The organism is Bifidobacterium sp. ESL0790, from assembly GCF_029395435.1.
In the GTDB taxonomy this organism is placed as follows: domain Bacteria; phylum Actinomycetota; class Actinomycetes; order Actinomycetales; family Bifidobacteriaceae; genus Bifidobacterium.
Genome location: NZ_CP113915.1, coordinates 2,128,186 through 2,185,856, shown reverse-complemented (window position 1 = coordinate 2,185,856; position 57,671 = coordinate 2,128,186). Strand labels below are relative to the sequence as shown.

General features: G+C 59.7%; 27 protein-coding genes and 1 pseudogene (2 of these 28 only partly in view). 17 read left to right on the top strand and 11 right to left on the bottom strand.

Features of this window, described 5'->3' with window-relative positions; translation table 11 throughout:
• Positions 1-495, bottom strand: the start of a protein-coding gene (locus OZY47_RS08250; protein ID WP_277177890.1) for an ATP-binding protein. Its footprint begins 813 nt before the window's first position; 495 of the gene's 1,308 nt are visible here — the first part of the coding sequence; the start codon lies at positions 493-495; the stop codon falls past the left edge of the window.
• 236 nt (positions 496-731) lie between these two features.
• On the opposite strand from OZY47_RS08250, the gene OZY47_RS08245 reads away from it, so the two are divergent.
• Positions 732-1,040, top strand: coding sequence for a hypothetical protein (locus OZY47_RS08245; RefSeq protein ID WP_277177889.1), 309 nt, complete (start codon positions 732-734; stop codon positions 1,038-1,040).
• Positions 1,041-1,201: 161 nt separating this feature from the next.
• Here OZY47_RS08245 and OZY47_RS08240 read toward each other — a convergent pair whose 3' ends face one another.
• The 4 genes from OZY47_RS08240 to OZY47_RS08225 all read right to left on the bottom strand — a co-directional run bounded on the left by OZY47_RS08240 (position 1,202) and on the right by OZY47_RS08225 (position 12,023).
• Positions 1,202-7,402, bottom strand: coding sequence for a BspA family leucine-rich repeat surface protein (locus tag OZY47_RS08240; protein ID WP_277177888.1), 6,201 nt, complete (start codon positions 7,400-7,402; stop codon positions 1,202-1,204).
• A gap of 450 nt (positions 7,403-7,852) precedes the next feature.
• A complete protein-coding gene (locus tag OZY47_RS08235; RefSeq protein ID WP_277177887.1) occupies positions 7,853-9,019 on the bottom strand; it encodes an ATP-binding protein in 1,167 nt (388 codons plus the stop codon).
• A gap of 742 nt (positions 9,020-9,761) precedes the next feature.
• Positions 9,762-11,222, bottom strand: coding sequence for an ATP-binding protein (locus tag OZY47_RS08230; RefSeq protein ID WP_277177886.1), 1,461 nt, complete (start codon positions 11,220-11,222; stop codon positions 9,762-9,764).
• Positions 11,223-11,657: 435 nt separating this feature from the next.
• Complete coding sequence (locus tag OZY47_RS08225; RefSeq protein ID WP_277177885.1) at positions 11,658-12,023, bottom strand: PaaI family thioesterase; 366 nt, start codon at positions 12,021-12,023, stop codon at positions 11,658-11,660.
• A gap of 97 nt (positions 12,024-12,120) precedes the next feature.
• Between OZY47_RS08225 and menB the strand changes: the two genes are divergently transcribed.
• The 3 genes from menB to OZY47_RS08210 all read left to right on the top strand — a co-directional run bounded on the left by menB (position 12,121) and on the right by OZY47_RS08210 (position 23,682).
• Positions 12,121-12,945 (top strand): 1,4-dihydroxy-2-naphthoyl-CoA synthase, encoded by an 825-nt coding sequence (menB, locus tag OZY47_RS08220; RefSeq protein WP_277177884.1) that lies wholly within the window; start codon positions 12,121-12,123, stop codon positions 12,943-12,945.
• A gap of 505 nt (positions 12,946-13,450) precedes the next feature.
• On the top strand, positions 13,451-15,256 hold the full coding sequence (locus OZY47_RS08215; RefSeq protein WP_277177883.1) for an AMP-binding protein: 1,806 nt from the start codon (positions 13,451-13,453) through the stop codon (positions 15,254-15,256).
• A 485-nt stretch (positions 15,257-15,741) separates the two neighbouring features.
• The gene (locus OZY47_RS08210; RefSeq protein WP_277177882.1) at positions 15,742-23,682 is read left to right on the top strand and encodes a DUF5979 domain-containing protein; all 7,941 of its coding nucleotides are present in this window, start codon (positions 15,742-15,744) and stop codon (positions 23,680-23,682) included.
• Between the two features lie 316 nt (positions 23,683-23,998).
• Here OZY47_RS08210 and OZY47_RS08205 read toward each other — a convergent pair whose 3' ends face one another.
• Positions 23,999-26,890: a BspA family leucine-rich repeat surface protein gene (locus OZY47_RS08205; RefSeq protein WP_277177881.1), complete on the bottom strand. Its 2,892-nt coding sequence runs from the start codon at positions 26,888-26,890 to the stop codon at positions 23,999-24,001.
• Positions 26,891-28,527: 1,637 nt separating this feature from the next.
• On the opposite strand from OZY47_RS08205, the gene OZY47_RS08200 reads away from it, so the two are divergent.
• From OZY47_RS08200 to OZY47_RS08190, 3 genes are all read left to right on the top strand, one after another.
• Positions 28,528-29,826, top strand: a complete 1,299-nt coding sequence (locus OZY47_RS08200) for an MFS transporter (RefSeq protein WP_277179248.1) — start codon at positions 28,528-28,530, stop codon at positions 29,824-29,826.
• A gap of 324 nt (positions 29,827-30,150) precedes the next feature.
• Positions 30,151-31,206 (top strand): ketol-acid reductoisomerase, encoded by a 1,056-nt coding sequence (ilvC, locus tag OZY47_RS08195; RefSeq protein WP_277177880.1) that lies wholly within the window; start codon positions 30,151-30,153, stop codon positions 31,204-31,206.
• Positions 31,207-32,129: 923 nt separating this feature from the next.
• The gene (locus tag OZY47_RS08190) at positions 32,130-32,435 is read left to right on the top strand and encodes a hypothetical protein (RefSeq protein ID WP_277177879.1); all 306 of its coding nucleotides are present in this window, start codon (positions 32,130-32,132) and stop codon (positions 32,433-32,435) included.
• A gap of 178 nt (positions 32,436-32,613) precedes the next feature.
• Here OZY47_RS08190 and OZY47_RS08185 read toward each other — a convergent pair whose 3' ends face one another.
• The 4 genes from OZY47_RS08185 to OZY47_RS08170 all read right to left on the bottom strand — a co-directional run bounded on the left by OZY47_RS08185 (position 32,614) and on the right by OZY47_RS08170 (position 38,877).
• A complete protein-coding gene (locus tag OZY47_RS08185) occupies positions 32,614-33,804 on the bottom strand; it encodes an ATP-binding protein (RefSeq protein ID WP_277177878.1) in 1,191 nt (396 codons plus the stop codon).
• Positions 33,805-33,954: 150 nt separating this feature from the next.
• Positions 33,955-35,568 (bottom strand): amino acid permease, encoded by a 1,614-nt coding sequence (locus tag OZY47_RS08180; RefSeq protein ID WP_277177877.1) that lies wholly within the window; start codon positions 35,566-35,568, stop codon positions 33,955-33,957.
• A gap of 345 nt (positions 35,569-35,913) precedes the next feature.
• Complete coding sequence (locus OZY47_RS08175; RefSeq protein ID WP_277177876.1) at positions 35,914-36,897, bottom strand: Abi family protein; 984 nt, start codon at positions 36,895-36,897, stop codon at positions 35,914-35,916.
• A gap of 309 nt (positions 36,898-37,206) precedes the next feature.
• Positions 37,207-38,877 carry an amino acid permease gene (locus OZY47_RS08170; protein ID WP_277177875.1) on the bottom strand — a complete coding sequence of 557 codons (1,671 nt, stop codon included), beginning with the start codon at positions 38,875-38,877 and terminating at the stop codon, positions 37,207-37,209.
• Positions 38,878-39,334: 457 nt separating this feature from the next.
• Here OZY47_RS08170 and OZY47_RS08165 point away from each other — a divergent pair, with 457 nt between their 5' ends.
• From OZY47_RS08165 to OZY47_RS08135, 7 genes and pseudogenes are all read left to right on the top strand, one after another.
• Complete coding sequence (locus OZY47_RS08165) at positions 39,335-40,870, top strand: amino acid permease (protein ID WP_277177874.1); 1,536 nt, start codon at positions 39,335-39,337, stop codon at positions 40,868-40,870.
• Between the two features lie 1,178 nt (positions 40,871-42,048).
• On the top strand, positions 42,049-42,255 hold the full coding sequence (locus OZY47_RS08160; protein WP_277177873.1) for a hypothetical protein: 207 nt from the start codon (positions 42,049-42,051) through the stop codon (positions 42,253-42,255).
• A gap of 345 nt (positions 42,256-42,600) precedes the next feature.
• Positions 42,601-43,083, top strand: a pseudogene (locus tag OZY47_RS08155) (MarR family winged helix-turn-helix transcriptional regulator); the annotation flags it as partial.
• Positions 43,084-43,608: 525 nt separating this feature from the next.
• The gene (locus tag OZY47_RS08150; protein ID WP_277177872.1) at positions 43,609-45,468 is read left to right on the top strand and encodes an ABC transporter ATP-binding protein; all 1,860 of its coding nucleotides are present in this window, start codon (positions 43,609-43,611) and stop codon (positions 45,466-45,468) included.
• A gap of 120 nt (positions 45,469-45,588) precedes the next feature.
• Positions 45,589-47,424: an ABC transporter ATP-binding protein gene (locus OZY47_RS08145; protein ID WP_277177871.1), complete on the top strand. Its 1,836-nt coding sequence runs from the start codon at positions 45,589-45,591 to the stop codon at positions 47,422-47,424.
• Positions 47,425-48,250: 826 nt separating this feature from the next.
• Positions 48,251-50,191: an isopeptide-forming domain-containing fimbrial protein gene (locus OZY47_RS08140; RefSeq protein ID WP_277177870.1), complete on the top strand. Its 1,941-nt coding sequence runs from the start codon at positions 48,251-48,253 to the stop codon at positions 50,189-50,191.
• A 382-nt stretch (positions 50,192-50,573) separates the two neighbouring features.
• On the top strand, positions 50,574-51,692 hold the full coding sequence (locus OZY47_RS08135) for a class C sortase (protein WP_277177869.1): 1,119 nt from the start codon (positions 50,574-50,576) through the stop codon (positions 51,690-51,692).
• A 281-nt stretch (positions 51,693-51,973) separates the two neighbouring features.
• On the opposite strand, the gene OZY47_RS08130 is transcribed toward OZY47_RS08135, so the two are convergent.
• The gene (locus tag OZY47_RS08130) at positions 51,974-53,473 is read right to left on the bottom strand and encodes a PadR family transcriptional regulator (protein WP_277177868.1); all 1,500 of its coding nucleotides are present in this window, start codon (positions 53,471-53,473) and stop codon (positions 51,974-51,976) included.
• A gap of 323 nt (positions 53,474-53,796) precedes the next feature.
• Between OZY47_RS08130 and OZY47_RS08125 the strand changes: the two genes are divergently transcribed.
• The 3 genes from OZY47_RS08125 to OZY47_RS08115 form a co-directional block, all read left to right on the top strand.
• A complete protein-coding gene (locus tag OZY47_RS08125) occupies positions 53,797-55,569 on the top strand; it encodes an FTR1 family protein (protein ID WP_277177867.1) in 1,773 nt (590 codons plus the stop codon).
• A gap of 51 nt (positions 55,570-55,620) precedes the next feature.
• Positions 55,621-56,256, top strand: coding sequence for an iron transporter (locus OZY47_RS08120; protein ID WP_277177866.1), 636 nt, complete (start codon positions 55,621-55,623; stop codon positions 56,254-56,256).
• A 396-nt stretch (positions 56,257-56,652) separates the two neighbouring features.
• Positions 56,653-57,671, top strand: partial view of a Fe-S-containing protein gene (locus OZY47_RS08115; protein WP_277177865.1) — the 5' portion only. 256 nt of this gene lie beyond the right edge of the window; the window shows 1,019 of its 1,275 coding nt (coding positions 1-1,019); it begins with the start codon at positions 56,653-56,655; its stop codon lies off the right edge, out of view.

The following is a 57,671-nucleotide window of genomic DNA, read 5'->3' as shown; positions in this document are numbered from 1 at the left end:
TATATCATCACGCATGGCTTCGTCGCCGAGCGCCAGCAGGAACTCGTCGAAGCTCATCGGCCGCAACGTCATTGTCTCAACCTTGCCGACGGGCGCGGAGAAGCCTTCGCGCTTGACCGCGACGCCCAGTAGGCTACCGGCCGCGATGACGAACGCTCCGGGCAGGCTTTCGTTGAGATATTTCAGGCTGGCCAGCGCGCGGTTCGAGGCTTGAATCTCGTCGAGAACCAGGAGTGTGTTGCGCGGGTCTATCGGCTTGCCTTGGACCTGGCCAAGTTTGCGCAGGATGGTTTTCGGCTCGAGGTCGCCTTCGAAGGCGCTGCGCGCGGCGGCGTTGGCTTCGAGGTCGAAATAGGCCATGTCGGTGAATTCGTCGCGTCCGAAATGGCGGATGAGATAGCTTTTGCCGGTCTGGCGGGCGCCGTAGACGAGCATCGGCTTGCGCTTGGGGTTCCGCTTCCATTCGAGAAGCTGCTGGGTGGCGTTGCGGTACATGCGTCGCCTCCTGTCGTGTGCTGAATCTGCTGGTTCTTGCTAGTTTTATTGTAGCCGCCTACTGGAGTTATCTCCAGAAAAGTGTAAGAAAATACATTTTTATCTCCAAAAAAATGTAAATTTTCGCACTTTTTTGGAGATAAGTAAAAATTGTTGGCACAAGCTGGGTGTACTCAAAAATTGATTGTGCACGCGATGAAAGCGTGTGAAGACTACCTTAAGAAGGAGGGGTTGCGATGAAGTTTTCTGATTTGTCGAAAGAGGAACAGCGTGAGTTGGCTGCTTACGGCGAGGAAATCAACGATGAGATGGACGCGCGCGTCTCTCCTGCGCCGGGAGACCCCACGATGGATCCGCGTTGGGACCCTTCGCGTGAATTGAGGCGGCTTAATTATCAGCGTCACGCGGTCGAGCGCGATATTGACCACACTGTCCAGCAGAGCCGTAAGCGCGGCCAGTCATGGAACACTATCGGCCGGGCTCTCGGTATCACCGCGGAGGCGGCTCGTCGACATTACGGCAAGGGTCGTTTGCAGGTCGCCTGAGTGAGATGCATTGAGTTTTTGGCTTTATTGCAGCGTTTTGGCGTGTCTATTCCATAGATTTAGCAGCACCTACTCCCGAACTTTCGCATGGCCTACTACAGGAATTCCCAAAGAAGTGCTCGCGCACGGCTAATGCGACCGTCGAAAATGGAGAGCGGTTTCTAGTGCTGCGCGATTTTGCGGTTGTGCAGGTGACGGGTGATGGCCACCGCTGCGAAGGCAATCGCGCCGACCAAGAGAAGAACCAGAATCCGTAGGATCTGCTGGCGCGTGAGGCCGGTGAAAGGCAGCGCGCTGAGGGGTAGCGGAGGGAACGTGTAGTTGAAGGTGCTGATGACGTAGGCTCCCGCTGGGGCGGTGGTTGCGGCGCGTGCGGCCAGTGCGTTGGTGTTTCCGCTCCATGTCGGGCTGCTCATCCCGCTTGTGTCGGCCCAAGTGTCGGGCTGGTTGACGTTGGCGAAGGCCTTGTTGTTGGTGGTGTTGGAGAGTGTGGTCTTCTTGCCGAGGCGCAGGGCCTTGAGGTTCGGCGGGAGCATGCCGTCCATGCTGGTGGCGCTGGTGGTGTCCCAGCCGTTGAGGTCGAGCGTGGTAAGGCTGGTGTCGTTGAGGAACGTGTCGCCTGTGTCGGTGACCTTGCCGGTGTTCCATTTGTTGATGCCGGTGATGGTCGTGAGGTTGGGGTTGTTGCTGAAGATGCCGTTCATGTCGGTGACGTTGCCGGTGTGCCAACCACTGACGTCGAGGCTGGAGAGGCTGGTGACGTTGAAGGTGCTGTTCATGTTGGTGACCTTGCTGGTGTCGAAGCCTTTGAGCCCGGTGATGGAGGTGAGCGCCGGATCTTCCCAGAACATGCCCTGCATGCTGGTGTTGCCGGCGGTGGCGAGGTTGGTGACGTCGATGGTCTTGACCTTGGGGAGCCTGCCGAACAGGAAGGCGCCGCCGGCGTAGGTGGTCTCGCTGGTGTTGGGCGCGAGCTTGACGCCGGCCTGGACGGTGGCCTTGGTCACGCTGTCGTCGGACCAGGGGACGCCGGTGGTTGTGGGGGTGCCCGCGGAGTTGTCTGGCACGGTGCCGGAGTCGAGGCTGAGCACGCATTCGGCGTTCGCACCCTCGCCGGTGAGCGTCTCGCTCCAGTTCAGCGTGCCCCAGGTGTGGCTGCCGGGCTGGGTGCACGCGGTCGGGAACGAATAGGTGACGCCGGAGACGACGTATTCGCCGAGCGGGGTGGTGCTTGCACGGGTTGCCAGCTCGCTGGTGGTGCCGCTCCAAGACGGGTTGAGGGTCCAGGGATCGTTGTGGCTTCCGCTCTTGTCCACCCATGTGACGGACTGGTTCACAGGAGAGAATGCGGTGGTGGCGAGTTTGGTCTTCTTGCCGAGGCGCAGGGCCTGCAGGTTCTGCGGGAGCATCTCGCTCACAGCTGTGGCGTTTGTGATGCTTGCTGTGTTCCAGCTGTTGAGGTCCAGGCTGGTGAGTTTGTAGTCGTTGTAGAACATGAAGCTCATGTTGTTGACCTGTGTGGTGTTCCAGTTGTTGAGGTCCAGGCTGGTGAGTTTGTAGTCGCCGGAGAACATAGCGCCCATGTTGCGGACAAAGGAAGTATCCAAGTCGCCTATGCCGGTTATTTGTGTGAGTTCGTGGCAGTTAGTGAACATAACGTTCATGCTGGTGACGTTGTGAGTGTTCCAATTCGAGACATTGATCTTGGCGAGATTAGTGGCGTTGAAGGTGCTTTTCATGTTTTTGACGCTGGAAGTGTCCCAGTTTTCCGTTCCCGTGAGGGTTTCAAGATTTGGGGTTTTGTAGAACATGCCTTCCATGCTGGTGTTGCCTGTGGTTGTCAGATTACCGACGTCGGCGCTTTTGAGTTTTGGCATATTGGCAAAAAGGTAGCTGCCGCTGGTGTAGGTGGTCTGGCCGGTGTTGGGCGCGAGCTTGACCCCGGCCTGGACGGTGGCCTTGGTGACGTTGTCGCCGGTCCATGGGACGTAGGTGTTCAGGATGCCTCCGTTGTGGTTGGGCACGGTGCCGGAGTCGAGGCTGAGCACGCATTCCGCGCTCTCGCCCTCGCCTTCGAGCGTCTCGCTCCAGGTCAGCGTGTCCCAGGTGTTGGTGCCGGGATGGGTGCAGGCGATCGGGAACGTGTAGCTGAATCCATCAACAATGTATTCTCCGGCGGGGCTGGTGCCCGCAGCGCGGGTTGCCAGCGCGGCGGTGTTGCCGACTGTGCTGCTGGGATTGGTGCTCTGGTCGAGCCAGGTGTGGTCGCTCACGTTGGAGAAGGCGTTGTTGCCGGCGGCGTTCTTGAGTGTGGTCTTCTTGCCGAGACGGAGGGCTTGGAGGCCTGCCGGGAGCATGTCCTGTATATCGGTGACATGCGTGGTGTCCCAATCGTTGAGGTCGAGCGTCTTGAGGTTGGGGTTGTTGGCGAAGATGCCATTCATGTCGGTGACGTTGCTGGTGTTCCAGCCACTGACATCGACGCCGGTGAGGCCGGAGACGTTGAACGTGCCGCGCATGCTGGTCACGCTGCTGGTGTCTAGATTTTTGAGTCCGGCGATGGTCTCGAGGACGGGATCCTCCCAGAACATACCGAACATGTCGGTGTTGCCGGTGCTGTTGAGGTTGGTGACGTCGATGGTTTGGGCCTTGGGCAGCCTGCCGAACAGAAAGCGACCGCCGGCCGATGCGAGGCTTACGTTCGGCTTTACGGTGACGGAGGTGACGCTATCATCGGTCCAGGGAACTTGGGTGTTGTATATATCGCCGGTATTGTGATTGGGCACTGTGCCGGAGTCGAGGCTGAGCACGCATTCCGCGCTCTCGCCCTCGCCGGTGAGCGTCTCGCTCCAGGTGAGGGTGTCCCAGTTATGGCTGCCGGGCTGTGTGCAGGCCGTCGGGAATGAATAGCTGACACTGGAGATAACGTATTCGCCAATTGGGTTGTCGGTCGCGGCGCGTGCGGCCAATGCATTGGTATTGCCGGTCCAAGCGGAGCCGAGTCCCCATACAGGGTTATGGCTCCCGCTCTTGTCGACCCAGGTGTCGGGCTGATTCACGTCAGCGAATGCGGCGTTGTTTGTGGCGTTCTTAAGTGTGGTCTTCTTGCCGAGGCGTAGCGCCTGCAGGTTCGGTGGCAGCATCTCGACTGTGTTGGTGACGTTGGTGGTGTCCCAGCTGTTGAGGTCGAGCGTGGTGAGGCTGGTGTCATTCTTGAACATGTATGCCGTATTGGTGGCCTTGCGGGTGTCCCATTTGTTGATGCCGGTGATGGTGGTGAGGTTCGGGCAATTCTCGAAGAGATAGGATATGTCGGTGGCGTTGCTGGTGTCCCATTTGGTGAGGTCGAGGCTGGTGAGGCTGGTGACGTTGAATGCGCCCACCATGTCGGTGACCTTGCTGGTGTCAAGGTTGTTGATGCCGGTGATGGTTTCAAGGACCGGATCCTCCCAGAACATCCCGAACAAGCTGGTGTTGCCGGAGCCGTTGAGGTTGGTGACGTCGATGGTCTTGACCTTGGGGAGCCTGCCAAACAGCATGCGGCCGCCGGCGTATGTGGTCTCGCCGGCGTTGGGCGCGAGCTTGACGCCTTCCTTGACGGTGACTTTGGTGACGCTGTCGTCGGTCCATGGGATTCCGGGAGCCATGGTTGTGCCCGTGTGGTCGGGCACGGTGCCGGAGTCGAGGCTGAGCACACATTCCGCATTCTCACCTTCGCCGGTGAGTGTCTCGCTCCAAGTGAGCGTGCCCCAGGTGTGGGTGCCGGGCTGGGTGCACGCGACCGAGAACGAGTAGCTGAAAGTTGAGACGACGTATTCACCGAGCGGGCTGGTACTAGCGCGTGTGGCTAGTTGGACGGTGGTGCCGCTCCATGGCGGAGTGAGGCTGTCCGGTGGGTTGTGGCTTCCGCTTTTATCCGCCCAGTTTTGGTTGGCGACGTTGGCGAAAGCGGCTTTCGACGGATCGTTCAATAGCTTGGTCTTCTTGCCGAGCCTGATTGCCTGCAGATTTGCCGGTAACATCGTGTTCATGTTAGTGACGTTGCTGGTGTCCCAGCCGTTGAGATCAAGCGTCTTAAGGTTCGGACTATTGGTGAAGAGATAGGTCATGTCGATGACGTTGTGGGTGTCCCAGCCGCTGAGGTCGAGGCTGGTGAGGCTGGTGACGTTGAACACGCCCACCATGTCGGTAACTTTGCTGGTGTCGAGTTTCTTGAGCCCGTCGATTCGTTCGAGGACCGGGTCTTCCCAGAACATGCCGAACATGCTGGTGTTGCCGGAGCCGTTGAGGTTGGTGACGTCGATGGTCTTGACCTTGGGGAGCCTGCCAAACAGCATGCGGCCGCCGGCGTATGCGGTCTCGCCGGTGTTGGGCGCGAGCTTGACGCCTTCCTTGACAGTGACTTTGGTGACGCTGTCATCGGTCCACGGGATCCCTGTGGTCACCGTTGTGCCCGCGTGGTCGGGCACGGTGCCGGAGTCGAGGCTGAGCACACATTCCGCATTCTCACCTTCGCCGGTGAGCGTTTCGCTCCAAGTGAGAGTTTCCCAGGTATAGGTGCCGGGTTGGGTGCACGCGGTCGGGAACGTGTAGCTGAAAGTGGTGACGACGTACTCGCCGGCTGGGCTATTGGTTGCGGCGCGTGTGGCCAATGCACTGGTATTGCCGCTCCATGGCGGAGTGAGACTGTCCGGTGGGTTGTGGCTCCCGCTCTTATCCGCCCAGGTGGCGTTGGCGACGTTGGAGAAGGCGTTGTTGCCGGCGGCGTTCTTGAGTGTGGTCTTCTTGCCGAGACGGAGGGCCTTGAGGTTCGCGGGCAGCATCTCGGTCGTGGCAGTGACTTGTGTGGTGTCCCAGCTATTGAGGTCAAGCGCAGTCAGGTTGGTGCAGGCGCGGAACATCGCGGTCATGCTGGTGACGTTGTGGGTGTTCCAGTTGGACAGGTCGAGGCTGGTGATGCCTGAAGACTGATCGAACATGAAGCCCATGTCGGTTGCCGCGGCGGTGTTCCATTTGTCTAGTCCGGTGATGGTCAAAGGGCTGAGATGGTCGCGGAATACCGAGTTGAGGTTCGCGGCTTGGCTGACGTCGAGTTCGGCGAGGTCGGCGGTTTTGAGGTTGGGCAGGTTGTGTCCGTCGAAGAGGCCGTATCCGTCGAGGGCCTTGACTTTGGGGTCCTCTGGTGTGCCTGCGTGATGCCGGACGGTGAGCTTGGTCACGCTGGGGTCGTGCCAGGGGATTGGTGCGCTGCCGTCATTGATGTACCCGAAGTCGGCTTCGACCCCGCTTTCCAGCTCCAGCACGCAGCCTATGTTGTCGGTATCGGTGTGCTCGTTCCAATTGAGGGTGTTGCCATTGAGTGCCCAGTGGTGCCGTCCAGTCTTGGTGAGGCAGGGCAGACTTGTCGCATCTTTGAACATTTCGGTCGTGCTTATGCCCTCGGGAATGTCGAGTCCGGGGTTGCCAATGGTCTTTAGGTTGGTGCAGGCGCGGAACATCGCGGTCATGCTGGTGACGTTGTGGGTGTTCCAGTTGGACAGGTCGAGGCTGGTGATGCCTGAAGACTGATCGAACATGAAGCCCATGTCGGTTGCCGCGGCGGTGTTCCATTTGTCTAGTCCGGTGATGGTCAAAGGGCTGAGATGGTCGCGGAATACCGAGTTGAGGTTCGCGGCTTGGCTGACGTCGAGTTCGGCGAGGTCGGCGGTTTTGAGGTTGGGCAGGTTGTGTCCGTCGAAGAGGCCGTATCCGTCGAGGGCCTTGACTTTGGGGTCCTCTGGTGTGCCTGCGTGATGCCGGACGGTGAGCTTGGTCACGCTGGGGTCGTGCCAGGGGATTGGTGCGCTGCCGTCATTGATGTACCCGAAGTCGGCTTCGACCCCGCTTTCCAGCTCCAGCACGCAGTCATTGCCGTCGACGTGCTCGTTCCAGTTAAGGGTGACGGGATTGCCGATGCCGACGCCGCCGTCGTTGCCATGCCATTGGTGCTCACCCGGCTGGTTGCAGGTCGCGTCCTGCGGGCCTACGGTGTTGGGGGTTTGGGCGTGATGCTGTTGGGGTGACTTGGAGTTGTCGGCGGAAGTGCCCGCGTCCGTGTTGGGGGTTGCCGGCTTGGGGGTGGGCTTTGCGGGTTTTGTGCCGGGCGTTACGGGTGTGGTATCTGGAGTTTGGCCGCTATCGGGAGCCGGTGTCAAGTCCTGCGGTTGTGGGGTCGCGAGGCTTTCGGAGGTCGTTGTTGGGGAGAGACTCGCTTGGACTGCCGGAACGTCGGATTCGGCTGCGGGGGCATTGGCGGATAGAAGCGCAAGGGCGGTGAGCATGACCGCGATCTTGCCGCCAATACCGTTGTGCCGCAACGCCATCCAAAAGCCCCCTTGTAAAGCCCGCGCCTAACCTTGGGTCTAAATAATCATACGTAATCAAGAATATCGTTTCTACAGTACAATCATGTCTTACATTGTGTAGTTTCGTAGGATGTTTAACCGTATGAAAAATATTTCATGGAGATTGAGCGTATTCGACGCAAAAGGCCTGGTGGGGAAGAGGCGATAGCTCGCCGCAGAATATGGCTCGCGACGATCTCGTGTTGGAAGGTTGGAAGAGACATCATTGTTGGGCGTTTTGCGAAGCGTCGGTTTCAGTCGGTTTAAGACGACACTTTTGCCCAATAACCCGAAATCGTGCAATCCAAGCAAACAAATTTTCGTTGGTATTTCAACGTTTTGCTGGTTTGAGTGCCAAAATCGTGCAATCCCAGGCAAACAAATTTCGGCGGGTTGGATGGCTCTTGGCACCACCGCAGAGTCGATTCGCTATTTTCTTGAGAACTCGAGGTAGGCGCCGCCGTTGAGCACCTTGAACTGCTTGGTGCTGATGTCGCCTTCGCCCCGGTAGATCACTGCGCGGTTTTCTGCGCCGATGTCCAACGCTTCGCCAATTTCGGTGAGGGTGGCCCCATACTTGCCGTGGTAGGTCTGGGAGGACTTGATTTCGGCTATCAGCGGGTGTTCGGAATCGGTGAGGTCGAGCAGGTCGACCTCGCGTTTGGAGGAGTCCCGGTAGAAGCAGAGTTCAGGTTCCACGCCGTCGTTGAGATGGTGCTTCGCGGTTTCGGCGATGATGAGGTTCTCGAAAATCGCGCCGAGCATGGGGTGTATGAGGAGCTGCGGCAGGGTTTTGATACCGAGTAGGTGGCAGAGCAGACCGGTGTCGTAGAAATACAACTTCGGCGTTTTCGTCAGCCGTTTGCCTGCGCTTTTGAAATAGGGCAGGAGCGGGAACGTGATGTAGCTCGACTCGAGGATGGAAAGCCAGCCTTTCACCGTGCGGAACGAGACGCCAAGGTCGGAGGCCATGTGCGTGTAGTTGAGCAGGTTGCCGGCGTTTTGCGCGCAGAGGCGCAGGAAAGTACGGAACGTGGATACGTCGCGCACGTCGAGGTAGTCGGCCACGTCGCGTTCCAGATAGCTGCCGATGTAGCTGGAGAAATAAGCGGAAAGATCCATGCCCGTGTCGTAGGGGCGCGGATAGCCGCCCCTGAGCATGAATTCGTCCGGCGACGGCTTTTGCTCGGATTTCTGCGCTTCGGCGAAGGAGAGCGGCAACAGCTTGAGGATACCGACGCGGCCAGCCAGGGACTGCTTGATGTTTTTGAGTAGCAGGAAGTTTTGCGAGCCGGAGAGGATGTATTGGCCAGGTTCGTTGCGTTCGTCGGAGGCGACTTGGATCATCGAGAACAGGTCCGGCGCGTACTGGGCCTCGTCGAGGATGAGCTTGGAGGGGCGGTTTTGGATGAAGCCCACGGGGTCTTCGTTCGCGGTGCGGCGGATGTCCGGGTTTTCGAGATTGATGTATTCGTAATTCGGGAAGGTGGCTCGGATCAAGGTCGATTTGCCGCTTTGCCTCGGGCCGGTGACGGAGACCACGGGGAACCAGCCCGCCAGCTTGCGTGCCTGATCGGCGAGAAGACGCGGAATCATTCGCTGTGCTCCTTCCAGTTTGCGGCTCTCTCGTTAAAATCCTGACTTAGCGTCATTGTAAATCATGACTTAGGGAGTTGTAAAATCATGACTTAGGATTTGCGAAAATATTGACTTAGGATACCGTAAAATCATGACTTAGCTACGCGGAATCCGGCTTTATAAGCGCTGCTAGGTGGTTTGCTTTTGAATTTCTGCAGAGTCTATTCCCGAACTTCAGCAAGTGCTGTTCCATAAATTTCAAGCAGCCCATTTGATTAATGTTGCTCAAAAATCGGCATTGTGTTTATCAGGCGCATTTGCGATTTTATTCTTTACGGAACTGTAGGGAAAGTGGAGGAAAGTGAGATCTATTCCTAAGAAAGTGGCGGAATCGTTGGTATTTCAACGTTTTTGATTTTTGGCCAGTTTGGGAAAGTGTGTTTTTGAGTTTGTCAGGAAAGTGGAGGAAAGTGAGATTTGCTCTTGCGAAAGTGGCGGAATCGTTGGTATTCCAGTGTTTTTGATTTTTGGCTAGTTTGAAAGAACATGTTTTGGAGCTTGTCGGGAAAATGGAGGAAAGTGAAAAACTCTGCCGAGAAAGTGGCGGAATCGTTGGAATTTCGCCACTTTTAATTTCTCTTTAATTCCTTAAAGTGCTATTCCCAACCTGTCAGGAAAGTGGAGGAAAGTAAACAAGATGAGTAGCATCCCTCTGCTTGTGTCTTCCTTCATTCCGCTGCCGTCAGTTTGTCGAGAGCGGTCATGCCCACGTCGGAACATATTTTTTGTAGCGTGGTGACGCGTCGGGATCTAGTGGTCTGATAAGTCCGCGTTCGCCTGTTTTCTTGATGAGCTTGGATATTGTCGGCTGAGACTTTGGTTCGAGGCCAAATCGTTGGCGCAGGCTGCCGTTGGTCATATAGGTCGTTTCCTCGCTCTCGTTGACATAGCGTAGGCAGGCGTGCATATAGCAGGCCCATTCTCTATCTTCTTCTGAAATTCGTGAGAACGGTCGTTTGGTATAGAGAATTACGCGTGTGCCATTTTCATAATTGCGTATTTTCGCCGAGGGGAGTTCCGCAAGTTCGCAAGCATTGGCAATTTTGTCCCAACCAGTGCCTCGTTCCTCACAGATTTTCATGCGACGCATGAGCGAGGCCATGTCCTCGTTGCGGGATTGGGGAGGAGTATCGATGATACGCATCGGATCGACGGTGAGGGAGCCAGGGTTGGTGATTTCCATACGGTGGGCGAATATCTCTATCATTGGTCCTGCTCCGGTGACGGAAAGGTCTTGGTGAATCAGAGCGTTGGCCACGGCTTCTCGAACGGCTTCTTTGGGATAGTCGTTCTGTTCCTCGCGCAAGGCAGTGCCGATGATTTCATGGGAAGGCACCAATGCGCTGATGAGCGTCAGCAGTCCCTCAAAGTTGACGCCGTATCCGGATTCGTAGACTTCCTCCTTGCTTGCGGACAGCCTGTCGTCGCCCTGGTAATTGACGATGCGAACCGTTTTGCGCTTCAGACGATTGAAATCACGAAGGCGTTTGGCGAAGAGCATGGCTCCGAGATTGGTGATTGCCCAGAGCCCGTTGTCTTGCTTATGGATGATGTTTTCGTCGGCAAGGTATTTGAGGACGGTGGCGGAAGTCGATGGGTAGGGCCTGCCGATTCCGTCGAAGTATGCCTGAGTGTCTAGTAGGGAGACAACATCCTCGTTATGCAGATTTTCCTTGGCTAGGCCTGTTTCGAAACGGCTTGATCGCAAGACGTCCCATAGCGCTATTTGCTTTGAGGGCACGTCGTGGAGTTTCTTGGTGTAACTGCCGACGCGCACGTATGCGGTCTTCTTGAAGGTGACCGGCCGGTTGACGGCTTTGCCGACACGGAGAATGACCATAGGCGAATCAGCTATTTTAGTGTTGAGAAAATCAATTTCAGCGTTGTCGGAAAGTAACGAGCGAAGCCAGTTGTCAAGTTCCTGGTCGCCCACAGACTGGTCCTGATGATCGAACGTGGTTCCCACGATATCGTGTGTCTTGTCGTCGACTCCCCAAATCATATAAGCGAACGGGCATTTGGCGAGTGCCGCGCTGTTCGCCAGTGCGCTAATGTCCGCACCTATCATGTCAGGGTTGTATTTATTGTGCTTGAATTCCAGCCATTCGGTCTCGTGTGGCAATCCGCAAAGATGTGTCACTAAGGTCGTGAGATTTTCCATACTTTCATTATCTACCTAAATTGTCCAAAAAGAAAGTGGAGGAAAGTGAGATTTGCTCTCGTGAAAGTGGAAGAATCGTTGGTATTTCAACGTTTTTGATTTTTGGTCAGTTTGTGGGAGTGTGTTTTTGAGTTTGTCAGGAAAGTGGAGGAAAGTAAGAATTTTTGGTATTGAAGTGTGGCGGACGGCTATCGACTTGCCACGGATGAGGCGCAAGGTGCGGGGATGCAGGCATTATTAAGGCCTGCCGCAGTGGCCTCGTCCGGGGTTTCTTGATTTCGGTGAGCCGATAACGATAACGTCATGGCGGCCGTAAGAAATCGGCGTGCGATATGTGAGGTGCGGCAGGGCCTTTGATGGCATGGTGCGGTGTTTTGGTTCTATCCTTTTGCCGTTGGCGGTCTGCTTTTTGCGATTGCGGTGGGGCTGCCCGGGCTACTGGCGTTCGCGGACAGCTAATGTGACTGTCGAGATACTGGTGAGCTTGCTGCCCAGACGCACCTCCACGCGCCATGTTTGCAACGTTTTACCCACGTTCTCCGGCACGGCGGTGGCGGTCAGGCGGCCGGACGTCACCGGGCGGAAATGATGGGTGGTGATGTCGACGCCGACAGCCACGTGGGAGGCGTCAAGCCGCGCCATAGCGCCCAAACTGGCGGCCTCCTCGGCCAGAACCGCGTTCACTCCGCCGTGCAGCAGTCCAAACGGCTGCAACACCTTGTCGGTAACCGGCAATGTTAGGATGACCTTTGACCGCGAGATCTCCTGCTGTTCGATACCCAGATAATTCGCAAGTGACATAACCGAGCCTCACCTTCGTGATACGTGCCGCTGACGCGATGGAATCGTTCGACGGCAAACAATAAGGGGACATGACGCGCTAAGGAGCAACAGCAACATGGCGACAAGTCACGATTTCGAGACTGTCAAACAATACGATGAGATACTCTTCGACAGACTCGACCATATAGCCAAAATTACCATCAATCGGCCTGAAAAGCGCAACGCGTTCACGCCGAAGACCATCGAGGAGCTGCTCGACGCCTTCACCATCTGCCGTGACGACGCGACGATCGGCGTCATCATCTTCACCGGCGCGGGCGATCTCGCCTTCTCGTCGGGTGGCGACCAGGGCGTGCGAGGCAACGGCGGCTACGTCGGCAGCGACCAGGTCCCGCGCCTGAACGTGCTCGACCTGCAGCACCTCATTCGCATCATCCCCAAGCCCGTCATCGCGATGGTCAAGGGCTGGTCGGTCGGCGGCGGTAACGTGCTGCAGCTGGTCTGCGACCTCACGATTGCGGCCGACAACGCCAAGTTCGGCCAAACCGGCCCCAAGGTTGGCAGCTTCGACGCGGGCTATGGCTCCGGTCTGCTCGCCGACGTCATTGGCCAGAAGCGCGCGAAGGAAGTCTGGTTCCTCGGCCACTTCTACACCGCCGAAGAGGCGTTGCAGATGGGCTGGATCAACAAGGTCGTGCCGCTCGCCGACATCGAAGAGGAAACGCTCAAGTGGTGCGACGAGCTGTTGACCAAGTCGCCCATGGCCCTGCGCTTTATCAAGGCCTCCATGAACGCCGCGACCGACGGGCTCGCCGGCCTGCAGCAGTTCGGCGGCGACGCGACGATGCTCTTCTACACCACCGACGAGGCGAAGGAAGGTCGCGACGCCTTCAACCAGAAGCGCAAGCCCAACTTCGAGCAGTTCCCGAAGTTCCCGTGATCCTCGGGCTGCGTCGGTCGCGTGGAGTTCTGTGAATAAACGGACTTTGAGACGCGGGTAAGTGCCGTTCCCTCACGGGGAGTGGAGCTTGCTGTGATGAAACGGACTGTGAGGTAGCGCGAGGTGCGGTTTCCTGACAGGGTGTGGGCAGCTCTGTGATGAAACGGCTTTTTGTGTTGTGGCAGGTTCTGCTTCCTGACAGGGAGCGGATGGGCCTGTAAGGGGACGGACTCTTGTGCTGTGGCAGGTTCCGTTTCGTGACTGGGAGCAAGTGTTCCTGTGGTGAAACGGACTCTGCGATAATGCGAGGTTCTGTTTCGTGACGGGGAGTGAGTGTTCCTGCGACGAAACGGCTTCTTGTGTTGCGGCAGGTGCCGTTTTGTGACAGGGAGTGGATGGGGGCCTGTAAGGGGACGGACTTTACGGTTGTGTGGGGTGCCGTTTCGTAACAGGTTGCGGGGTTGCGGGAATTGGGTTGTTGGTGGAGTGATTTGGAGAATCTGCTATGGATAACTGGGTGCTGAAACGCGCGATGCTCACGCCGGAGCGCGTGGCGGTGGACGACGGCGAGGTGCGCTATACGTTCGGCGATGTGTTCGAGCAGGCGCAACGGCTGGGAGCTGCGCTCGATGGGTTCGGCGCGTTCAAGACGCAACGGGTCGCGATGGTCTCCAACAACAACGTCCGCGGCTATTTGCTTGCCGTCACGCTGCTGCTATACGGCAAGACGGTGGTGTGGCTCAACAAGCGCCTGACCAACGACGAGCTCGTCGGCCAGATGCGCGACGCCGGAGTGGCCTGCTGCCTCAAGGATGACAGTTTGCCCGCCGATCTGCTGGTGAACGTTGTTGCTGGCGATGATGGCAGTATTCGTATAGCAGGATTCGACGAGGTGTTCGCCAAGGCGGACGATTATCGGCTTGGTGGTGACGTGGCCTCGGCAGATACGCGGCGGGCTGCGGGCGATCCAGTTTCGGTCTATCGTTTCTCCGTGCCGGAATCCGCGGAATCCCGGAAACCCAAAGAAACCACGGCGAAGAACCTCGCAAGCGATAACAGCGATGACGAGACGGATCCCATCGTCTCCGCCCCGCCGATTCCGCGCGAGTTCAGCGACGACCAGGTGGTGAGCGTCATGTTCACCTCCGGCTCGACGGGCGCGCCGAAAGGTATCCAGCAGACCGTGCGCAACCACTTCACTTCGGCGACAAGCGTGGCGCTGAATCTTGGCACAAGCCCCTCCGACGAATGGCTCTGCGCCGTCCCGATTTTTCATATCAGCGGTTATTCGATCATCCTGCGTGGCTTGATTTTCGGCGTCACCGTGCGCCTGATGAGCCATTTCGACGCCCCTGAGATGGAGCGCATCCTCACCAACGAGCCGGTGACGTGGGTCTCCGTGGTGCCCACGATGCTCAAGGAGCTGGTGCCCGAGCACGAGCGGCGCGTGGCGGACGCGCTCGGCGCTCGCGATCCGGTTTCCGTCGGCGCGAAGAACGGCGCCTCGCCTTCGGTGCCCGCTTTCCCGGCGAAAGTCCCGTCCGCCAAGCCGCTGCCAACTCAGCCCGCCCAGGCTGCCCCGAACTTCGGTTATTCGCCCACTTTCAAAGGCTTCATCCTCGGCGGCGAGAAAACCGACCTCGCCCTGCTCGAACGCTGCCACGCGCTCGGCATGGTGGTGGTGCGCTCCTACGGCATGACCGAAACCTGCTCGCAGATCGTCGGCACCGGTACGGACGACGGCGGCCGCAAGCTGCTGGCGAGCGGCAAGCCCTACTTCACCACCTCGCTCGAGCTCGCTCCCGACACCGGCGAGATCCTCATCAAAACCGGTGCGCTCACGCCCGGTTATCTCAACCACCCGGGCGTCTTCGAGGTCAGGAAAACCGCCGATGGCTGGTACCGTACCGGCGATGTGGGCCACCTTGACGACGACGGTTACCTTTACGTCGACGGCCGGCTCGACAACATGATGATCTCGGGCGGCGAACACGTCTTCCCCGAGGAGATCGAGCGCGTCTACGCCGACTGCCCGGGCATCGACGAGATCGCCGTGACCGCCGAACCCGACGAGAAGTGGGGCGAGGTGCCGGTCGCCTACGTCGTTTGCAAAGGCTCGGAGGCTGGGGTGAAGGGGCCGGAAGAGCCGGAGGCCAAGCCGGACGACCAGGACGAACAGGGCGCGAAGTGGCGCGAGTTCGGCCGCTTGCGCATGGCCCATTACAAGGTGCCGAAGCGTTTCTATCGCGTCGATTCCCTGCCGCGCACGAGCACCGGCAAGGTCCGTCGCTTCCTTCTCGGCAAGCGTTGAAGGCCGAAAATTCGAATTGCCCCGAGATGATGTGGAAGGATTCGTCTTGGGGCTTAATCCCGCGTGTCGTGGCGTGGCTGGGCCGTCGATTTTCCCAGGCGTGGGGAAGCGGCGAATGTGCGCGATTCGGTTAATTAGACAATAAGGTCTATCGAGTTTGACAAACTAGATACATTAAGTATTACGTTTAAGCTTTTAATCAAATAAAAGTATTGTTATTCCATTCTTAAAATATGGAGCATGGTCCGAAATGTCACTCCTAAACCCAATGATTCCAATCTATTAGATATTGTATTACAGTTTGTTGTATTATCAGTTATGTAATGCGCTGATAAGATTGTATTAAATGTTTTTAGTAATAATACTTTATTGCTGATAGGCAAAGGGTTTACGTTTGTACGGCGTCTGGGGAGGGCTCAAGAGACTCTTCTCGCCGCCGCACGTACGCCGTGGGTATTGATTCAAGGGGTCAGAGGAGTCAAGACATGAGTCTGTTCGACAACCGTCGTCCAATGAGGCATGCCGCCGAGAAGTTCGAGAACTCAACGCATGGCAAACATAGTGCCAAAGGCAAGGGCATGGGCGCGGCGCACAACGTCACGCGTCTGGCGGCGGTGCTCGCCGCGGTCGCCACGCTGCTCACGGGCGGCATCGTCGCCACGGCCAACAGCGCCGAGCCCAGCGGTGGCAACGATTCCAGCAGCTCCAGCGCCTCCCCGAAGTCGAGCGATAACGGTGGCATCAGCCAAGGCAGCAAGCCCAGTTCCAAGGCCACTGTCGGCCCGCAAGGCGACCCTGAATACCAGTTCCTCAACTTCGCCCAGTCCGTCTACGGCGTCGACGGCGCGAACGCCACCGCCCTCCATCCCGGCGACAAGTTCACCTTCCAGTTCGGCATCGGCTGCTCCGAGACCAACTGCGAGAACGCCTCCCTGACCGACCAGATCCCGGCCGCCCTGCAAGGCTTCCCCATCACCGATTTCTACGTCAGCCCGGGCCTCCAGGCCAACGTCGCGTGGAAAGAGGGCGGCGCGAGCCTGCCCGGCACCCCCTCGGCCATCGGCACCAACACCTCCTTCACCCTCACCCCTGGCCAGCAATTCGTCGACGACGGAGTCAGCAAAACCGGCCTGGTCGTAGGCATGAACGGCACTGTCAGCCTGACCGTGCAGGTGCCCGCGAACTTCTCGCCGAACGATCCGCGCAACAAGACCGACATTGTCAACCCGGCCACGCTTTCGGCCGACAATTCCAAGCCGGTCACCGCCAGCGCCACGGCGAAGGTGAGCATCGACGCCATGCTGCAAGCGCAGGCCACGGGCACTTTCGACCCGGCCAGCACCACCTACGCGCCCGGCGCGAGCGAGACGCTCAAACTCAACGTCACCAACACCTCCAACATCAACGCCGACAAGGTCATCGCGCAGATGCCGCAGGACGCCCAGGCCCCGGCCAGCGGCGCCACCTCCCTCGACCCCAACAACCCCTTCCGCCTCTTTGATTTCAACGGCTTCGGCTCCACCTCGATGCCCACCGGCGCCACGCGCGTGCAGGTTGATGCCTATGTGAAGAACGGCTCCACCGGCGAATACGGCTGGGTCACCGGTACGCCGAGCGCCACCTTCGCGCTCCCCGGTTCCGTGAGCAACGCCGAGGTGGCCGGCCTGCGCTTCACCTTCACCGGCGGCACGATGCTCCCGAACGCCGCCACCTCCGACCCGATCACCCTCAACCTCAAGCAGCGCTCCACCGACCGCAACGACGCCACCGACGCCCCGCTCATCGAGCTGAGCACCGCCTCCACCCTGAGCCCCGTCGTGCAGGCCAACGCCGCGCAGGGCTCGCAGCTTGGCACACCCACGGCCTCGGCCCCGGCCACGGTCACCCTTTCGCCCGCGCAGCTCGGCGTGACGGTCGGAGAGACCTTCGACCCGGCCCGCCACCCGGCAGGCAACAAGTCCACCGGCACGGTCGTGCTCACCAATGGCAGCAGCGCGGTCAGTAAGATGGATGTCGTCGTCGGCAAGAACTTCTTCAGCTCCGATATCAAATTCGGCGGCTTCAAAGGTGCTATTTCCTACCCTTCGGGCGCCGATAGCGGCAAGGTGATCTACCACATGCTCGACAGCACCCAGCCCGACCAGGAGGTGAGCTTCGCCAACGGCGCGATTCCCGCCGGGCCCACCGGCGACATCGCCTCCTTCGAGGTCAAGTTCGGCTCCACGCCAGCCCCGGGCGGCACCAACAACCCGATCCCCGCCGGCGCGAACACGACGATTCCCTACGTCATCAAATCCCCCAGCAGCTACGCGTTCCCGGACGGCCAAACCACTAAGGACTTCACGGATTCCAACACCAAGGCCACGGTCACCGCGCATAACACCGCCTCCAACTCGGCCACGGCCCCGCCCGCCACGATGACGCTGGTCAAGCCACAGATCCACGTGACGGTCAACAAGACCGTGAACCCCAGCGACGCCGTGCCGATCGGCCATAACGCGGTGGTCGCCTACCAGGAGACCACGGGCGCGAGCACCGATTACCTCCAGCCCAACGTCATCACCGTCGAGGATTCCTGGTCCGACAAGACCATCAGCGGCCTCGGCACGATCACTGCGGGCACCCCGGGCGCCAACGGCAACGATTTCTGGAACTCCTTCAACCTCAACGCCATCGAGTCCACCCCGATCCCGGCCCACACCAGGCTCACGGTGAGCGTCAACATCCCCGGCGTCGGCTGGATCGACCTCGACACCAAGGCCCCGCAAGCCGCGAGCTACCTCTATAGCGTCAACCACGCCGACCTGGCCAGCAAGCTCGACACCGCCCATCCCGGCGCGACGCTCGACCAAGTCACCGGCATCCGCTTCAAACTCGAGGCCGACGCCGGCAACAACGCCTTCTCCGGCAGCACCGCCATCTCGCAGTACGTCAGCTTCACCGCCCGCGCCAGCAAGCGCGACGGCAGCGGAGCCACCGACGAAATCGACGTTCCCGACCCGCAGAAGCCCACGAAATACAAGTACGGCAACACCACCAGCCTCGCCGCCTCGGGCAAGACCGACGACAACGACCAGATCGACACGAACGCCCTCGACGTCGACGCGACCAACGAGAGCCAGGTGGGCGTCCTCGCCTTCCACACGCCGGTGATTCCGCCGGGGGAGGATTTCTACCAGGTCAACGATTGGATCAGCGTCAACTACACCGATCCCGCCGACTCCGACAACGCGACCAATTCCGTGCCGTCCCTCTCCAACAAGGTCATCACCTCGCACCTCAAGTGGGGCATCGACAGCGACATGACCTCGGTGACGCTTAAGCAGTCCGGCGACGTGACGGATTACGCCGACGCGGGCGCCCACAACGACAAGTGGAACGACGTCTTCAATCTGGTGTCGATCAACCCGATCGCCGCCTCCGACACCGCCTACACCAACGGCTGGTACCTCAAGTACGACAAGATCACCCAGGTGCGCGTCTACCGCGCCTCCACCAGCTCATGGGAGGTGGTCGCCGCGCCCGGCGGCAGCTGGCAGAACGCCGACCATTCCTTCAAGGGCTATACGGTGCCTTCGGCCGATGCCAATGACATCACCGGCCTTGAGGTGCACCTCGTGCCCGACGACGCCACCCGCACCGCCGACATCGCCGCTGGCAAGCCCTTCGTGCCCCAGCCCAATTCCGGCATAGTCGCCGCCGGCCAGACGCGTGATTTCCCCGCGAACTGGCAGATTCGCGACAGGAACCGCGTCACCAGCGCCTTCGTCACCGGCAGCGTGAACCACTCCGGCGATACGGACCATCCCCAGCCGCAGAACGTCAGGTTGGAATCCACGAGGCGCACCGCCGCCGACCCCGTTCACCACCCGAGCACGGTGGACTACGTCGCGCTCAACGGCAACAAGATCGACATCGTCGACTACAAGGCCGCCATCAAGGAAGGCGCGGGCAACACCTACAGCCTGCTGGTTCCGCCGCACCTTTCCTCGACCCCGTCGAGCTCCTACCCGTCGCAGACCTACGACATCTCGGCCACCAACGATTCGCCGAACCGCGCCTCCTATCTGCGCATCACCACGCCCTCGGAGTGCGACACGAGCAACCAGACCGGCTGCTATACCGCCAACACCCCGCTGGCGGCCACGCAGAACCCGTTCACGTCCGCCCAGATTCCCGATATGGGCACCGGCAAGCTTGATTCCGCCACCTCGATGCCCAACATCTTCAACCGTCAGACGCTCACCAAAATCGAGATCAGCTCCGATGACCCGGGCCAGGTCTCGCTTGCGGATTCGCGCGTCTACATCCTTCGCTATACGCCCACGAACTTCGCCACGGGCACCGGCACCTTCACCGTCGACCCCTCGATCACCACGGCCGCCCAGGCCAACGCGATGACCGAGTCCGATCTGGCCAACGTGGTCGCCGTCTCGGTCACCTTCCAAGGTTCCTCCGACCCGGCCACGGTCGGCCCGACGCTGATCAAGGGCAATTACGTCCATCTCAAGCTGACCACTCGCGTGCGCGACACGGTGCGCTCCACCAACAAGCCCTTCGTGCCCAAGGCCGCGGATAACAACACCAGCGAGACCACCCGCGCCACCGCGCAGATCTACGCGCCCATCACGGACTCCGGCGTCAACGACAAGCCCACCAAGTTCGTCAGCAACACGATCAACTACCGCACCGGCAGCCTCCTGGCGAGCATCAACGAGAGCATCACCCCCAACAACCTGGTTAACGTCAACCCGCAGACCCCGCAGGTCGTGGGCCTGGTCTCCTCGAGCGGCAACGCCGGCCAGGTCTCCACGCTTTCGCCCACCAAGGTGACGCTCACCAGCTGGCCCGACGGCCAAGGCCTCGACGGCAGCAGCACCAAGACAGGCCATTTCTGGAAGAACTTCGATTTCACCGGCCTCACACAGCTCACCTTCCCGGCGGGGGCCACCAAGGTGCAGATCGGCGCTTACGGCCCGTTCGGCCCCGGCGACGCGATGGAATGGAAGTATGGCGACGAGCAAGCGCAGCTCCCGGGCGGCAGCGCGGCCTACACCATGCCTGTGGCGTCCTCGCAATATAACCAGATCCAAGGGTTGCGTTTCATCTTCACCAACCCCGATGTCGCTGGCAATCTCCAGCTCTTCAGCAATTCCGGCAACGTCGCTTGGGGCGCGCAGGCCGGCTACCAGGTGGTGCAGCGCCAGACCGTGCGCGATGACGACACGCAAGCCGTCACCTACCCCGGCAGCGAGCCCAACGCGGCCTCCGTGGAGTCGGAAAGCAAGCTCAACGACGGCGTCAACCCTGACCAGACCACCTCCGACGACACCAGCACCCCGATGGTCTGGGGCTTCGGCGACCCCGGCCTTGGCGTCAGCGAGGTGGCCAACAACGGCACGCCTTCCGCCAGCGTCGGCCAGATGGTGCCTTGGGAGGTCACCATTGCAAATATTGGCAACAGCTACCTCAACATCGACAAGGTGACCGCCGACCTGCCCACCGAGCTGCGTTTCACCGGCCAGGGAGGCCCGGGCGATCCGGCCCATCCGATGACCTTCACGCCGGGCACGGTGGGCAGTTCGCCGGGCGAGCTCACCACCACCCCGACGCTCGACGCCACCGACCCGAGCAAGGTGGTGCTCACCTGGCCCACCGCGGACCACAAGAACCGCATGCTCCCGGGCGAGGTGGCGAAGTTCGTCATCTGGCTTGAGGTCGAGCCCGGCGCGACGGCCGGTTCGAACGTCAACCTGCCGGTCACGGTCACCACTACGCAGCACCTGGTCAGCCTGTCTTACGCACCCGGCCACGTCAACTCCGTCGACCCCGTCTTCGATGGCTCGAACACCATCGGCGGCAAGGTCACCGATTTCATCACCCCGTCGAGCGGCGAGAACATCTATATCGTCGGCGGCGTAAAGGGCAGCCTGGACGGCGCGGTCAACACGCTCGACCCGACCCAGGCCTGCACCCCGACGCTCATCGCGCTCGACGGCCAGAACTATTACCGCTCCCCGTGCCGCGCCAACACGGCCGTGGACGGCAAGGACCATTGGGTGCTGCACATGGTCAACGCCGGCACGACGGCGGTCAACCAGGTGCAGTTCTTCGAGCAGCTCCCGGTCAAGCACGACAAGAGCGTGGTGGCCAGCGGCGATTACCGCGGCTCCACCTACCACTCCGGGCTCACCGAGGCCCCGCAGGTGGTGGGCGCGCCCGCCGGCACGACGGCCACCATCGAGGCCTCCACCGACAGCTCAGCCTGCGTGGGTACCTGGGGCACGCTGCCCGGCATCTCGAGCACTCCGGCGAACACGGCCTGCTCGGCTTCCACATGGGTGGCGGCCGGCAGCGTCACCGATTGGTCGAAGGTCACCGGCCTGCGAGTCACGCTTGATTTCACGACCTCCAGCGACGGCAATCTCAAGCCCGGCAAGGGCGCGGACGTCACCTACGTCTCCAAGAACACCCCGGCTCCGGCGCCCACCCCGAGCCCGATGGCGGACGATTCTGACCCGTCGGTGCCCGTCTCGATCGACCAGACCGCCGGTGTGCAGGAGGCCTGGGGCCAGTTCGGCATCCTCTACACCTCGCTTGACGGCTCGATGCACCCCTCGGCCCCGTTGCGTTTCGGCACGCGCATCGCCACCGGTTCCGTGAAGGTCGGCAAGGTGGTCACGGGAGCGGCGGCCAGCGCCTATACGCCGGCCACGATCAACGCGACCGTGAAGTGCAAGACGGCGGACGGGCAGGCGATCCTGTTCGGCGGCGCGGACCACGGCACGTTGGCGTTGGTCAAGCAGATCGACGGCACCTACGCTTCGGCGCGTAAGCCCGACATCCCGCTGAGCGTCGGCTCGGCCCCCAGCGACGGCACCACCTGCACGGTCGCGGAGGAAGGCGACCCAGGCCAGTTCGGCGAGACCGAACGCGCGGTCGAGGTCAACGGCGCGGCCACCGGCGATATGACGATCGCCCATTCCGACACCCTCGACGGCTCAGGCAACCCGACCAACGCGGTCGACGTCAGCCAGACGGCCAAGATCACCAACACCTACCGCTACTCCGGCATGAGCGTCACCAAGCGCGTCGACACCCACGCCAACCAGGGCGTGCTCGGCCCGTTCGGCTTCAGGGTCACCTGCAAGACCACCGACAACCAGGCGGTGCTTTTCAGCGGTGCGGACCACGTCGACTTCACCCTGAACAAGGACGGCGTATGGAACGCCCCGGCCGACACGATCCCGGCCAACGCCACCTGCATCGTCAACGAGACCGATCCTTCGGCCGCCGACACCACGGTCTTTACCGGCACCAACGTCACCACCAACATCGACGGCACCGCCAGCGTGCACGTGGGCGACGGCAGCGCGGGCGACCTCGCCAGCCTGGTGGCCACCACGGTGACCAACCACTACGACGCCGGCACGGTCACGGTCAACCGCACGGTCTCCGGTGCGGGCGCCGCGCGTTACGGCAGCGCCCCGGTCCGCTTCCACGCGGTCTGTGATTATCGCGGCCAGCACCTGCTCGACGAGAGCTTCGACATCAGCGGCAACGGCTCCAAGACCTACGGCGTCTACCCGGCCGGCACGCAGTGCACCGTCACCCAGACGACGCACGCGGGCGGCACGACGCACACCTTCAAGCCGAGCAACGGCCGCGTCACCATCGCCCACCAGCCCGCCTCGCCGCCGTCGCCTCCCAGCACGCCCGGCCCCGACGACCCGGTGATCACCTTCCATAGCGGCATCAGCGACGTCGCCTTGGCGGAGACCGACGGGTTCGACGTCGCCCAGGTGCCGATCGTGCTCAACCGTACCGGCGACGAGAGCGCCGTGCGTTCGCGTGGCAACGGTCCGTTCAGGATCAAGGCCACCTGCACCTACCAGCGCGACGGCCAGCCCACCGCGATCGACCTGGGCGGCGGTGACTCCACCAGCTTCGAGCTCAACGCCTCGAACGGTTACGGCACCACGCTCGACGACATCCTGCTCGGCGCGCGTTGCGTGGTGGAACAGACGGATTCCGCCGGTGCCGATTCCTTCTCGATCGACCCGCGCGACGGCGACAGGATCGTGGGTGAGGCCCGCCCCGGCAACACCATCACCATCACCGATGTCTTCCGCGACAAGCCGTCCATGGCCTCCACGGGCGCGGCGGTCGCAGGCATCGTGATCCTGGTCATCGTCCTGCTCGCCGGAGGTGGCGCGATCGTCTACATGCGTCGTCGCTCCACGACCGGTGACGACGGCGATGCTGGTGCTGGCGCGGCCGGGGCCGGCGGCGATGGCGATGGCGACGGTTCCGTAGACGCCAGCGGCGCGAGCGATGGCGGCGAAAGCGCCAGCGTCTCGCCAGACTCTGCCAGTGCTTCAGGCAGTGGTTCGGCCGATTCCGAAGGCCCTAGCCAGCAGTCCTGATTAGCTGACTATAAATAAGACTGGCGGCCAGACGCGATTTGATATTGCGTCTGGCCGCCAGTCTGTTTCGGCGTGGTGGTGGCTTGCAACGGTTGTGGTGGCTAAATCGCGGCAAGCCGTTTCATCAGGTGCTCGGTTATGCGCTGCGCTCGCGTTGGACGAGCGTTCCAATCTGTCCACTCCAGTCCCGAACTGGATGAATCTGCGTGCCGACAGCAAGTTAGCGTACTGATATATCCAGCCCAAAGGGCAGCTGGATACATCAGTACGTTGTGGCCGAGTGAGCGTGCGGATGTATCCAGTTGGTGTGGTGGGTTTAGTGGCGTTGGCGTTTGCGTTGGGCGTAGGCGCCGGTGGTGGCGGCGAGTACCGCGATGGCGGCGAAGGTGATGACGCCGTCAGCTTGCCAGTGGTGGCCGGTGAGGGGGAGCTTGTTGACGGTGGGTGGGGTGAGCTTGATGGTGATGTCGGCGTGGTTGGCCTTGTTCTCGACGCCGGCCGGGTGGTCGGGGTCGGTGCCGTCGCCGTCGGCGTTGTCGTAGACGGTGATGGTGGCCTGGCCGCTCAGGGTCTGGCTGGCGGGCACGTCGACGGCGAAGTAGCCGTTCGGGCCGCTGACAATACTGCCGGGGTCGATGGTGGGCAGCGGGTCCCCGTCGTTGTCGGCACCGGATTTGGTGCCGTCGGGCCAGGTGACGACGATCCGGTCGCCGGCCTCGATGGCTCGCGCGGTCTGGGTGGAGGAGTGGCCGCTGGTCCAGGTCACGCCGGTGACGCTGGCCCTGGAGCCGGGCGTGGCGCCGCTGGGCGCGTCGATCCTGACCTGCTCGGCCCCGGGCGCGACTGTGTCGACGGTGAGCCTCTTGCGCCCGGATTCGCCGCTGGTGGTGTTGTCGGCCTGGGTGAGCTTGGACGTGAACCAGACGTTCGTGCCGTTGCCGATGGTGTCGGCGGGGTAGGGGTTGGTGGCGTTGGTGTAGTCGGCGGTCCACGTGCCGTCCTCGGGCGCGCTGGCGGTCAGGCCGGTGACGGTCGCGCTGTCCGCGCTGGTGCCCGGGCTTCCGCCCGAGGCGGCCGCGTAGGGTGTGGCGGTGTACTTGTCGCCGGTGAGGGTGCCGCCGGGCATGCCGCCTCCGACGGTGAGGCTCCCGTCGGCGTGCGGGGTGGCCTTGCTGACCCCGGGCGGGACGAGCGGGCTCCACACGGGCGCGAGCGTGTTGCCCGGCACCGCGTAGGGGACGGTGCTCCCGGGCTTGTACTTGCCGTTGTCGCCGTTCTTCCACCCGGTAAGCCTGTAGCCTTCCTTGCTGGCCGACGGGCACATCACCGTGGTCGGCACCGCCTCACCGTTCGAGCAGGCGTCCACGTAGTGCGTGTTGATTAGGTAGATCCATTCCGGGTTGGGGAAGCGACCGGGGGTCATGTTGCCGTATTCGGCGCCGCGCAGATACGCGGTCCCGTCAAGGTTTTTGTAGACCGGATCGTATTCCCATTCGGGGTGGTTGGTGTCCAGCCTGTGGTGGAGGGGCGAGGAAAAGGCGTAGTCGGTGCCGCTCCAGCATGATCCCTGATCACAGACGGATGTGAACCTGGATTGTCTGTGCATGCTGAAGTCGATGTCCGGGCCGAGTTTGACGCGGTAGAGCTTGGGACAGAACTCGATCATCTGCGAATTGTTTGGCATGTGGTGGCCGTCGTCATCAATCATGTCGTCGTGGCTGCCAAGACTAGCCGTGCTCCATCCCGAGATGTCTAGGGACTCCAAGGATGTGCAGCTCTGGAATATGAAGCGCATATCGGTGACGTTGCTGGTATCCCATGTGGAGAGATTAAGGGTGCGCCCGTTGGGTGTAGGGTGCGTTTCGCCAGGCAGGTCTGGTTCGCCTACCAGGGCTGCATCCCCCTGGAACATAGATGCCATGTTTGTGACGCGCGAGGTGTTCCAGGAGCTAATGCCGGCGATTGTCGGCAGTTTATCGAGGTTCTGGAACAGGCCTGCCATGTTGGTGACCTGCGAGGTATCCCAGCCGGTCAGGTCGAGGCTGGTGAGGTTGGCGCAGCTGTTGAACATGCCGGTGATGTTGATGATCAGTCCTGTCTTCCACCCGCTGAGGTCGAGATTGGTGAGTTTGGTGCATCCGTTGAACATGTTGGCCATGCTGGTGAGTGTGTCTGTGGTGCCTCTGGTCCAGTCGTTGATGCCCGTGATTTCGCTGAGATTGGCGCATCCGTTGAACATGTTGGCGGTGGTGGTGGCGCTAACGATGCTCCAGCCGGTGGTGTCAAGGGTGGTCAGTGCGGCGTCCCCGTCGAACATGTTGCTCAAGTCGGTGACCAACCCAGTTTTCCATCCACTGAGATTGAGAGCTGTGGTGAGTTTGGCGCATCCGTTAAACATGCTGGCTATGCTGGTGAGTGTGTCTGTGGTGCCTCTGGTCCAGTCGTTGATGCCGATAATATTGGTGAGGTTGGCGTCCCCGTCGAACATGTGGCTCATGTCTTGGGCCTTGTCCGTTTCCCATCCGCTGAGGTCGATGGTGGTGAGTTTGGAGCACGCCTTGAACAGATTGGCCATAGTGGTGAGCTTCGCTTCCATGCCCCAGGTCCAAGCGGCGGTACCGGTGACCGTCTCTAGCTTCGGGTCGTTCCAGAACAGCGAGCTCACGTCCTGCGCCTGCGAGGCGTCCATGTGCGTCACGTCGGCCGAGACCAGGTTGGGTAGGTTGGCGAACAGGTAGCGTCCTCCGGTGGGCGACAGCGCAGCTCCCGAATCGGTTATCAGTTTGGTGATGTTGCTGTCCCCGCTCCAAGGTACTTGGGTGGCGGCATCGGTGCCCGTATGGTCGGGGATTGTGCCACTCTTAAGTTCGAGCACGCAACTGTAACCAGCGTCGGCGGCGTGTTTGTTCCAAGTGTATCCGACCCACTGGTGGTCGCCTTGGTCTGTGCAATATATAAACTTGTTGCAGCCATAAAACATAGGCCCCCCGAGCGTGGTGTTCGTTCCAGGCGCGATATGCAATCCGGGAGCGCCGGTTGTTCGTAATTCAGAACAGCCATAAAACATGCCGCCCATAGTGTTGGCGCGGTTTGTGTTCCAATTGCTGAGATCGAGTCCCACTAATTTCGAGCAGCCATAAAACATCTGGTAGAAATCGGTCACCGCCGATGTATCAAGGTTGCCGACATCGGCGGTTCTGAGGTTCATTAATTTGTAGAACATAGCGCTACAATCCCCTGATGCTCGCACCCCAGGGTCTACGAGGAGTCTGGTGACTTCCCCATCATTGATCCATGGTGGTATGCGTCCCGGTGTGATTCCGCTTACCAGTTCGAGCACGCAGTTGTCCCCGTCAACGTGCTTGTTCCAATGCAGGGCGTACCAAGTCCTGTCCCCAGTCTCGGTGCAGGTGACTGACTGCGGGCCGACCAGAGGCTGCGACCTAGTCAATGGTGATAATCCGGAGGGAAGGGACGACTGGCCTTGCGGAAAAGTGGGGTTTTGCTGGGAGGTGCCGGCAGGGTTCTGTGAGAGCGATTCTCCTGCGTCAGACTGGGGTGAGGACGCTGGGTTTTCGGACGTGTCTGTTACAACGCGTTTTTGGGTCAGGCCCGCGGGGGGGGGTAGATTTCGGTGCTATTTTGGTCCGCACCCGCCAAAGGCGACGCTACCGCAAGCGATACCACGGCGGCAAGTGCCGTGAAAGCGCAAACCACGCGATTGCGTCCAGCCATGACAAATACCGTTTCCCTTCAATAATTTCTGTACTAAAAACTAGCAACAACAGGTCAAATTGTAACATTAAGTATGACTAAACTCACGAAAAATTCAAAAAGGTATGACAAATATTATCTATAATCCGATAACTCCGGGAAGTTGGGGCTCCTCCAGATCCCAATCACGAACGGATAGAACCGTTGGTTCCGGCGTTCTTCGTCCCGCAACTGAGCCGATACGCCGACACCGGGCTGCGGCACTTCGTCCCAGTGTCTAGTCCATTCCAATTTTTGGGTCGGCATGCTCGCCCGTCACTATCATCGACATTTTTATGTCGATGACGAAGATAAATGTCGAAGATAAATGTCGATGACGCAGAGCGCCGTTTGAAGCGTTTTCTGGCGCGAGCGTTGTTTTCTGTTCGCCCACTTCCGAATTGAGCAGCTCCTAACGCTGGCGGCACTGTAGGCCTGCGAAACGACCTTGCCCTCGCGTCCACATGGTGAGACGATCGCGGGTGCTAGCGTGGTTAGTCTCCTATGGTAACGAACTACACGAGCAAACGGCTCGCGAGAACTTGATGAGTGCCGAGAGGAGGTCGCCACGATGTACGGATTGATGAATGGTTATGTTGTATCTGTCGTATCAGCTGTCGCTGCACGAATTATTAGCCCGTCTTCGTTGGCGGTCTGAATTCTAGCATTCAGTTTGAGCCCCGCCAATGAAGGCAGGGCAGCTAAGCGAAACGTTTACCAAACGAAGTAAACGAAGCAAGCGAAGATATCAGAAATATCAGTGTTATAGCTTTCTGAGCCCTGCAATCAAAAGCGGGGCTTATTTATTACCGAACTCCACAAAATGGCAGCAGCGGTGATGTTCAGGTTCACGCACGAGGATTCCCGGCGAATCTCGTATGGCCGATTGTCCGATAACCAAATAATCAAATAACTGAAACAACAGAAGACGAAGCGATACGGAGAGTATCGGAGGAGAGCATCATGACATCAGTCGACGAAACGACTGCGAAAGGCGGCGACGCGGCGGCGAGCAGATCGACCGCGGCAACCGACGCGACCACGGCGAACGCCACAGATGTGGCCACCGTGCGCAAGGAGAAACTTCAGGACATGGCCCACGACTCGGTCGGCACGGTCATCGCCGCGTCGATGGTCGGCACGGCCATTGAGTTCTATGACTTCTACGCCTATGGCACCGCCTCGGCGAACTACTTCCCGAAGATCTTCTTCTCCGACAAGACCAACCCGACCGTCGCGCTGCTCGTCAGCCTCCTGACCTTCGCCATCGCGTTCATCGCCCGCCCGCTTGGCTCGCTGATCTTCGGCCATTTCGGCGACAAGATGGGCCGCAAGACCACGCTGGTCGTCAGCCTGATGACCATGGGCCTCTCCACCTTCCTCATCGGCTGCCTGCCGACGTATAGCCAGTGGGGCCTGCTCGCGGTCGCGGTGCTCTGCCTCTGCCGCTTCATCCAGGGCATCGGGCTGGGCGGCGAATGGTCCGGCGCGGCGCTGGTCGCCACGGAAAACGCCCCGGCCAACAAGCGCGCGCTCTACGGCTCGTTCCCCGAGCTCGGCGCACCGATCGGCTTCTTCCTCTCCAACGGCACCTACTTCCTGCTCGAATCCTTCTGCAGCGACCAGCAGATGCTCGCCTGGGGCTGGCGCGTGCCGTTCCTACTCTCCATCGTGCTCGTCGTGGTCGGCCTCGTCGTCCGCGTCCAGATGGAGGAGACCCCGATCTTCCGTCTCGCCCAGGAGCAGAAAAAGACCGTCAAGTCCCCGCTCAAGGAAGTCTTCCGCACCAGCTGGCGTCAGGTCCTGCAGGCCACGTTCATCGTCGCGGTCACCTACACGCTCTTCTATACGTTGGCCACCTGGTCGCTCGCTTGGGGCACCAAGACCAAGGCGGAAGGCGGCGGTGGCCTCGGCTTCACCAACCAGGAGTACCTCTTGATGCTCATGGCCGCCATCTGCGTCTTCGCGCTGTTCATCGTGCTCTCGTGCGTCTACGCCGACAGGCTCGGCCGTCGCCGCGTGCTGATGTTCTCCGCCATCGCGCTGGTCGTGTTCTCGTTCGTCTTCCCGTACCTGCTGATGGGTCACCGCAACTTCGTGGAGATCATGGTCTTCCTGTGCGTCGGCTTCGCCCTGATGGGCATCGCGTTCGGCCCCGTCGGCGCGATCCTGCCCGAGCTCTTCAGCGCCAACGTCCGCTACTCCGGCTCCGGCCTGGGCTATAACCTCGCCGCCATCGTCGGCGCGGCCTTCGTCCCGACCGTCGCCACCTGGCTCTCGTCCCACTGGGGCGTGCGGTCCGTCGGTCTCTACATGGCCGTGATGGCCGTGTGCTGCCTGGTCGCCCTGCTCACCTGCAAAGAGACCAAGGACACCGACTTCACCGCCTGACGCGCGGTGGGCTGGTGGCCGGTTCTCGGCACCCGCTTCGGCTTGGTGCCGAAATCACCTTTATAACTGAAAATCCATAACTGAACATAGTCAAATGAACACTTGGAAACTGGCTCGGTTCGGGCGAATCGAGTCCCTGAAAAATAGCTAGAAAATAGCTGTTCGCGTATTGGACGGCGTCGCTGCTGCGGCTGTGACGCGCGTTACAATTGGCAGCTAACAGGGACAAAATCCCCATTCGATCAAGAGCCAGTTTCTAGGCCGTGGCAGGCAGATTGCCGTTGCGCGGCAAAATAATAATGAATTATGCAAGGAGTGCATATTATGGCAGCACAAATCTGGTACGAGGACGACGCTGATCTCTCTGTTCTCAATGGCAAGAAGGTCTGCATCATCGGTTACGGCTCGCAAGGTCACGCTCACGCGCTGAACCTGCGCGACTCCGGTGTGGATGTCGTCGTCGGCCTGCGGCCTACCTCCAAGTCCGTCGAATACGCCAAGGAGCAGGGCCTGGAAGTCAAGCCTGTCGCCGACGCGGTCAAGGAATCGGACATCGTTATGTTCCTGGCTCCCGATCAGTACCAAGGTCAGATCTACAAGGACGAGGTTGAGCCCAACCTCAAGCCCGACGCGGCGCTCGCCTTCGCGCACGGCTTCAACATTCGTTACGGTTACATCAAGCCGGGCAAGGGCCACATGACCTTCATGGTCGCGCCGAAGGGCCCGGGCCACATCGTCCGTCGTGAGTACGTCGCCGGCCGTGGTGTGCCGGTGGTCGTTGCCTGCGAGAACGACGACAAGGGCGACGGCTGGGATATCACCCTGGCCTACGCGAAGGCTCTGGGCGCCCTGCGCGCCGGCGCCATCAAGACCACCTTCAAGGAAGAGACCGAGACCGACCTCTTCGGTGAGCAGGACGTGCTCATGGGCGGCGTCAACCACCTGGTCGAGACCGGTTTCGAGGTCCTCACCGATGCCGGCTACCAGCCGGAGATCGCCTACTTCGAGGTCTGCCACGAGCTGAAGATGCTCGTCGACCTGATGAACGAGGGCGGCCTGAACAAGGCTCGCTGGTCCTGCTCCGACACCGCTCAGTACGGCGACTTCACCTCCACGGTGATTGACGAGCATACCCGCCACAACATGGAGCATCAGCTCCAGCGCATTCAGGACGGCTCCTTCGCCAAGGAGTTCATGGACGACCAGGCCAAGGGCGCCCCGCACTTCAAGGAGCTGCAGCAGAAGTACAGCCACGAGCGCATCGAGACCGTCGGCCCGAAGCTGCGTTCGATGTTCTCCTGGCTCAAGGGCAAGTCGGCCGACGCCGACGAGAACGAGTCCTTCAACGGCGACATCGCCCGTACGCAGGTTCAGAAGTGAGCTTGCTTTAGGCTCGCTGTGAGTCGCTAACGCGCTGAGCTTGCGAAAGCGCTACGGCACCAAGTGTTAAGAGGTTGCCACCCGGTTCAATCGGGTGGCAACCTTTTTTATGTTTTCCGTCTTGTATCTCGTGCTCTGTGCGTGTTTGCTGGTGCGTATCGCCACGGATCTGCCGCAGCGCAAGCCCCGTAGCCTGCTTATGCCAGCTCCTGCCCCGTCGTCTATCAAGTTGCGCCATTTTTGTGCCGCTGAGCGTTGGTGAGTGGCTTGTTTCTGGCGCGAATCGGTCGTTGTGCCATAAATGGGCCGCTGAGTGTCGGTGGGTGGCTTGTTTCTGGCGCAGATTACTGGTTGTGCTGGAAATGGGCCGTTAAGTGTTGATGAGTGGCTTGTTTTGGGCATTGGTCGGCGATTTTGTAAGGGATAGGCTGTTGGCCGACGTCTCCCTCTCCCTGTTCCGTCGTGGCTTCCGATAGGCTTCGTAGCAGTATGAATATATGCAATATCAAGCATAAAAATACTGTAAATATCCAGAAAATAAGGTAATTTCGTTTCGGTGATGGCGCTGAAACGTCGTTGGGCGTGCTGTAGATCCCGTTTTTGTTTCGTTTGGTGGATGATGCGTTGCGCCCTGTAATGTCGGGGATTGTGACGCGCATTACAATGCGTCTGCTACGTCAAACAGCAGCGCCAGTGTGATTCAGGTCTAATTATCGAATGATAAGTAAGTATCACATCGTAATTAGCATGTAATACAGTCAAACGTTGACGGTGCAAAGGCGCGTCATTCTGCGCAAAACCCGAATTCGCGATGAGGCAATCATGCGATATGCTTCTTAGACATTTCATAAAGGAGTGCATAAAAAGGAAATATACAACGCAGTTTCACGGGTCACCTTGTCTCTGCTTTAAGGATGAGAACCATGAGAAACCAAGCCAAATTCCCCAAGCGCATCAACTACGCAAAGCGGCGTGCCAGCGCCCTCACCCGAGAGCGGGTGAAGAACGCGATCCTGCTCCTGGCCATGTTCCTGCTCGTGGCGACCGCCGTTTTCGCCACGTTCAAGGCGATGACCACGGTGACGATTGTGACCGATAACCCCGGCACCATCTCCGCGGTCTACCTGGAGCCTGAAGAGGACGTCCAGGACGCCGACGGCGCGTATCCCGCGATGCTCCTCACCGCCCCAGCCGATGGCGTCGCCCAGCACGCGGCCCTCAGCGCCTGACGAGTGCGGTTCGGCGTGACGGTCCAGGCTCCTCATCGCAACTTTTGAGCCGGTGACGCGGTGGGCGGGTAATCTCGATGTTTACGTTCTTCGGCATTACCTGCTCACCGCGGCGCGTGACGATCGATACTTGACGATCGATTTTCGTTTCTTTCCGGCGTCTCGACCAAACCGGGGCCTAAAGCTCCAGCAGCCAGTCGAGCAAGTTGACCTGTTTGATGCCGTTGTGGTCGCCGTTGCCGATGCGATCCAAGGTCAGCAGCGTTTTGGGGTGATTGTCGTCGATGCCTTGCAGAGGTGCGAGTTCGCGGGCCAGCGTCGCGTTGTCGAGCACGGTTTGCGAGACTTGGAAGTAGTGCACCCCTTCGGCGTCGGTGGCGCAGAAATCGATCTCCTTGTTGCCGACCTTGCCGATGGAGACGGTGCGGTAGCGGCGCAGCAGCTCAAGGTAGACCACGTTTTCGATGCGATGGCCGGTGTCGCCGCCCGACTTGCCGAGGAACCAGAACCTGAAGCCGGGGTCGCCCAAGTAGTATTTCTCAAGCGTTTTCATATAGGCTTTGCCTTTGATGTTGTACCTGCCGGCGCTGAAGAGCAGGTAGTTTTCGCAAAGCGCGGCTATATATTCGCGGACGGTGTTGGGGGAGATGCCGTTATGCTCCTGTTTCATCGTGTCCGCGATGCCCTTGACCGAGGTGATATTGCCGACGTTGTCCGCCAGGAACGCGGCGACTTCGTTGAAAGCGGGCATGTCGATTTTCGGGTGCCGCACCGCAATGTCTTTCACCAGGATCGTGTTGAACACGCCTCCGAGGTAGTCGGCGATGCTCTGCTCGTCGTCGAGGTACGTGGTATAAGGCAGGCCGCCGTAGGTGAGATAGCGTTCGAACGACTGATCGGCGGTATCGGATTCCGGCCGCGTGGTGCGGTATTCGGCGAACGAAAGCGGGAACATGGTCAGTTCCACGTATCGCCCGGTGAGTAGCGTCGCGAGTTCGCTGGAGAGTAGCTTCGCGTTCGAGCCGGTGATATAGATGTCTGTGTCTTTGTGGATGTATAGCGCGTCGATGGCCTTCTCGAAATGCTCGACATGCTGGATTTCGTCCAGGAAGATGTAGTTTTGGCCTGGTTGCAGGCGTTCGACGATATAGTCGTAAAGCGGTTTGGCTTCGGTTGGGTAGGCCTCTTCGAGGCTTTCGAAATTGATGGCGATGATATTCTCGGGGCTTACGCCGTTCTTGGCTAGGCGCTCGCGGAAGATCTCGAGTATTTTCGACTTGCCGCTGCGGCGCATTCCGGTGACCACTTTGATGGGTTCCTTGTCGCGCCAGCGTTCCAGCCAGTCCAAGTAATAAGGACGATCGATCATCGTTCAGCCCCCCGTCGTGCCTCTGCTTCCAAACCTGTCAGTCTATTGACAACTTTAGCAGAAAATCGAAAGTTCTGTCAGTCAACTGACAAAACTTTGCACTTGAGCGTAAAAGTGTCAATAGACTGACAGAATTATCGTTCACTTGGCTTATGCGCGGTTCTGTTCGCGCAACACCTCGGGGCGAGCGGAGGAGACGTCCATGTCGGCCAGCTTGACGATGTGGGTGTGGCGCGTGAACTTGAAGCCGAAGTAGAGGATGGCGACGAGGATGACGCTGAAATAGGTCATCAGCAGCTCGCCCCAGTTGCCCGAGGCGAAGGCCGGAATATCCTGACCGCAGATCACGACCGCGCAGATCACCAGCGCGAGCACCGGCCCGAGCGGGAAGAGCTTGGCGTGGTACTTGAGCTCCGAGAGCTTGTGACCCTGCAGCTTGAACGCGCGGCGGAAACGCAGGTGGCTCAGCGCGATGCCCATCCACGAGATGAAGCCGGTGAGGCCGGTTGCGGTGACGAGCCACATGTAGAATTTCGGGCCGAAAATGCTGCTTGAGAACGCCAGCGCCTCGATGCACAGCGTGGTGATCAGCGCCGCCAGCGGCACCCCGCGCTTGGTGGTCTTGCCGAGGAATTTCGGGGCGTAACCATCCTTCGCCATGCCGTATAGCATGCGGCTTGAGGCGTAGGCGCCGGTGTTGACGGCGGACAAGATCGAGGTCAGCACCACGGCGTTCATAATGCTTGCGGCACCGGCCAATCCCGCCTTTTCGAAGACGATGGTGAACGGCGACATCGCGATGTTGGTGTCGGAGGCACCGAGCAGGTTCGGGTCGGTGTAGGGAATGATGGCCGCGATGACGAAAATGGACAAGAGATAGAAGAGCACGATGCGCCAGAAGACGTTGTTGATGGCCTTCGGCACCGCCTGGCTCGGGTTCTCGGATTCGCCGGCGGTAACACCCACCACCTCGGTGCCCTGGAACGAGTAGCCGGCGATGAGGAAGACGCCCATGATCGCGGGCAGGCCGCCGATGAACGGGCCGCCTTTATAGGTGAAGTTCTTGAAGCCGATGGCGGGCTGGAACATGATGCCGCAGATCATCAACAGGCCGATGACAATGAAGACGATGATGGTGACGACCTTGATGAGCGCCAGCCAGAACTCGGTCTCGCCGAACGCGGAGACCACGAAGGCGTTGAGGCAGAAGATGATGACGAGCATCGTCAGGCTCCACACCCAGCCCGGCGATTTCGGGAACCAGTACTGCATCAAAAGCGCGGCGGTGGAGATGTCGGTGGCTCCGGAGATCGCCCAGTTGAGCCAGTAATCCCAGCCCATCGCGAAGCCCAGCGCGGGGTCGATGTACTTGGAGCTATACACCGCGAACGAGCCGGAGACGGGCATGTTGGTGGCGAGCTCGCCGAGGCTGGTCATCAAAAAGTAGACCATGATGCCCATGGCCGCGTAGGCCACGAGACCGCCGCCGGGGCCGGCCTGCGCGATGGTGCCGCCGGAGGTCATGAAGAGGCCGGTGCCGATGCACCCGCCGAGCGCGATCATGGAGATATGGCGGGTTTTGAGCTTGCGGACGACGTGGTTGCCGCGGTTGCCGTTGCCGTGTTGGTTGCTGGTGGTCGCGTTGCCCGCGTTGCCTGCGTTGGCCGTGCCGCCTCTGTTGCTTGCGTTATTCGCGTTGCTGCCCGCCGCTGTTGGCGTGGCGATGCTTGATGTGCCTGTTGTTGTGCCCGACTGGCTGGTCATGTGGCGCTCCTCTTTCACGGGATTCCCTGCTCGTGTTGCGGCCGACGCCGCGCTTGACGCGCCACGAAGGCCTATATGCGGTTATTCGTTTTGCCGAGAACATCTACAGAGTGAATCGGCTAACCACGTGTTGGGCGGAGAAACTGAGAACGCCTGAAAATTTCCTTGACGTGTCGAAAGTGTAAGACGCCGCCGCGATTTTCAGCCGCCGTGTGTCACGATATGGCGAACCACGGGTCACAAAAGTGGCCGATACAAAATGCAAAACGTTGAAATTCCGCCATTGTGGCTTCGCTATCTGTCACTTTTGTAACCCGAATCTCACGAGAGACTCCCGATGGGCGCTTATTGCCACAGCCGCATCTCTTTCCAATCTTCCGAAAACCCCATTTGAGTGATTGGAATATTCGGGTATTGGTTCATAAGCCTGATGAATTTTTGTTGCCATTCAGTGTCGCCAATTTGTTTCAGCAGATAATTCTCCATCGTCAGAAAAGCCGCCGGTCCGGTCGTGTCGCGTAGGAAGTCCCAGTCATTGCCCCACCATGTTTTTGCGTGTGAGCCACTTCTGTGCTTGGGAAAAGTAAAAGTGAGGTTAGGGGTATCCCAAAATCGTTCGTGGTGAGCCACCATATTTCTGGCTCGGCGTAGGGCTTCCAGCCAGCTTGACAAGATTTTGGCGTTTCCGTTGAATTGAGGGTTTGAATTTGGGGTAACTATGTGGAGTTTCGTGGCGAGATGGCGCTGTATCTCGAAGGATGCTCCTGAGAAGAAGTACTGTTTTAATTCGCCGTAAGTAAGGCATCCGACGAGCATCCAATACGGAGGTAATGGATTGCTATAGGTCTCTTTGAAATGCTTGATATAAGGAGCGTTGGATTTCGAATACCTAACTTTTAGTTTTTGTTGGCAGTCGATCCAGTCGTAATAGGTTAAATTTGGCAAGCCGGCGGGATTCATGTAGCCAAACGGGCCGGTTGCTTTTGATAGTTCGGTTGCCAAATAGCTTTTCAAAAAAATTTCGATAGGCACGATGCCACTAAAAACGAGTACGCGCAGTTCTTGGTCGAAGTGATATCTCTCTAAGATTTCTTTGAAATCCGTATCCTTGATAAAAGGAAGAATATGCTTTGCTTGATTGGTGCTATCGGGAGTAAGGAAAGGATACCAATATCCTTTCAACCGATAGTAGCCTATTTGCGATAGGCTCTGGTTCAGAGATTCCTTCGTGACGCCTTGCAGGTTGCCGTCAATGAGTCTCGTCGCCAGCTCCGAGGTGGCTTTAGCGCTGTGCTCAGGATAGGGGATGAGTACGGTATCTTCTGGCATGGCGCTCCTTTGGGCATGAAAGTGCCACCCTAGTGTGCATCGTGGAGAGGCAATGGTGGCTTTTAACGATTACCAGTTTACACGGTAGCCGGGAAGGGCGAAACCGGGGGATTGGTTTATCTCAGATAATGAACAATTGAGCGTATATGATAGCTGCGGAGAAAAACGGATTGCCCGGGTTACAAAAGTGGTCGATACAAAACCTGAAACGTTGAAATTCCGCCATTGTGGCTTCGCTATCTGTCACTTTTGTAACCCGGGTTTCGCGAGATGACCGTTTTCGCGACGTCGTCTGGTGCCGCCAAGTGCCTACTTTCTTGAGTTCCTTGAGACGATTTGGTAGGCGACGAGCAGCACGGCGACCCAGATCGGGCCGACGATCACGGCGATGCGGTAGCTGGGGGAGAAGCACATCAGCACGATGACGGCCGCCATGAACGCCAGCACCGCCCACGGGGTGACGCGGTGGAACGGCAGCTTGAAGGCGATGTGGTCGAGCGCGTCCTGCCCGCGCAGCCCCGCGAGCAGGTTCGGCCCGCGCCCGGCGGCGACGGCCTTGCGGAACTTCATCTCGGTGATGAGCACCATGCCCCAGTTGATGAGCGCCGAAATCGTGGCGATGCTCATCAGGTAGTTGAACGCGAATTCGGGCCACAAAAAGACGACCACGACGGCGATGATGGTGACCGCGGCCGAGGTGAGCACGCCGTTGGCCGGCACCCCGCGCGAGTTGAGCTTGCCGAGGTATTTCGGCGCGTTGCCTTGCTGCGCCAGCGAGTAGAGCATGCGCGAGTTGGAGTAGAGCGCCGAATTATAGACGCTCATCACCGCGGTCAGGCAGATGAAGTTGAGGATGCCGGCCGCCGCGTGCACGCCCACCGAGTCGAAGATCTGCACGAACGGGCTGGATTTGCCGTCAATCGTGTTCCACGGCACCACGGCCATGATGACGCCGAGCGAGAAGATGTAGAAGACCAGGATGCGCGCGATGATGCCGTTCGTGGCCTTGGGAATGGTGCGGCGCGGGTTTTCCGCCTCGCCGGCGGTGATGCCGATGAGCTCGGTGCCGCCGAAGCTGAACATCACCACGCACAGCGCCATCAGCAGGCCCGTCCATTGGCCGTTCGGGCCGGGGGTGCGCGTCATGAGGCCGTTGGGCAGGAACCCGTTGCCGACGGTGAACCAGTTGGCGAACGAGGCGCGGATGCCCGAGGCGGTGGGCAGGTTGAAGATGATGACCGCCAGCCCGCCGAGGATCATCGCCACCACGGCCACGATTTTGATGATGGCGAACCAGAACTCGAACTCGCCGAATTTCGAGACGCCGAGCAGGTTGGCCGCGGTGATGACCACGAGGAACACGGCAGCCGATACCCATGCGGGAATCGCCGGGAACCAGTAGTTGACGAACGAGCCGACCACCGAGAGCTCGACCATGGAGACGAGGATGTAGTTGAACCAGTAGTTCCAGCCGGAGACGAAGCCAGCGCGCTTCGACCAGTATTGCGTGGCGTAGTAGCTGAAGGCGCCGGCGTTCGGGTCCTCCACACTCATCTCGCTCATCGCGCGCACAATCATGAAGATGGCCACGCCGCCGATGAGGTAGGCGAGCAGGATGCTGGGGCCTGCCAGCGAGATCGATTCGCTGGAGCCGTAGAAGAGACCGGTGCCGATCGCGCCGCCCAGTGAGATGAGCTGGATATGGCGGTTCTTCAGCGAGCGTTGGAGCGTGGGCTGTTTCGCTGGTTTTGTGGGCTTCGCAGGTTGGCCGGGTTGCCCGGATTGTCCGAATGGCCCAGATTGCGAGGTCTGTGAAGTCTGTGATAAGGAATCGGACGCGGGATTGGTCGCGTTGGCTGTGCCGGCGCTCGCGTTCATGTTGTTGGTCACCTTTGTGTTGTTGCGGGAACTGGAAGTGTCGCCTGAGGCCGCGCTCGCGGTTTCGCCGGCACCGTCGTGCCGGCCGCTGTGATTGCTCATATTCGCTCCCTACCGCCATCTCCTGCGACTCACGGGCGATACATCGGGAAACGAGCGATGTCAGCATTTTATGTCATCGCTATGTCATCAAGCATCCCCCGTCCACCGACCCAATTCCGAATCCCGCCATAATTAAGCCGCTGACCGCGACTCGGTGGCCCATTTATGTCGCAAAGATAAAATTCCGCCATAATTAAGCCGCTGACCGCCATTCAGTGGCTCAAAAATGTCGTGAAAATAAAATTCCGCCATTTTGAGGCCTCTTGGCGTCGCTCAGCGGCCTATTTATGGCGCAATCTGGCGGTTGGGTGGTGTTGGGGTTGCGAATAACTGGGGATAGCGGCGAAATAAACGGGCGGAATAAACCAGCAGAAGATATTTGGATATGTAATATTGTCCACGATATGTATAGCCGAAACACGATTGTCACCGAGCGCGGCGTACTCTATGCCATATTATGACTGAAAACAAGGGAACACAGGGCGTGACCAACGGAAACCAGGCTGGCACCCCGACCAACGCCGCGCCGGGTAACGGTAACGGTAACGGCAGCGGCGACGGCAACGAGCTCGAGCGCGGCCTGAGCAACCGCCACGTCCAATTCATCGCGATCGGCGGCACCATCGGCACGGGCCTCTTCCTCGGCTCCGGCAAATCCATCGCGCTCACCGGCCCGAGCATCATCCTGGTCTACATCCTCGTCGGCCTGATCATGTTCCTGCTGATGCGCGCCATCGGCGAGCTGATGTACCACGACCCGAACCAGCATACCTTCATCAACTTCATCGGCCGCTACCTCGGTGCCGGCTGGGGCCATTTCGCGGGCTGGACCTACTGGATCGTGCTCATCCTCATGGGTCTCTCGGAGCTCACCGCCGTCGGCACCTATTTCGTCACGTTCTTCGACACGTTCGGCTTCAACCTGCGCCAATGGCAGCCGCTCATCGAGCTCTGCTTCCTTATGGTGCTCGTGCTCATCAACCTCATCGCCGTCAAGGCGTTCGGCGAGACGGAGTTCTGGTTCTCGATGATCAAGATCACGCTGATCGTCGGCCTGATCGTCACCGCCGTGGTCATGGTCATCATCGGCTACCATTATCCGTCCGTCCACATCCACGGCATGGACCACGTCAGCCCCGCCGGCCGCGCCCAGGTCGGCAACCTCTTCAACGGCTTCGCGCTGGCACCCCACGGCTGGATGGCGTTCCTGATGAGCTTCCAGATGGTCTTCTTCGCCTACGAGATGATCGAGTTCGTCGGCGTCACCGTCTCCGAGACCAAGAACCCGCGCAAGGTGCTCCCGAAGGCGATCAACGAGATCATCATGCGCATCCTCATCTTCTACGTCGGCGCGCTCATCGCCATCATGCTCATCGTGCCGTGGGAGACCTTCAAGCCCAACAAGGACGGCTCCTTCGCCTCCCCGTTCATCATGGTCTTCCAGTACGCGGGCCTCAACTGGGCCTCGGCGCTCGTCTTCTTCGTGGTCCTCACCGCCGCGTCGTCCGCGCTCAACTCGCTGCTCTATTCCGCCGGCCGCCACCTCTTCCAGCTCGCGGAGATCTCCAAGTCGCCCACGCTGCGCAAGTTGCGCGTCATCTCGAAGAACAAGGTGCCCGCCCGCGCCATCTTCGTCTCGGCCTGCTTCATCCTGCTGGCTCCGGTCATCAACGCGATTCCGCAGATCTCCAGCGCGTTCGTGCTCTTCTCGTCGGCCTCCAGCGCCGTGATCATCTTCGTCTACGTGCTCACGATGGTCGCCCACCAGCTCTACCGCCGCTCCTCCGACTTCGAGGCGAACGGCTTCCTGATGCCGTCCTACAAGGTCACCGGCGCCATCACCATCGCCTTCTTCGTGTTCATCTACATCACGCTCTTCCTCTCGAACGACACGCGTGGCCCTGCCATCGCCGGGCTCGTCTGGCTGGTCGTTTTCGGCGGCTACAGCCTGATCAGCCACCGCGGTGAGCAGGTCGTCGAGCTCAAGGGCTGAGCGACGGGTTCGGTCGCAGTTGGCTGCCGGCGGGGCTGGCTTATCGGCTGCCGGCTCTGAGAGTTGTTGGTTCTGTCGGCTGTCGGCTACTGGCTCTCAGTTCTTGGCTGCAGGTTATGGGTTGTCGGCCTCGGCTGCCAGTTGCTGGTTCTGCAGGTTGCTGGCTGTCGGTTGCTGGTTCTGCAGGTTGTTGGTTGTGCCGATTGCTGGCTTTCCCAATTTCCGATTGTGACCTGTCGGCCAGTGGCCCCATCGACTGGGCTGAGCTCTGACTGCCTACTGCTGCTTACTCCTGCCTACGCCCTCTCCGCACCCTCTGCACGCTTCCTAACGCGCATTCGTCAGCGACAGGAAGGGCGCACTGGCGCGAGTTCTCTTTCGTCCGCAAGGCGTGGCGAGAGTTCTAAACGCTGCTGAGGGGAGAGGATCCTTCGCGTTTTTGGGCTTGCGAGGGCAGTTTGAGCGCGGAATTTGGCACCGTCTCAAATAGTGGAACGAGATGTATCACAAATAGCTGAAAATGAGCCTACCGCTTAGGCAACAATTCCAGCGGTTTACGTTCGTTTTGGCACGTTTCGCGCCGCGGCTCCAGCGGTTTTGGGACGGGTCGACTGGTTCTTTGTCGTGAAATCCTGAATTCGTCGCATTTTATGGAGACTTGACGTCGCCGGATATGGTGAAAAGGTAGATGTATCAAGGATTACGCTATAGGTTAAAACGTTTAATGTGATACACGCCAAGGTTTTTCGTACCAGATAAATAGACAAAAACTGTATAGTTTAACCCCTTTTTATTTGGCTGTTTATGTACGAAATGTCGTCTTACAAAGCCTGATTTACCGGCGTTTGTAGTACTTTGACGGAATTTGCATTACTAAGAACCATATTGCAACACGTCCCGTGATAAATGGATACAATAGATTTTGTCATGCTGCTGTTGTCGAGAGGATAGGTTGCTATTGGAGGTCTGTCCTCTTGGGGTGAGCTTGGAACGGCACCGTTCCGGGCCGCTTGATTGAAGAGGATTAATGTGCTGAGCGTGGAGTTAATTAAGCAAAAAGTCATATTTATCTGATTTTTGGCTTTAGAAATACCCCATTTTGTACATTTGTCTGATAAAAAGTAATATACTGGATTTGTTATACATATGACTATAACAAAGAGTGAAGGAAGGCAATTATGGCTGAGACAATGCAGGCGCAACATGGTACCCGTGAACGCCGCGAGAGGACTTGGTGCGTTCGCGCCACGGCCGAGCTTGGTGACTGGGTGCTCTCCGGAGCTGCCGATGAGGAGGTTCGCCCCTCCACGTTGATTCGCGAGGCGGTGCGTGAGTATCTCGACACTCACCACGCTGACGTTCGTCCGGTTGCGGCGACAGCCTGAATCAAAGGTTTTAGGCACGTTTTCTGACTCCGAGATGTAATCGGTGCCAGTCGGGTGGAGGCGTGCGCAAACAAGTGGACGCGATGATCGCAATGGCGCGGTCATCGCGTTTTCTTATGCCTGGATGTCGTGAGGGTCCCGGGTGCGAGGTGTGACGTGGTCCGGGCCGTGCCTCCCCCGCGGCCGTCCCACATGGCGTTTGTGACGCTGTTTGCCAATAATGCGTCGCATTTGCAATGTGTATTTTCGTCATGTGGTTTCCTTTTAGCTGAAAAGGCTTACGGTGTTAGATATTTCTGGTATTAATCTTTATGTCATTAATCAACTGAACGAATAGGGGTGGTGATGGACTTCGAACAAGAGGCGTTGCAGGCGCTGCGCCGCGACGTGCATGGCGGCAAATCGGCCATGTGGCACCAGGTCGAGGGCGCGGGCAAGGGCGAGCCGTTCGTGCTGCGCCACCTGCTCAAGCACGGCGTGCAGACCCCGTCGCGCCTGGCCGGGGCGCTCCACGCCAGCTCGGGGCGCATCTCGGCGCTGCTGGGCTCGATGGAGAAAAAAGGCTATGTCACCCGCGAGATCGACGACCACGACCGCCGCAATATCCTCGTCACTCTGACCGACAAGGGCACCGAGCGGGCCAGGCATGACCGCGACGACGTCGACTCGGTGGTGCGTTGGATCTTCTCGCAGATGGGGGAACGGCGAACGCGCGAGTTCGTGGAGCTCGCCGGCGAGTTCATGACCTACATGTCGGTGTGCACGCCCGGCGGTCCGCGGCCCAGCGCCGAGGATGTGCGGCAGGCGTTCGCCGAGCGTGAGGAGCGCGACCGGCAGGACGAGTCGCCAGGGGATTCTGGCGGCGGAGCAGATGGCTCCGGAAGAACTGCCGATGGTGCCAAAGGCGCAGAGGGTCTGAATGACACTGCTGACGCGGTTTCAAGCGCCGATGGTTCGGGCGGTTCCAAACAGGCCAAAGTCGCCAAGACGGCAGTCCCGAAAGGATAGATCTCGTCACTGTGGTTTTCGCTGGTTTCGCCTGTAATATCAACGATTTAAGGGTTAATAAAGTAGCCGCCAAGCCGGCTGGCGAAACACCTGATTCGCGTACGGTGAAATACCGAGAAAACGCAAGGATGGCGAGTATTGTTCTTGTCGTCATGAATGGTTAACACTATTAGGAATTTTGGGTGTATGGTAATGCAAGTCTGGAATTCACCAAGGAACGACACGACAACGTAACGAACACAACATAAGCGTCATGTCCGGCAGGCGGCCGGATTGCGCGCAGCAGATACCTATATATAGACGCCAAAACGTAAATACCAATACCAAATACAAGAAAGGGAGAGCATGCTTCGCATCAGCAAATACCTCTCCAAATCGGAGATCGGGCAGTTGATCCTGAGCCTTGCATTCATCGCGGGCCAGGTCTTCTTCGACCTGAAACTGCCTGACTACATGTCGAAGGTCACGGCGCTGGTCGAGACGCCGGGCAGCCACATGGGCGACATCTTCAAAGAGGGCGGCAAGATGCTGCTCGTCTCGCTCGGCTCGGTGGTCTGCGCCATCATTGTCGGCTACTTCATGGCCCGCGTCGGCGCCTCCTTCAGCCAGCGCCTGCGCTCGCTCGAGTTCCGCAAGGTCGAGTCCTTCGGGCCCGCGGAGATGAACAAGTTCTCCACCGCGAGCCTCATCACCCGCTCCACCAACGACATCACGCAGATCCAGATGTTCATCACCATGGGCGTGCTGCTGATCTTCCGCGCGCCGATCATGGCAGTGTGGGCCATCTTCAAGATCGCGGGCAAGGGCTTCGAGTGGACCGTGGCGACGGCCGTGGCGACCGTGGCGATGTTGGTCTTCGTGGTCATCATCATGATCCTCGTGATGCCGAAGTTCCGCTCGATGCAGCGCCTGACCGACAACATCAACGCCGTGGCCCGCGAGAACCTGACCGGCCTGCGCGTCGTCCGCGCCTACAACGCCGAGGACTACCAGGAGAGCAAGTTCGCCAAGGTCAACGCCGATCTGACCAATACCCAGCTCTTCACCACCCGAGCGATGGCAGCGATGAATCCCGTGATGAGCTCCGTGATGAACGGCCTCGGCCTCGCGATCTACTGGATCGGCGCCTACCTCATCAAGGACGCGGCGCTGCCGGCCGACCGCCTGACCTACTTCTCGAACATGGTCGTCTTCTCTAGCTACGCGATGCAGGTCATCATGGCCTTCCTGCTCTTGAGCATGGTCTTCGTGCTCTGGCCGCGCGCCGACGTCTCCGCGCAGCGTGTGATGGAAGTGCTCGACACCGAACCCGGCGTCAAGTCCGGCACGCTCACCCAGGGCAAGCCGGGCGAGACCGGCACCATCGAGTTCCGCGACGTCAGCTTCGCCTACCCGGGCACCCGCGAGGCGATGCTCAAAGGCATCAACTTCAAGGCGGACAAGGGCCAGACCGTCGCCTTCATCGGCTCCACCGGCTCCGGCAAATCCTCGCTGGTCAACCTCGTGCCGCGCTTCTACGACGCGACCGAGGGCGAGGTGCTGGTCGACGGCGTGGACGTGAAGGACTACGACATCAAGGCCTTGCGCGACAAGATCGGCTACGTGCCGCAGGAATCCGTGATGTTCAAGGGCACCGTGGAGTCCAACATCAGCTATGGCGACCGGCCGGGCGACTCGGAGGCCGTCGAAATCGCCGACACCTCCACTGCCAAGGGCCGCAAGCGCGAGTTGGCGCTCATCGCCGGCGAGGACAAGCGCGACGAGTTGAGCCCCGAGCAGAAGGCCGACGTGCGTGAGGCCAGCGACGTGGCGCAGGCCGACGAGTTCGTGGAGCGCATGGACGGCAAATATGAGGCGCCGATTTCGCAGGGCGGCTCCAACGTCTCCGGCGGGCAGAAGCAGCGCCTCTCCATCGCGCGCGCCGTTTACCGGCACCCCGAGATCATGGTCTTCGACGACTCGTTCAGCGCGCTCGACTTCAAGACGGATCGCGCGGTGCGCGACGCCCTGAAGCGCGAGGCCGGCGACGCCACCAAGCTCATCGTCGCCCAGCGCGTGGGCACCATCATGGACGCCGACACCATCGTCGTGCTCGACGACGGCAAGGTCGTCGGCGAGGGCACCCACAGGCAGCTCCTCGAAAGTTGCGAGGTCTATAAGGAGATCGCGGAGTCGCAGCTGAGCCCGGACGAGCTGGCTGCCTAAATGAGACACACCCAATTGGGGGTATTTAAATCAGGAATGGCGGAATTCCAAGGAAGAGAATTTAAATGCCCCTGTTTGGGTGTGCGGAAAACTAAAACAAACTTTAAAAGGAAAGAAATCATGCCAAGAATGAGGGGGCCGGCCGAGAAGCCGGCTGATTTCGGCGGGGTGATGCTCAAACTCGTCAGGTATTGCAAGAAATACCTGCCCGTCATCGTCATCGCGCTGATTCTGGGGGCCGCCGGCACCATCTGCCAGATCATCGGCCCGGACCAGTTGAAGAACATGACCAACGCCATCGCCAAGGGCATGCCCGCCCTGGTGCACGGCAAGCCCGTGATGGGCGCGGTCGACATGGGCGAGGTCACGCGCATCGCGTGGCTGCTGGTCGGCCTCTACGCCGGCTACGCCATCCTCGGCTACGCGCAACACTGGATGATGGCCACCGTCACCCAGCGCATCGCCCAGAGCCTGCGCAAGTCGATCTCCGACAAGATCAACAAGCTGCCGCTCAAGTACTTCGACCACACCAGCTATGGCGACGTGCTTTCGCGCATCACCAACGACGTTGACGCCATCGGCCAGACCCTGGGCCAGTCGCTGGGCATGCTCATCACCTCGGTCACGCTGTTCGTCGGCTCGCTGGTGATGATGTTCTATAACAACGTCATCATGACGGTGTGCGCCATCGTGGTCTCGCTTTTGGGCGTGGTCATCATGATGGTGATCATGAAGTACTCGCAGAAGTACTTCGCCCGCCAGCAGCTCGCGCTCGGCGACGTCAACGGCCACGTCGAGGAGATGTATTCCGGCCACATCGTCGTCAAGGCCTACAACGGCGAGGCGGATTCGGTGCGCCGTTTCAAGAAGTACAACAACGACCTCTATGATTCGGCGTGGAAGAGCCAGTTCCTCTCGGGCCTGATGAATCCGCTGATGAACCTTGTGGGCAACCTCGGCTTCGTGACCGTCTGCATCGTCGGCGGCGCGCTCGCCATCAACGGGCAGATCGAGTTCGGCGTCATCGTGGCGTTCATGATGTACGTCCGCCTCTTCACCCAGCCGCTTTCGCAGTTCGCGCAGGCCTTCCAGAACCTGCAGCGTTGCGCCGCCGCCTCCGAGCGCGTCTTCGGCTTCCTCGAGGAGCCTGAGATGAGCGACGAGAGCAAGAAGCCCACGTTGCTTGGCCGCGACCCGAAGACCGGCGAGCCCACCCGCGTGCGTGGCGACGTCGAGTTCAAGCACGTCAGCTTCGGCTACGAGCCCGGCAAGCCGATCATCCATGACTTCTCCGCGTCCGTGAAGGCGGGCCAGAAGGTCGCTATCGTCGGTCCCACCGGCGCCGGCAAGTCCACGATGGTCAACCTGTTGATGCGCTTCTACGACATCGACGGCGGCTCCATGTCCATCGACGGCATCGACACCTCCACCGTGCCGCGTTCGAACGTGCACGACCAGTTCTCGATGGTGCTGCAGGACACGTGGGTCTTCAACGGCACCGTCAAGGAGAACATCGCCTACTCGAAGCAGGGCGTCACCGACGAGCAGATCGAGGACGCGTGCAAGGCCGTGGGGCTCGACCACTACATCCGCTCGTTGCCGCAGGGTTACGACACCGTGCTCGACGACAAGTCCTCGCTTTCGCAGGGGCAGCGCCAGCTGATGACGATCGCCCGCGCGATGGTACAGGACGCGCCGATCCTGATCCTGGACGAGGCGACCTCGTCGGTCGACACCCGCACCGAGGAGCTCATCCAGAAGTCGATGGACCAGCTGACCGTGGGGCGCACGAGCTTCGTGATCGCGCACCGCCTCTCGACCATCCGCAACGCCGACATGATCCTGGTGATGAACCACGGCGACATCATCGAGCGCGGCACCCACGACGAGCTGCTGGCCAGGGGCGGCTTCTATGCCGACCTCTACAACAGCCAGTTCTCCACGCTGGTGGCGTGAGGCGGGCGGCGTGAGATGTGAGGCGCGTGGGTGGCTTGAAAAGAGTCGCCTTTCGTAAGAAGGAGTGGGGTTTCCTGCGGTGTGTGGCCTCCCGGGTCTTTTGATTCGGGAGGCCACACGCGTTTGAAGGGTATAGGCCGGCGCGCGAGGGCTGGCGGATGTTCTGATGCACGCCTCTTGTGTCGGTATGTTAAAGAATGGAACATGCGTCGAAACGTCATTGCGTCTGGCGCCGGTGCCGTTTCATCGGTGGCAAAACTTTGTTTATGCTGTGTCTGTTTTATATTTGTCTAATTATTAGTAAATCATTTGCCGTACTATCTAAATTTATTGATGGTTTTGAGAATTTCTGATTTTCGGTACTGAAAATGACCATACAAATTGTGTTACATTGCTGGATAACCGCAGAAAATAAAGGGTTTGAAGAAATTTTTCACGGGATTGCCTTATATATTTCGTGATACGATTCGTGATGAATTGGGCGAAAGTGCCAAGTAAGTGTAAAACCTTTGACGAAATGAGATTCGGGGATGGGGCCTGATGCGTGATCGCCATTGTTGCAGCTTGTTTGGGCCGATAGTGAATTCTTTTATAACGATAAAACAAAATTCCATAAGACCGCGAAAGCCGATGGATGAGGTACCAGAGGCTATTCGCGTGGCTGATTGTGCTTGTAGCCGTGGTGTTGGTGGTGTCAAGCGTGATGGTCGCCGCCAATATGGACGCTTGTCGCTGGCAATCTCATGGAACGCGGTGAGAACGCTTGCGTTTGACGACGATACGAACGCCTCAGCAGCGAAACGAAAGAAGCAAGGAAGGCAATTTCATGAACGGGAAATTGAATCTTCGCGCGTTGGCGGGAATCGCGGTCTCGACCGCCACCCTGCTCGCGCTCATACCGTTGGGCTCGGCGAACGCCGACCCGGCCCAGCTCAACATGGGCACCAACACCGACACGACGACCATCACCATCACCGGCCCCGCCGGAAGCCTCGAAGGCCACTCCTTCAAGGCCGTGAAGATCGGCGACTACGACAACGCCACCGGCAACGCCAGCGACCACTCACTCGCCAGCGTCTCGGTGAGCACCGTCGCCGGTGTGAAGACCGACGCCGCCGCCGCGCTGCACAGCGTGGACTCGAGCTCCCCTGGGGCCGGCTACGACGGCAACCCGGTCGGCGAGGTCGCCTCGAGGTGGCTCGGCTATTCGGCCGCCTCATACACCAACACCGACAAGGACGAGACCTCGAACTCGGGCACCGCCGCCAACGCTTGGAACGGCAACCTTCGTAAGTTCGTCACCAACCTCGCCGCGCAAACCGATTTCAACACCTCCATGGGCTCCAGCTCGATCACGGCCGGCCCCGGCGGCGCCAGCGACACGTCCGTCCAGTTCACGGGCGTCGAACCCGGCATCTACGTCATCGAGGACGTCACCGCCCGCGGCGTGGGCGGCTCCAGCGCGCACAAGAACTCGATCCCCATGCTGGTGAGCACGGGCATCAAGCTCAAGGACGACGCCACCGCCTATATGTCCATCGGCGGGCAGGCGCTTGGCACGGTCTCGATCAAGAAGGACGAGCCAAGCGTCGCCAAGGCGCTTGACGGCAGCAACAACGACCCCTCGGTCGGCGGCACGCTGCACTACAAGCTCACCGGCTCGGTGCCGCTGACCACTGGCTATACCCACTATGTCTACACGCTGGCCGACAACCCGTCGCAACCCGGCCTGACGTATAACAACGACGCCGTCGTGAAGGTGGGCAACACCACGCTGACCGTCGGCACGCAATACACCGTCGACGCCACGCATATGTATGCCTCGCCGAACGGTGCCAGCACGCGCTATATCGTCTTCGACCTCACCCCGAGCATCATGAGTTTCCACTACCAGGATCCGATCACGGTCACCTATTCGATGAAGGTCAACGACAACGCCGCGGGCGGGGCTCTACAGAACGGCGTGACCTTGGGCTACTCCAATAACCCGGGCAACCAGCCGAGCAGCGACTCCAGCCAGACCGGCACCGATGGCAACGGCGACGGCCAGGTCACCGACTGCTCCGCCTCGGGCGCGCCCAGCGGCTGCACCAACGGCTCGATCACCAACAACGTCGTGCCCGGCAGCTCCAACAGCGGCTCCACGGCCTACATGCGCCACTTCGACCTCATCAACGAGAAGAAGATCGACAACTCCGGCCTTGAAGGCGCCAAGTTCCAGGTCGTCGACAGCACCGGCCACGTGATCAACTTCCTGAAGATGGGCAACGGCTCCTACAAGAAGTCCGTCTCGCAGAGCGCCGCCACCGGTTCGGACCCAAGCGCTTCGGCGGCAGGCACCGACCTCACGGTCTACGCGGGCACCGCAGGTAGCTCCTCGGGTGACGACCCGATCAGTTCCGGCCAGCTGCGCGTCGACGGCTTGGCCGATGGCGACTACACCGTCAAGGAAGTCGCCGCCGCGCCCGGGTTTTCCGGCACGTTCCTGCCCTCCACCAAGGTCACTTTGAAAGGCAACGCCAGCGCCCCCGCGACCGACGCGTTCACCAACACCGCCGACGTGTGGGGCCTGATCGCCGCGCACAGCACGCTGACCGATGTGGGCATGACGCAGAACAACGCCGTGATCGTCTGGAACATCAATTCCGTCTCGCAGCTGCCGTTGACCGGTGGCGCGGGCGTGATCCTCGCGTTGCTGATCGTGGTGGCGCTCGCCATCATCGCCGCGGTGCTGATCATGACGCGCCGCCGCCTCAACAAGCAGTGAGGTTGTTGGAGTAAACGACGGTAACGCTGGTAACGGCGTTAAACGGCGGTAAACGCCGGACATGATGGGGGTGTGGCCTGTTGCTTTGCGATTTGTGCGCAGCGGGTTGCGCCCCATTTTGCCGTGGTGGTTGCCGTGTGTCTGCCGTATGTTTTCTATCCGGAGCGTAATGCGCGCTGAATAGTACAGGGGATATATAAGATATACACGCAAAACATTGCGGCAACCATCCAGTGATATTGGCGGGATTCCAACATAAATTCGTGGCTGTCGCGCTATATATCGCTGCTATGCGCCAGCGCTTTGAGCCAACTCGCATTCATGGGCGAACCCGAGGAGCGGCGGAGTCTGGACAGTGATGGACATATCGGAAGGGGAGCGCATGGCGTCAACGAAAGGCGTGACGGCCGGAGCTGGGTCTCGGGCCGAGGCTGCCGGCGACGTCGACCTTGCGCGCACCTTCCAGCAGATCATCGCCGACAAAGAGGGCTCAAGGCTCGGCCGGCGCGTGGCCATCATCGTCATCGACGCGCTCATCGTCATCTGCCTGATCGCGCTGGTCGTGGCGATCAGCTGGTTCCCGGCCCGCTGGATGATGACCTCGTACCAGCAGAACGCGGACGTGGCCGCCTCCGTCGACCGCATCTCGAAATGGCCGCAGGGCAAGGTGGCCGACGAATACCATCGCGCCCAGGCCTACAACGCGAAGGTGGCGGCCTCCGGGCAACCGCTGCTCGGCGAGTTCGTCGACCCCTTCGACACCGGTAACCCCAAGGCCAAGCCGAAGTCCGAGAAGGACCAGGAATACCAGTCCCTGCTCAACGACGGCACCGGGATGATGGGCACCATTCGCATCCCCAAGATCTCCGTGAAAATGCCGATCTACCACGGCACATCCGACGCGGTGCTCCAACATGGGGCGGGGCATCTCTACGGCACGAGTCTGCCGGTCGGCGGGCCGTCGACCAACGCCGTGCTCAGCGGCCACACCGGCCTGCAGAACGCGCTGCTTTTCACGCGCATCGACGAGCTCAAGAAGGGCGACATCTTCTACGTGCAGACCCTCGGGCGCACCATGGGCTACCGCGTGGTCGGCATCCACGTCATCAAGCCCGACGACACCCACCTCTACAAAATCGTGCCCGGGCAGGACCTCGTCACCCTCATGACCTGCACGCCCTACGGCGTCAACACCGAGCGTCTGATCATCACCGGCACGCGCCAGCCCATCCCCGAGCCGATTCCCGAGCCGGATGACGCCAAGGGCGACCCGATCGTCTACGGCGTGCTCGTGGCGCTGGGCGGCCTGGTGATTGGCCTGGCATGGGTGCGCTCGCGTCATCGCAAGCCCTGGACCATCCAGCATTCCGCCGTGCTCATGCTTCCGCCCCACTTCGGCCGCGCCCCATGGTGGTCGCCTTTTGCCCACCTGTTCGCCTGGCTGACTCATTTCGGCACCCACCCCGGAGCGCATTCCGCCGCCCATTCCCGCCAGGGTTGAGGTTTTCGGTTTTAAATCTGGGGACGGGTATTTGGCTTTGTAATTTGGGTTTATTTCGCGACCCAAAACTACTTATTCCAGGATGCCTTTCATTTGCAAACTTGAAGGTTCGGCGTTTGCTTTTTTGAACGTCTCGTATTTGCAAACTTGAACGTTGGTTATTTGCTTTTTTAAACGTCGGGTCTCGCTTTCGTTGGAATTTCAGCGAAAACAGAGGATTGACAAAATCGCTGAAAAGGGGACTCTCGGCGACCCAAAATAAGCCCTGTGAGACGCGCGTTTTACTCCACGACGGCGCTGCTGGAGTGGAGGTCCAGGGTGAGCATCGGGGTGCCGGGGCGGCTGGTGTTGCGGCCGGCGACCTCGTCGATGAGTGTGGTGCCGTTGATGCGCAACGAGCTGCCGCGCAGGTTCGTGCGGTAGCCGAAGCCCTCGGGCAGTCCGGTGACGCGGGCGCTGCCGCTGTGGCACGTCAGATTCATGGCATCGTGGATGGTGCCGTTCCATTTCATGCTGCCGCTGTGGATGTCGAGGTTCGCGGCGACGGTGTCGGCCCGTTCGATTTTCGCCGAGCTGCTGTGCAGGTTCAGGTTGAGGCGCTCGCCATGAAGTCCGCTCGCCGAGAGCCCGGCGCTGTGGAGCTCGAAGTTGGCTTCCGCCAGTTGCGCCGACTCTGGAACGACCACCTCCACATGCGCGTTCCAACGGGCCGGGTTGAACGTGTCGAACAGTGAGAACGTGTCCCACGGAGTGCCGGTGTTGACGATGCGCAAGGTGCCGTCTTCGTTGACAATCCGGAAATCCTTCGCGCGGCAATGATGGAAGCGCACCTCGAAGCGGTCGCAGGGTTCCGTGTGCACGCGGCCGGCCAGGGAGCGGAGGCGAAGGTCGAGGTTGGTGATGGGCTTGCCTGCGGTGAGCGGCGTGCCTTGGATGTATACCGTGTTGCGGTTGTCTCGGGTTTCGTTGTCGTCTGTCCCGTGGGTGGATGGCTGATCGTCGGTCTCGTTGCTGGGTTGAGAGGCCTGATGGGTGGTTTTCAAAGCGCGGTCATTTGAGAGGTTTGCGGCGTATACGCCGTCGTCTTGCCCTTCCTTGTTCGCGAAGGGGTACATCGGATTCTCGTAAGAGTCGTTCGTTGAATCCATCGGTTCGGAGTCGTCGTAAGCGGCTTCATCCTCATCGGAATCGTCGGGATTGTCGAAAGTGTCGAAGGATGTTGCTGGCCTGCTGTCCTCAAACGCGTCGGAATGCTCGGTGTAGAAATTGTCTTGGAAATGCTTGGCCCAGCGTGCGATGAGATCGTAGGTGTCGGCGCAGAGCGTCACCGTTTCGCTGGCCTCGCTGAACGGCATGCCCGCCACCGAGCTACGCAGCCAATTCGCCACGTTGCGATGGTTCGTCTCCAGCGTCGTCAGCAGCTTGTGGCCTGTCGCCTCATCGGTTTGGTAGAGGTTGGCGATGACCGCGATGAAGTCGAACTGCACGTGCGGAGGCTCGGCGGCGATCTCGCGCATGAGCTCGTCAAAGCGAGAAAGGCCTTTCGTCGTGATGGTGTAAACGCGTTTTGACGAAGAGGAGTTGGTCTTGGAGCCGTCGCGGGCGATGGCTGTAAAGCCTTCCTGATTGAGCTTCAAAGAGACGCGGTAGACGGACTGCTCGCTGATTTTCACCCAGTTGCTCACGCCGCGCGAGAGCAGGAATTTGTTGATGTCATATGCGCTCATCGAATGGTCCTTCAACGCGCCAAGAATCATGAGCTCAATAGGAGATGCCACCATGCTAGCCTCATACTTTCATCAGAAGTACTCTCGACGAGAGTAATAGAGAATAGTATAGCTCTCTCATCGGCAAGCGCAAATTGGGGTGGTGGGGGTTGTGGAGGCGAATTGATGGGTGTGGTCGATTTAGGCAGTTTGGGTTGTGTTTAGCGGGTTTTGAGGCGGGGATTATATGGTTTTGGCCACAAATACGTCTGGTTAATCGCTTTACATATCATAAAAAATTTTAAAAAACAAGTCTTTTTTTCTGACGATTTTCACTTTATCCTAAACGAAGATTCCGGCACAACACTGTCGGAAAGCTTGAGTGAAGCGGAGATCCGATGGGAGCGAGAACGAAGCTGGCCAAGTGCGTGGCATGGGTGCCACTGCTGATGGTACTGGCGTTGCTGGGGTCCATGTTGTGCGCCCCGTCGCGCGCTGCCGCCGCGGATTCCTCAACGGCGAATGCTGCTTCCGCATCTTCCCGTTCCGTCTTCAACGTCGCTGACACCGCTGCCTCGGCCGATGATACATGGACTTCGATCGCCTCGGACTTGGGCAAGGATCTCAACCAGGTCGCCGCGACGTACGCTTCCGGCGACCGCTCCACGGCCTCTTCGCAGATGAGTGCCGCGTCATCGCGCTATACAGCCAGCAATTTCAGCCGTGCCGTGCGCGACACCCTCGGTGGTGACCGCCAGCAAAACGAGATGAACCAGTTCCAGTCGGTGCAGCAACTGACGTATAGCGACGGTCACGGCGACGAGCTTTCCGCCGGCATCGCCACGTTGACGGGCGAGCTCAACGACGCCGCCGCGCAACTGGACGCGAGCCCGAATCTCGCCAAGCCCAAGGCCTACGCGGCGCAGATCGAGCAGACCGTCGAGGCGCAGCGCAAGGTGCTGCAGAAGAACAAGAAAACCAAGTTCTACGGCAAGGGCAACCGCACCTGGGTCGAGGTCGCCGGGCAGATGGGCAAGGTGATCGACCAGGGCGTGGCCGCGGCGAAGGCCGGCAACGGCGAGAAGGGCGCCGACAAGGTCAACGAGGCTTACTACCAGTACTACGAAAAGCTCGGTTTCGAGAAGAACGTGATGAACGCGATCTCCGGCGCGCGCGTCTCCTACATGGAAAGCTGCTTCAAGGAGCTGCGCAAGGCGATGGTGCGTGGTGACGCTTCGGCCAGCATCGCCAAGAAGGCCAGCGAGCTCAAGGCCAACCTGGTCGTCGACGCCAAGAAGCTCGACGGCGGGGCCGAGGACCAGGTCAACGGCGCCACGAAATTCGCCACCAGCTCGGTCGGCCAGTCGTTCCTGATCCTCGTGCGCGAGGGGCTTGAGGCGTTGCTCGTGGTCGCGGCCATCATCGCCTACATGGTCAAAAGCGGCAACAAGAAACTCATCCGCTGGATCTACCTCGGCGTGGTCGTGGGACTTCTGGGCTCCGGGCTCATGGCGCTGCTTTTCGCGGTGTTTTTCAACGGCAACGGGCCGCAGCAGGAAAACATGGAGGGCGTGGTCGCGCTCATCGCGATGTGCATGCTCGTCTACACCAGCAACTGGATGCTTTCGAAGTCCGACACGGACGCCTGGAAATCCTATATCGGCAACAAGGCGAAGAAGGCCGTGGGCGATGTGGCGGCCTCCGATTCGCTCACGTTCGCGGGCGTGGTGTCGCTGGCGATGCTGAGCTTCCTGGCCGTCTTCCGCGAAGGCGCCGAGACCGTGATGTTCTACCAGAGCGTCTACTCGATGACCAAGGATTCGCGTGGCATGTGGATCGGCGGACTGGCGGCGGCCGTGGTGCTCGTCGTCGTGTTCGTGCTCATCCGCTTCACCTCCGTGAAGATTCCGCTGCGGCCGTTCTTCCTCATCACTTCTGTGCTGCTGGCGGTGTTGGCCGTCACCTTCGCGGGCGGCGGCGTGCACTCGCTGATCGAGGGCGACGCCATCGGCGGCACGTATCTCGCGACGATGCCCACCAACGAGTGGCTTGGCCTCTATCCGTACACGGAGACGATTATCGCGCAGATCATCGCCGCCGTGGTGATTGTCGTGCTGTTCGTCATCTTTTTGGCGCGGCAGCGGCATGAGAAATCTGTAACACAAAAATAGCTATTGGTATTACAAAACAGAAGAAATAACAAAGAAAAATAGGAGAAAACCATGAAGAAAAACAAGCTGACCGGCCTGCTGGCCATGGTCGTCGCCGGCGCTTTGGCGTTCTCGCTTGCCGCCTGCGGATCGAGTAACTCCAGCAGCGGCGACAAGGGCAAGTCCAGCTCGTCGTCCTCGCAGGACTCGAAGAAGAAGGCGAACAGCAACGGCGCGAAGTTCGAGGAGATCCCGATCGGGCACGACCAGCAGATCTTCCCGCTCAACATCGCGACCGTCTACTTCCAGCCAGTCGACATGTATCCGCAGGGCATGGGACTTTCCGCGGCCGAATCGAACCTCCACCTCGAGGCCGATATCCATGCGCTCAAGGACAACAACCTCGGCTACGGCACCGGCGACTTCATCCCGAAGCTCACCGTGAAGTACGAGATCCAGGACAAGAACGACCCGAACAACAAGCAGGACGGCACGTTCATGGAGATGAACGCCGACGATGGCCCGCACTACGGCGCCAACATCAAGCTCGACAAGGCTGGGCAGTACAAGCTCACCTACACGATCTACAGCCCCGAGACCAACGGCTGGACGCTGCACGTGGACCCGGATACCGGCGTGAAGGGCCGTTTCTGGACCAAGCCGATCGTGGCCACGTTCGACTGGAATTACGTCGTGCATCAGTGGTGAGCCGCTACGCGGAGGGCCAGGATATGCCATTCTCAGACACCCTCAAGGCCGGTAGGCCAAGCTTTATGTCTGAGAATGGCATATCCTGACCCACCGCTTCGCTGCTCCATGATGCGTTTGGACTGAGCGGATAAAAAACAGTTTTCATGGGGTTGCGAAAGTTTTTAGCTTACGTAGCGAGTGGCTAAACGGAATTTGGCAATTTTCTTTTATAAGTTTCATGTCGTGAATTAGTTGGTTTTGGAACTTTACAGTTCGTTGTTGAGCTGTGGTTTGGGAAAATATGCTTGCTGAGACATAAAGCTTGGCCTACCGGCCTGGAGGGTGTCGAAGCGAGTATATTTTCCCAAACCACAGCGTCAGGTGGCTTTGCACAGTAGATAAGGATTCGGGAAGATGCTCGAGGAATTTGTGGGGGCGCTGCCGGGGATGTTGGCGCCGGCGCTGCTCGTGATGACGCTGAGCGTGCTGCTTGGCGTTGGCGAGGGGCGCGATATGCCGGTGAGCCGGCGGTGGCGGCTGTATGGGCTGCTCGTCGGCATCGGCGCGGCGCTCGTGTTCACCGTGCTGCGCGTGCTGGTCATCGTCGACCGCCGCTCTGGGGTCAATCTGCCGGTGCTTATCGGCTGCGTGGCGTGTGATGTGCTGCTGCTCGTGGTGATGGCATGCTCCAAACAACTGGTGCGTGACTGGCATGAGCATCCGGTTCGCCTGCATGTCGCCAACGCGATTGCGGCGGTGGGCATCGCGCTCACCACGTTCTTCGCCTCGCAGGACGTCTTCATGCGCCTGACGAGTTTTGTGGAGACCGGCGAATCCGCGTTCACCTCCAAGATGCTGCTGCGCGCGCTCGGCTTCGCGCTGGGCATCGGCACGGCGGTCATCGTCGCGGCCATCTTCCGAACCATGCGCACCACCGCGGTGCGTACCAGCTTCCTCGCCGCCTCGATGCTGATGCTGCTTGTGTTGCTGGTCCGCCACGTGACGCAGCTCTGCTCGCTCTTGATGTCCATGATGTTTGTCGAATTCGACGGCACCGCGTTCAACCTGCTGATTCTCGCGGCGAACAACGATATGAAGCTGGTCATCGCCTCGGTGCTGGTCTTCATCATCCCTGTCGTCGCCTCGATTGTGGCCGGATTCCGCAAGCCGCTCGCCGGGCCGAACGACGCCGTGGTCCGCGAGCATAAGGCGTTCCGGCGTCGTGCGAAGGCGGCGGGCGTGTGGAGTCTCATCGCCATGATCGTGGTCACCATCGCGCTGACCGCGGGCGTCGCCAAGGTGCACGAGCAACCGACGCTTTCGCCGCCGGAAGGGTATTCGCAGCACAATGGCATCGCGACCATCGCCTTCAACAAGGTGGACGACGGCCATCTGCACCGCTTCCAATACAAGGCCAAGGACGGCACGGTGAT

What these genes read in the sequence shown, in the direction of transcription:
- OZY47_RS08130 (WP_277177868.1), bottom strand. Translation starts at nt 53,473, where the DNA reads ATGGTGGCATCTCCTATTGAGCTCATGATTCTTGGCGCGTTGAAGGAC.
- OZY47_RS08165 (WP_277177874.1), top strand. Translation starts at nt 39,335, where the DNA reads ATGACTGAAAACAAGGGAACACAGGGCGTGACCAACGGAAACCAGGCT.
- OZY47_RS08230 (WP_277177886.1), bottom strand. Translation starts at nt 11,222, where the DNA reads ATGGAAAATCTCACGACCTTAGTGACACATCTTTGCGGATTGCCACAC.
- OZY47_RS08210 (WP_277177882.1), top strand. Translation starts at nt 15,742, where the DNA reads ATGAGTCTGTTCGACAACCGTCGTCCAATGAGGCATGCCGCCGAGAAG.
- OZY47_RS08180 (WP_277177877.1), bottom strand. Translation starts at nt 35,568, where the DNA reads ATGACCAGCCAGTCGGGCACAACAACAGGCACATCAAGCATCGCCACG.
- OZY47_RS08215 (WP_277177883.1), top strand. Translation starts at nt 13,451, where the DNA reads ATGGATAACTGGGTGCTGAAACGCGCGATGCTCACGCCGGAGCGCGTG.
- OZY47_RS08175 (WP_277177876.1), bottom strand. Translation starts at nt 36,897, where the DNA reads ATGCCAGAAGATACCGTACTCATCCCCTATCCTGAGCACAGCGCTAAA.
- OZY47_RS08190 (WP_277177879.1), top strand. Translation starts at nt 32,130, where the DNA reads ATGAGAAACCAAGCCAAATTCCCCAAGCGCATCAACTACGCAAAGCGG.
- OZY47_RS08150 (WP_277177872.1), top strand. Translation starts at nt 43,609, where the DNA reads ATGCTTCGCATCAGCAAATACCTCTCCAAATCGGAGATCGGGCAGTTG.
- OZY47_RS08185 (WP_277177878.1), bottom strand. Translation starts at nt 33,804, where the DNA reads ATGATCGATCGTCCTTATTACTTGGACTGGCTGGAACGCTGGCGCGAC.
- OZY47_RS08235 (WP_277177887.1), bottom strand. Translation starts at nt 9,019, where the DNA reads ATGATTCCGCGTCTTCTCGCCGATCAGGCACGCAAGCTGGCGGGCTGG.
- OZY47_RS08205 (WP_277177881.1), bottom strand. Translation starts at nt 26,890, where the DNA reads ATGAACCTCAGAACCGCCGATGTCGGCAACCTTGATACATCGGCGGTG.
- OZY47_RS08120 (WP_277177866.1), top strand. Translation starts at nt 55,621, where the DNA reads ATGAAGAAAAACAAGCTGACCGGCCTGCTGGCCATGGTCGTCGCCGGC.
- OZY47_RS08225 (WP_277177885.1), bottom strand. Translation starts at nt 12,023, where the DNA reads ATGTCACTTGCGAATTATCTGGGTATCGAACAGCAGGAGATCTCGCGG.
- menB (WP_277177884.1), top strand. Translation starts at nt 12,121, where the DNA reads ATGGCGACAAGTCACGATTTCGAGACTGTCAAACAATACGATGAGATA.
- ilvC (WP_277177880.1), top strand. Translation starts at nt 30,151, where the DNA reads ATGGCAGCACAAATCTGGTACGAGGACGACGCTGATCTCTCTGTTCTC.
- OZY47_RS08145 (WP_277177871.1), top strand. Translation starts at nt 45,589, where the DNA reads ATGCCAAGAATGAGGGGGCCGGCCGAGAAGCCGGCTGATTTCGGCGGG.
- OZY47_RS08240 (WP_277177888.1), bottom strand. Translation starts at nt 7,402, where the DNA reads ATGGCGTTGCGGCACAACGGTATTGGCGGCAAGATCGCGGTCATGCTC.
- OZY47_RS08125 (WP_277177867.1), top strand. Translation starts at nt 53,797, where the DNA reads ATGGGAGCGAGAACGAAGCTGGCCAAGTGCGTGGCATGGGTGCCACTG.
- OZY47_RS08200 (WP_277179248.1), top strand. Translation starts at nt 28,528, where the DNA reads ATGGCCCACGACTCGGTCGGCACGGTCATCGCCGCGTCGATGGTCGGC.
- OZY47_RS08245 (WP_277177889.1), top strand. Translation starts at nt 732, where the DNA reads ATGAAGTTTTCTGATTTGTCGAAAGAGGAACAGCGTGAGTTGGCTGCT.
- OZY47_RS08170 (WP_277177875.1), bottom strand. Translation starts at nt 38,877, where the DNA reads ATGAGCAATCACAGCGGCCGGCACGACGGTGCCGGCGAAACCGCGAGC.
- OZY47_RS08140 (WP_277177870.1), top strand. Translation starts at nt 48,251, where the DNA reads ATGAACGGGAAATTGAATCTTCGCGCGTTGGCGGGAATCGCGGTCTCG.
- OZY47_RS08160 (WP_277177873.1), top strand. Translation starts at nt 42,049, where the DNA reads ATGGCTGAGACAATGCAGGCGCAACATGGTACCCGTGAACGCCGCGAG.
- OZY47_RS08135 (WP_277177869.1), top strand. Translation starts at nt 50,574, where the DNA reads ATGGCGTCAACGAAAGGCGTGACGGCCGGAGCTGGGTCTCGGGCCGAG.